At 73.3% G+C, this 57201-nt stretch carries 48 protein-coding genes and 3 pseudogenes (1 of these 51 only partly in view); 29 read left to right on the top strand and 22 right to left on the bottom strand.

Features of this window, described 5'->3' with window-relative positions; translation table 11 throughout:
* The 7 genes and pseudogenes from rplS to AB0J86_RS35910 all read left to right on the top strand — a co-directional run.
* Positions 1-191, top strand: partial view of a 50S ribosomal protein L19 gene (gene rplS, locus AB0J86_RS35940; RefSeq protein WP_363862335.1) — the 3' portion only. The gene continues 166 nt to the left of window position 1, outside the view; the window shows 191 of its 357 coding nt (coding positions 167-357); its start codon lies beyond the left edge, outside the window; it ends in the stop codon at positions 189-191.
* 201 nt (positions 192-392) lie between these two features.
* Positions 393-1286, top strand: a complete 894-nt coding sequence (gene lepB, locus AB0J86_RS35935) for a signal peptidase I (protein ID WP_363862332.1) — start codon at positions 393-395, stop codon at positions 1284-1286.
* Complete coding sequence (gene lepB / locus AB0J86_RS35930) at positions 1283-1927, top strand: signal peptidase I (protein ID WP_363862329.1); 645 nt, start codon at positions 1283-1285, stop codon at positions 1925-1927. Before lepB (AB0J86_RS35935) ends, lepB (AB0J86_RS35930) begins: the two co-directional genes overlap by 4 nt.
* A 15-nt stretch (positions 1928-1942) precedes the next feature.
* A complete protein-coding gene (locus AB0J86_RS35925; protein WP_363862326.1) occupies positions 1943-2434 on the top strand; it encodes an NUDIX domain-containing protein in 492 nt (163 codons plus the stop codon).
* Positions 2428-3240 (top strand): ribonuclease HII, encoded by an 813-nt coding sequence (locus AB0J86_RS35920; RefSeq protein WP_363862323.1) that lies wholly within the window; start codon positions 2428-2430, stop codon positions 3238-3240. Before AB0J86_RS35925 ends, AB0J86_RS35920 begins: the two co-directional genes overlap by 7 nt.
* On the top strand, positions 3237-3560 hold the full coding sequence (locus tag AB0J86_RS35915; protein WP_169598379.1) for a DUF2469 domain-containing protein: 324 nt from the start codon (positions 3237-3239) through the stop codon (positions 3558-3560). Before AB0J86_RS35920 ends, AB0J86_RS35915 begins: the two co-directional genes overlap by 4 nt.
* A 448-nt stretch (positions 3561-4008) precedes the next feature.
* Positions 4009-4590, top strand: a pseudogene (locus AB0J86_RS35910) (M23 family metallopeptidase); the annotation flags it as partial.
* Between the two features lie 93 nt (positions 4591-4683).
* Here AB0J86_RS35910 and AB0J86_RS35905 read toward each other — a convergent pair.
* The 3 genes from AB0J86_RS35905 to AB0J86_RS35895 form a co-directional block, all read right to left on the bottom strand.
* The gene (locus AB0J86_RS35905) at positions 4684-5871 is read right to left on the bottom strand and encodes an aminotransferase class V-fold PLP-dependent enzyme (protein WP_363862320.1); all 1188 of its coding nucleotides are present in this window, start codon (positions 5869-5871) and stop codon (positions 4684-4686) included.
* 96 nt (positions 5872-5967) lie between these two features.
* Positions 5968-6909, bottom strand: a complete 942-nt coding sequence (locus tag AB0J86_RS35900; protein WP_363862317.1) for a tyrosine recombinase XerC — start codon at positions 6907-6909, stop codon at positions 5968-5970.
* Between the two features lie 33 nt (positions 6910-6942).
* A complete protein-coding gene (locus AB0J86_RS35895; protein ID WP_363862314.1) occupies positions 6943-7764 on the bottom strand; it encodes a hypothetical protein in 822 nt (273 codons plus the stop codon).
* Positions 7765-8031: 267 nt separating this feature from the next.
* Here AB0J86_RS35895 and AB0J86_RS35890 point away from each other — a divergent pair, with 267 nt between their 5' ends.
* On the top strand, positions 8032-9636 hold the full coding sequence (locus AB0J86_RS35890) for an FAD-dependent oxidoreductase (protein ID WP_363862344.1): 1605 nt from the start codon (positions 8032-8034) through the stop codon (positions 9634-9636).
* 6 nt (positions 9637-9642) lie between these two features.
* Here the strand turns inward: AB0J86_RS35890 and AB0J86_RS35885 are convergent, their stop codons facing one another.
* From AB0J86_RS35885 to AB0J86_RS35875, 3 genes are all read right to left on the bottom strand, one after another.
* Positions 9643-9966: an antibiotic biosynthesis monooxygenase gene (locus AB0J86_RS35885; RefSeq protein WP_363862341.1), complete on the bottom strand. Its 324-nt coding sequence runs from the start codon at positions 9964-9966 to the stop codon at positions 9643-9645.
* Between the two features lie 159 nt (positions 9967-10125).
* Positions 10126-11733 carry an MFS transporter gene (locus AB0J86_RS35880; RefSeq protein ID WP_363862311.1) on the bottom strand — a complete coding sequence of 536 codons (1608 nt, stop codon included), beginning with the start codon at positions 11731-11733 and terminating at the stop codon, positions 10126-10128.
* Positions 11727-12422 (bottom strand): SDR family oxidoreductase, encoded by a 696-nt coding sequence (locus AB0J86_RS35875; RefSeq protein WP_363862308.1) that lies wholly within the window; start codon positions 12420-12422, stop codon positions 11727-11729. The genes AB0J86_RS35880 and AB0J86_RS35875 overlap by 7 nt, the downstream gene beginning before the upstream one ends.
* A 423-nt stretch (positions 12423-12845) precedes the next feature.
* Here AB0J86_RS35875 and AB0J86_RS35870 point away from each other — a divergent pair, with 423 nt between their 5' ends.
* The 4 genes from AB0J86_RS35870 to AB0J86_RS35855 all read left to right on the top strand — a co-directional run bounded on the left by AB0J86_RS35870 (position 12846) and on the right by AB0J86_RS35855 (position 16109).
* Entirely contained in the window at positions 12846-13259 is a 414-nt protein-coding gene (locus AB0J86_RS35870; protein WP_363862338.1) for a YciI family protein, read from the top strand.
* A gap of 3 nt (positions 13260-13262) precedes the next feature.
* Complete coding sequence (locus AB0J86_RS35865; RefSeq protein WP_363862305.1) at positions 13263-14513, top strand: sigma-70 family RNA polymerase sigma factor; 1251 nt, start codon at positions 13263-13265, stop codon at positions 14511-14513.
* 174 nt (positions 14514-14687) lie between these two features.
* Positions 14688-15266, top strand: a complete 579-nt coding sequence (locus AB0J86_RS35860; RefSeq protein WP_363862302.1) for a TetR/AcrR family transcriptional regulator — start codon at positions 14688-14690, stop codon at positions 15264-15266.
* 3 nt (positions 15267-15269) lie between these two features.
* On the top strand, positions 15270-16109 hold the full coding sequence (locus AB0J86_RS35855; protein WP_363862299.1) for an alpha/beta hydrolase: 840 nt from the start codon (positions 15270-15272) through the stop codon (positions 16107-16109).
* A 4-nt stretch (positions 16110-16113) separates the two neighbouring features.
* On the opposite strand, the gene AB0J86_RS35850 is transcribed toward AB0J86_RS35855, so the two are convergent.
* From AB0J86_RS35850 to AB0J86_RS35835, 4 genes are all read right to left on the bottom strand, one after another.
* Positions 16114-17349, bottom strand: a complete 1236-nt coding sequence (locus AB0J86_RS35850; protein ID WP_363862296.1) for a DNA-processing protein DprA — start codon at positions 17347-17349, stop codon at positions 16114-16116.
* A complete protein-coding gene (locus AB0J86_RS35845; RefSeq protein WP_363862293.1) occupies positions 17346-18866 on the bottom strand; it encodes a YifB family Mg chelatase-like AAA ATPase in 1521 nt (506 codons plus the stop codon). Before AB0J86_RS35845 ends, AB0J86_RS35850 begins: the two co-directional genes overlap by 4 nt.
* Before the next feature lie 265 nt (positions 18867-19131).
* Positions 19132-19824, bottom strand: a complete 693-nt coding sequence (locus tag AB0J86_RS35840; protein ID WP_363862290.1) for a response regulator transcription factor — start codon at positions 19822-19824, stop codon at positions 19132-19134.
* On the bottom strand, positions 19809-21143 hold the full coding sequence (locus tag AB0J86_RS35835; protein WP_363862283.1) for a sensor histidine kinase: 1335 nt from the start codon (positions 21141-21143) through the stop codon (positions 19809-19811). The genes AB0J86_RS35840 and AB0J86_RS35835 overlap by 16 nt, the downstream gene beginning before the upstream one ends.
* A gap of 266 nt (positions 21144-21409) precedes the next feature.
* On the opposite strand from AB0J86_RS35835, the gene AB0J86_RS35830 reads away from it, so the two are divergent.
* Positions 21410-22258 carry a DNRLRE domain-containing protein gene (locus AB0J86_RS35830; protein WP_363862280.1) on the top strand — a complete coding sequence of 283 codons (849 nt, stop codon included), beginning with the start codon at positions 21410-21412 and terminating at the stop codon, positions 22256-22258.
* An 8-nt stretch (positions 22259-22266) separates the two neighbouring features.
* Here the strand turns inward: AB0J86_RS35830 and AB0J86_RS35825 are convergent, their stop codons facing one another.
* From AB0J86_RS35825 to AB0J86_RS35795, 7 genes are all read right to left on the bottom strand, one after another.
* Positions 22267-26019 carry a BTAD domain-containing putative transcriptional regulator gene (locus tag AB0J86_RS35825; protein ID WP_363862277.1) on the bottom strand — a complete coding sequence of 1251 codons (3753 nt, stop codon included), beginning with the start codon at positions 26017-26019 and terminating at the stop codon, positions 22267-22269.
* A 187-nt stretch (positions 26020-26206) separates the two neighbouring features.
* Positions 26207-26866 carry a hypothetical protein gene (locus AB0J86_RS35820; protein WP_363862274.1) on the bottom strand — a complete coding sequence of 220 codons (660 nt, stop codon included), beginning with the start codon at positions 26864-26866 and terminating at the stop codon, positions 26207-26209.
* Positions 26867-26912: 46 nt separating this feature from the next.
* Positions 26913-27470, bottom strand: coding sequence for a TetR/AcrR family transcriptional regulator (locus AB0J86_RS35815; protein ID WP_363862271.1), 558 nt, complete (start codon positions 27468-27470; stop codon positions 26913-26915).
* Positions 27471-27614: 144 nt separating this feature from the next.
* Positions 27615-29096: an alpha/beta hydrolase-fold protein gene (locus AB0J86_RS35810; RefSeq protein ID WP_363862268.1), complete on the bottom strand. Its 1482-nt coding sequence runs from the start codon at positions 29094-29096 to the stop codon at positions 27615-27617.
* Between the two features lie 132 nt (positions 29097-29228).
* Positions 29229-29702, bottom strand: a complete 474-nt coding sequence (locus AB0J86_RS35805) for an SRPBCC family protein (RefSeq protein WP_363862265.1) — start codon at positions 29700-29702, stop codon at positions 29229-29231.
* Between the two features lie 147 nt (positions 29703-29849).
* Complete coding sequence (locus AB0J86_RS35800; RefSeq protein ID WP_363862262.1) at positions 29850-30209, bottom strand: YraN family protein; 360 nt, start codon at positions 30207-30209, stop codon at positions 29850-29852.
* A 352-nt stretch (positions 30210-30561) separates the two neighbouring features.
* Positions 30562-31356 carry a serine protease gene (locus tag AB0J86_RS35795; protein ID WP_363862259.1) on the bottom strand — a complete coding sequence of 265 codons (795 nt, stop codon included), beginning with the start codon at positions 31354-31356 and terminating at the stop codon, positions 30562-30564.
* Between the two features lie 456 nt (positions 31357-31812).
* On the opposite strand from AB0J86_RS35795, the gene AB0J86_RS35790 reads away from it, so the two are divergent.
* The 8 genes and pseudogenes from AB0J86_RS35790 (at position 31813) to AB0J86_RS35755 (ending at position 42130) form a co-directional block, all read left to right on the top strand.
* Positions 31813-33108: a hypothetical protein gene (locus AB0J86_RS35790; RefSeq protein ID WP_363862256.1), complete on the top strand. Its 1296-nt coding sequence runs from the start codon at positions 31813-31815 to the stop codon at positions 33106-33108.
* A 657-nt stretch (positions 33109-33765) separates the two neighbouring features.
* Positions 33766-34593: a 30S ribosomal protein S2 gene (rpsB, locus tag AB0J86_RS35785; protein WP_363862253.1), complete on the top strand. Its 828-nt coding sequence runs from the start codon at positions 33766-33768 to the stop codon at positions 34591-34593.
* A gap of 130 nt (positions 34594-34723) precedes the next feature.
* Complete coding sequence (tsf, locus tag AB0J86_RS35780; protein ID WP_363862250.1) at positions 34724-35554, top strand: translation elongation factor Ts; 831 nt, start codon at positions 34724-34726, stop codon at positions 35552-35554.
* A gap of 209 nt (positions 35555-35763) precedes the next feature.
* Positions 35764-36531, top strand: coding sequence for a UMP kinase (gene pyrH, locus AB0J86_RS35775; RefSeq protein ID WP_363862247.1), 768 nt, complete (start codon positions 35764-35766; stop codon positions 36529-36531).
* Between the two features lie 54 nt (positions 36532-36585).
* Complete coding sequence (frr, locus tag AB0J86_RS35770; RefSeq protein WP_363862244.1) at positions 36586-37143, top strand: ribosome recycling factor; 558 nt, start codon at positions 36586-36588, stop codon at positions 37141-37143.
* 1287 nt (positions 37144-38430) lie between these two features.
* Positions 38431-39519: pseudogene (locus AB0J86_RS35765) on the top strand (phosphatidate cytidylyltransferase); the annotation flags it as partial.
* A gap of 93 nt (positions 39520-39612) precedes the next feature.
* A complete protein-coding gene (gene rlmN, locus AB0J86_RS35760) occupies positions 39613-40749 on the top strand; it encodes a 23S rRNA (adenine(2503)-C(2))-methyltransferase RlmN (RefSeq protein ID WP_363862241.1) in 1137 nt (378 codons plus the stop codon).
* Positions 40750-40795: 46 nt separating this feature from the next.
* Positions 40796-42130, top strand: coding sequence for a DivIVA domain-containing protein (locus tag AB0J86_RS35755; protein WP_363862238.1), 1335 nt, complete (start codon positions 40796-40798; stop codon positions 42128-42130).
* A gap of 96 nt (positions 42131-42226) precedes the next feature.
* Here the strand turns inward: AB0J86_RS35755 and AB0J86_RS35750 are convergent, their stop codons facing one another.
* The gene (locus AB0J86_RS35750; RefSeq protein WP_363862236.1) at positions 42227-42451 is read right to left on the bottom strand and encodes a DUF2631 domain-containing protein; all 225 of its coding nucleotides are present in this window, start codon (positions 42449-42451) and stop codon (positions 42227-42229) included.
* 323 nt (positions 42452-42774) lie between these two features.
* Between AB0J86_RS35750 and AB0J86_RS35745 the strand changes: the two genes are divergently transcribed.
* Complete coding sequence (locus tag AB0J86_RS35745) at positions 42775-44340, top strand: Rieske 2Fe-2S domain-containing protein (RefSeq protein WP_363862233.1); 1566 nt, start codon at positions 42775-42777, stop codon at positions 44338-44340.
* Positions 44341-44445: 105 nt separating this feature from the next.
* Here AB0J86_RS35745 and AB0J86_RS35740 read toward each other — a convergent pair whose 3' ends face one another.
* Together AB0J86_RS35740 and AB0J86_RS35735 are read right to left on the bottom strand one after the other, a co-directional pair.
* Positions 44446-44937: a hypothetical protein gene (locus AB0J86_RS35740; protein ID WP_363862230.1), complete on the bottom strand. Its 492-nt coding sequence runs from the start codon at positions 44935-44937 to the stop codon at positions 44446-44448.
* A 107-nt stretch (positions 44938-45044) separates the two neighbouring features.
* The gene (locus AB0J86_RS35735; protein ID WP_363862227.1) at positions 45045-46388 is read right to left on the bottom strand and encodes a DNRLRE domain-containing protein; all 1344 of its coding nucleotides are present in this window, start codon (positions 46386-46388) and stop codon (positions 45045-45047) included.
* A gap of 286 nt (positions 46389-46674) precedes the next feature.
* On the opposite strand from AB0J86_RS35735, the gene AB0J86_RS35730 reads away from it, so the two are divergent.
* Complete coding sequence (locus tag AB0J86_RS35730; protein WP_363862224.1) at positions 46675-47985, top strand: MFS transporter; 1311 nt, start codon at positions 46675-46677, stop codon at positions 47983-47985.
* Between the two features lie 40 nt (positions 47986-48025).
* Positions 48026-49018, top strand: coding sequence for a hypothetical protein (locus AB0J86_RS35725; RefSeq protein WP_363862221.1), 993 nt, complete (start codon positions 48026-48028; stop codon positions 49016-49018).
* 50 nt (positions 49019-49068) lie between these two features.
* On the opposite strand, the gene AB0J86_RS35720 is transcribed toward AB0J86_RS35725, so the two are convergent.
* The gene (locus AB0J86_RS35720) at positions 49069-50676 is read right to left on the bottom strand and encodes an NAD(P)/FAD-dependent oxidoreductase (protein WP_363862218.1); all 1608 of its coding nucleotides are present in this window, start codon (positions 50674-50676) and stop codon (positions 49069-49071) included.
* 11 nt (positions 50677-50687) lie between these two features.
* Positions 50688-51425, bottom strand: coding sequence for a TetR/AcrR family transcriptional regulator (locus tag AB0J86_RS35715; protein ID WP_363862215.1), 738 nt, complete (start codon positions 51423-51425; stop codon positions 50688-50690).
* Between the two features lie 123 nt (positions 51426-51548).
* Here AB0J86_RS35715 and AB0J86_RS35710 point away from each other — a divergent pair, with 123 nt between their 5' ends.
* From AB0J86_RS35710 to AB0J86_RS35690, 5 genes and pseudogenes are all read left to right on the top strand, one after another.
* The gene (locus AB0J86_RS35710) at positions 51549-53768 is read left to right on the top strand and encodes an MMPL family transporter (protein ID WP_363862212.1); all 2220 of its coding nucleotides are present in this window, start codon (positions 51549-51551) and stop codon (positions 53766-53768) included.
* A 100-nt stretch (positions 53769-53868) separates the two neighbouring features.
* Positions 53869-54519 (top strand): Uma2 family endonuclease, encoded by a 651-nt coding sequence (locus AB0J86_RS35705; RefSeq protein WP_363862209.1) that lies wholly within the window; start codon positions 53869-53871, stop codon positions 54517-54519.
* Between the two features lie 102 nt (positions 54520-54621).
* On the top strand, positions 54622-55833 hold the full coding sequence (dxr, locus tag AB0J86_RS35700) for a 1-deoxy-D-xylulose-5-phosphate reductoisomerase (protein ID WP_363862207.1): 1212 nt from the start codon (positions 54622-54624) through the stop codon (positions 55831-55833).
* Complete coding sequence (locus AB0J86_RS35695) at positions 55833-57080, top strand: site-2 protease family protein (RefSeq protein WP_363862204.1); 1248 nt, start codon at positions 55833-55835, stop codon at positions 57078-57080. Before dxr ends, AB0J86_RS35695 begins: the two co-directional genes overlap by 1 nt.
* A gap of 8 nt (positions 57081-57088) precedes the next feature.
* Positions 57089-57201, top strand: a pseudogene (locus AB0J86_RS35690) (4-hydroxy-3-methylbut-2-en-1-yl diphosphate synthase); the annotation flags it as partial.

The following is a 57201-nucleotide window of genomic DNA, read 5'->3' as shown; positions in this document are numbered from 1 at the left end:
AGACCTTCTCGGTCCGCAAGGTCAGCTTTGGCGTCGGCGTCGAGCGGACCTACCCGGTCAACAGCCCGGCGATCGACCGGCTCGAGGTCGTCACCCGCGGTGACGTCCGCCGGGCCAAGCTCTACTACCTGCGCGAGCTGCGCGGCAAGAAGGCCAAGATCAAGGAGAAGCGCGAGAAGCAGGCGAGCTGAGCTCGGCTTCCCCGCTGAGATCGATCTCGGGGTGCCGTCCCGACCGGCGGCGCCCTACTCTGGTCCCACGGAGAGACGGGACACGAGACGTTGGTCGTGACCGTCGCCGTGGCGACGTGAGATGCGCGCACGCTGCCGCTCGGGTGGGCCCCACCGGGACCGCCCGGGCGGTAGCGGCGTATCTCGGGACCGGGGGGATGCGTGGTACGCAGCGTGGATGAAGAGGAAGACGTCGAGCCCTGGCGCCGCCGGGTCCGCCGGATCCGCAAGCCGATGCCGCTCTGGCAGGAGTTGCCGCTCCTGCTCGTGGTCGCCTTCTGCCTCGCGGTCCTGATCCGCACCTTCCTGCTCCAGGCGTTCTTCATCCCGTCGGGTTCGATGGAGGACACCCTGTTGATCGGCGACCGGGTGCTGGTCAACAAGATGATCTACAACGTGCGCGACCCCAAGCGCGGCGAGGTCGTCGTCTTCCGCGGTACCGACCGGTGGGCGCCGCAGCTCGCGACCGAACCGGACCCGGGTCTCCTCGCCAAGGTGGGGCGCACCGTCGGGGACCTGGTCGGTGTCAGCCGCCCCGGGGAGAAGGACTTCATCAAGCGGGTCATCGGCGTACCGGGCGACCACGTGAAGTGCTGCGACGAGCAGGGCCGGGTCACCGTCAACGGGGTCGCGCTGGACGAGTCGTCGTACGTGCTGCAGGACTCGCCGCTCGACCTGCCGCCGAACCCGCGGGAGTGCCGCTCCCGCCGCTTCGACGAGGTCGTGGTTCCGCCGGGCCAGATCTTCGTGATGGGCGACCACCGGCTGGTCTCGCAGGACGCCCGCTGCCAGGGGCCGGTGCCGATCGACAACGTGATCGGCCGGGCCTTCGTCATCGTCTGGCCGTACGCCCGGTGGTCCTCGCTGCCGGTCCCGTCGACCTTCGACAACCTGCCGCGCGCCGTGGCGGCGCCGGCACCCGGTGGCGCCACCCCACCGGTGAACTCGGATACCTCGGGAGGTATGGCCCTTGTTGTGCCAATTCTGGGGGGTCTACTCACGACCGCGCGTTCCGGACGACCGGGCGCAGGCCGGCATCGTAGGCTCGATCCGTGATTGACGAGCAGACTGACAAGCCGAAACCGCGGAGTTCGTTCTGGCGGGAACTCCCGGTCCTGCTGGGCGTGGCGATCCTCGTCGCGGTCCTGGTACGCGCCTTCGTCTTGCAGACCTTCTACATCCCGTCGGAATCGATGCAGCACACCCTCGAGATCTACGACCGGGTGCTCGTCAACAAGCTGGTCTACGACTTCCGCGCCCCGCACCGGGGCGAGGTCATCGTCTTCAAGGCGCCGCGCGAGTGGAGCGGGAACCCCAACGGCGAGGACTTCATCAAGCGGGTGATCGGCGTCGGGGGCGACCGGGTGGTCTGCTGCGACGCCCAGGAGCGGATCATGGTGAACGGCCACCCGCTCGACGAGCCCTACATCTTCAGCCAGAACGGGGTCCGCGATCCCGCCGCCGACGAGGAGTTCGACATCACCGTTCCGGCCGGGCGGATCTGGGTGATGGGCGACCACCGGTCCGCCTCGGGCGACTCGTTGGAGCACTGGGAGCAGAGCGAGAACATCACCCTGGCCACGATCTCGGAGGACTCGGTGGTGGGCCGGGCCTTCACCGTCTTCTGGCCCGTCAACCGGGCCAAGTGGCTCTCCGTACCGTCGACCTACGACGCGGTACCCAAGCCGCAGGGCTGACCGGGCCGGTAGCCGATGTCGCTGACCCGCCCCGAACCCGGCACGGTCTTCACCGCGCGGCAGGCCGCCCGGGTGCTCCTCGTCGACGGCGCGGACCGGGTGCTGCTGTTCCACGGCTTCGACCCGGCCCGGCCCGCGCACCGCTACTGGTTCACGCCCGGCGGCGGCCTCGACCCGGGGGAGACGCCGGCGGCGGGGGCGGCCCGCGAACTGGCCGAGGAGACCGGCCTGCGGGTGGCGCCCGAGGCGCTGGGCGCGATGGTCTGGCGCGAACTGGTGGAGTACCCGTTCGACGGCCACTGGTACCGCCAGGAGCAGGACTTCTTCCTACTGCGGGTGCCGAGCTGGGAGGTCGACACCGCCGGCTTCGACCAGGTCGAGCGGGACACCACCGACGGCCACCGCTGGTGGTCGGCCGAGGAGCTGGAGGCGACGCGGGAGCGCTTCTACCCGCGCGAGTTGCCGGCGCTGCTGCGCCGGGCATTGGGAGGCGAGGCGGCGTGCTGACCCCACCCCGGACCGTGGTCCGCCGCGAGGGCGGCCTGTACGCGCTGGAACGGGCGCTGCAGCGGCGCGGCTTCCGCCACGTGGCGGGCGCCGACGAGGCCGGCCGCGGGGCCTGCGCCGGTCCGCTGGTCGCCGCCGCGGCGATCCTCCCGGAGGGGCGGCGCGGCGAGATCGAGGGGCTCACCGACTCGAAGCTGCTCACCCCGGCCGCCCGGGAGCGGATCTACGCCGACGTCGTCGCGCGGGCGCTCGCGTACGCGGTGGTGGTGATCCCGGCCGGCGAGGTGGACGCGCGCGGGCTGCACGTCTGCAACCTCTTGGCGATGCGGCGGGCGCTCGCCTCGTTGACGACCCGACCCGAGTACGTGCTGACGGACGGCTTCGGGGTCGACGGGCTCGGCGTACCGGGGCTCGCGGTCTGGAAGGGCGACCAGGTCGCCGCCTGCGTCGCCGCGGCCAGCGTGCTCGCCAAGGTCACCCGGGACCGGCTGATGGTCGAGCTGGACGGCCGGTTCCCGCAGTACGGCTTCGCCGAGCACAAGGGGTACATCACGGCGGACCACACCGCCGCGCTGGAGCGTCACGGTCCGTGCGCGGAGCATCGCTTCTCGTACGTCAACGTGGCGGCCGTCTCGGGCCGTGCCGGCCGCCCACCGCGCGCCCGGCGACCGATGGGCACGGACGGCGTCGAGCCGATGGAGCGCTCGGCCCCGTCAGGGGGTACCGTCGGCGTGGCGTTGGACGAGCAGCCTCGGCTGCCCGCGCCCGTGGGGGAAGATGTGGCCATGGAAGGCGGAGTGCGATGAGCGCGGAAGATCTCGAAAAGTACGAGACCGAGATGGAGCTGCAGCTCTACCGGGAGTACCGCGACATCGTCCGCCAGTTCTCGTACGTGGTGGAGACGGAGCGGCGGTTCTACCTGGCCAACCAGGTGGACCTGCACGTGCGCAACTCGGACGGCGAGGTGTATTTCGAGGTCGAGATGCACGACGCCTGGGTGTGGGACATGTACCGTCCGGCCCGTTTCGTCAAGAATGTCAGGGTCATGACGTTCAAGGACGTCAACGTCGAGGAGTTGGAAAAGCCGGAAATCTCGCTTCCGGCGGACTCTGGATTCGGCGGCTGAGCCTCCCCGTGCGGGTGCCGGCCGGTTGAGCGGCCCACCCGCCCCAGCCCGCCGGTCACCCCGCGAGAACCGCGACCTCCACGCGCTGCACCAGATCGTTGGCCGACCCGCCCCGGTTCCCCGGCTGCTCCACCGGCCGCGTACGCCCGCGGTGTCGGTGGTCCGCGCGCTGAGCGGGTAGCGCCCCGGCGCCCGGCCCGGTACTCACGGCCGCCCGCGCCGGCGGTCCCGCCCTGCCTCGCGCCGGGGTCTCCGTCCGGCTTCGCGCTGGCGGGTCGGGCACCCGCCGGACGCTGTGCTGTCCCGACCTGCGTCGCCGCGAGAGCACGGGACCACCCATAGCAGATCGACGGGCGGTTTGCGGCGTTGTCCACAGCCGGTCCGCTCGTCCACAGGCCGCGCCGCTCGCGGTTGTTCCGGGTGCTCTTGGCCGGAAGGCTCTGCGGCCATGACGAGAGAGCGGACCCGCGCCGGGTCGATCATTGCCGCCGGGCTGGTGGCCGTGCTGCCGCTGCCAAGTGGCGCGGCACCGCCGCCGGCCGCCGCCTCGCCCGTCGTGCTGCTCCCGGAGCCGTCCCGGCTCGGTGCGGCGGGGCTCGCCGCCGTCCCGGCCGGTCCGGCCGGCCGGCGGTTCCGCTACCCGCTCGCGGGCGCGCCCCGCCCGGTACGCCGGTTCGCCCCGCCGCCGCAGCCGTGGCTGCCCGGTCACCGGGGCGTCGATCTCGCTGCCGTCCCGGGCGCCGAGGTACGAGCCGCCGGCGCCGGCGTGGTGCACTTCGCCGGTACCGTCGCCGGCCGCCCGGTGGTCAGTGTGGCCCACCCCGGCGGGCTGCGGACCACCTACGAGCCGGTCCGGCCGGTGGTGCGTGCGGGCGACCCGGTGGCGGCCGGTGACCCGCTCGGCGTGCTCCTCGCCGGCCACCCCGGTTGCCCGGCCGCCGCCTGCCTGCACTGGGGACTGCGGCGCGGCGAGGAGTACCTCGACCCGATGGCGCTGCTCGGGCCCGGTCGGGTACGCCTGCTGCCGGTCGTCCCGGCAAGCGCCCGATCCCGCCCCGGCGACTTCCGGTTCCGTGGCAGCGCGCTCCCGGTCGGCGAAGGTGGGACCGTGCCCGGCGTGGACTCAGCCCCGGCCGGCGAGCAGGGCCGGCAGGCGACGGGCGAGTTGCTCGTACTCGCCGGCGTGGTTGTAGACCTGCCCGCTGAGCCGCAACCAGGCGCGTCCCTGCCAGAAGCTGGTCTGCACCTCCGCGGCGAGCTTGTCACCGATCTCCAGCTTGAGGGCGACGACGTCGTCGAAGGTGGTCGCGGCCCGAGGAGGCAGCGGGACGACCCGCATGGCGACCCCGGGGCCGGGGTCCGGCAGCTCGTCGGGGCTCACCCCGAGCGCCTCGCCGACCACCCGCTGCCCGTACGCGGCGAGGGCGGCGTTGTGCGTCCGGACCCGCTCCAACCCGAGGGTGCGCAGCGTGAAGAGGCCGACCGGGGCCGCGAGCCAGGTGCTGTAGTCCAGCGTCGCCCGGTACTCGACGTTGAGCGGGAAGCCCGAGGGCTGCTCCCACGAGACGGCGAGCGGTTCGATCCGCTCCCGCCACGGCGGGGCCACGACCAGAACGGCGGTACCGCGCGGGGCGTACCCCCACTTGTGCAGGTTGCCGACCCAGAAGTCGGCGCCGATCTCGTCGACCGACACCGGCAGCATCCCGGGCACGTGCGCGGCGTCGACCAGCAGCGTCACCCCGGCCGCGCGGGCGACGGCGGCGACCGCGCCGACCGGGAGCAGCCGCGCGGTCAGCGAGCTGATCTGGTCGACGATGAGCAGCCGGGTCCGGCCCGGGCGCAGCCCGGCCCGGATGATCTCGACGATCTCCTCGTCGGTGGCGCGCGGCGGCAACGGCAGGGTCCGCGCGACCGCCCCGGTGCGGCGGCACTCGCGTTCGACGGCGAGCGAGACCGCCCCGTAGCCCAGATCGGTGCCGAGGATCTCGTCGCCCGCGCCCAGGCCGATCGACTGCAGCACGACCGCCACCCCGCTGGTGGTGTTGTCGACCAGAGCGGTGCCGTCCGGATCGGCGCCGAGGAAGCCGGCGAGGTGCCGGCGGGTGTGGACGATCCGGTCCGTCAGACCCCGGGTGAAGAAGCGCAGGGGATTGGCCTCGATCTCGTCGCGCAGCCGCTGCTGGGCCCGCTGGACCGGGATCGGCACCGCCCCGAAGGATCCGTGGTTCAGGTGGCTCACCGCGGGATCGAGCGAGAAGAGCAGCCGAGCACCGGGGATCGGTTCGGGCGGTGTCGGCTGCGCTCGGCTCACCACATGATCGTACGAGCCGTTTCGCGCCTGGTGGACCTCCGTGCAAACAGATCGACCGGTACGGGCGGCGTTCCGCGGGACGTGGCGGAGCGCGCCCTACGCCCGCGGGTGGGCCTGCCGGTAGGCGGCGCGCAGTCGCTCCATCGAGACGTGGGTGTAGATCTGGGTGCTCGACAGCGAGGCGTGCCCCAGCAGTTCCTGCACCGCCCGCAGGTCGGCGCCGCCCTCCAGCAGGTGGGTGGCGGCCGAGTGGCGCAGCCCGTGTGGACTCGTCCGGGGCAGTCCGGCGGCACGGGCGTAACCGTTGACGATGCGGCGCGCCATGGTGGGCTGGAGCCGCCCGCCGCGCGCCCCGAGCAGCAGCGCCTGCCCGCTGCCGGTGCCGGCCAGCGCGGGGCGGCCCGACCGCAGCCAGCCGTCCAGGGCCCGCTGCGCCGGGACGCCGTACGGGACCGAGCGCTCCTTGCCGCCCTTGCCGAGGACCCTGACCACGCGACGGCCGTGATCCACGTCGGCGAGGTCGAGGCCGCAGAGCTCGCTGACCCGTACGCCCGTGGCGTAGAGGAGTTCCAGCAGCACGCGGTCGCGCCACACCAGCGGGTCCGGCTCCGTGCCGGGCGCGCCGACCAACTCGGCCGCCTGGTCGGCGCGGAGCACCGTGGGCAGCTCACGATGCGCCTTCGGGCTGGCCAGCGACGCGGCGACGTCGGTGGGGAGCAGGCCGGACCGGTGCGCCCAGGCGCTGAAGGTACGGGCCGAGGCGGCGCGCCGGGCCAGCGTGGTGCGGGCCGCGCCGAGCGTACGGAGCCGCGCCAGCCAACTGCGCAGCGTGGCGAGGTCCAGCTCGCCCGGCGCCCGGGCCCCCATCCGCACGGCATGGTCGAGCAGCGAGACGAGGTCGCCGACGTACGCCCGCACGGTGTGTGCGGAGCGGTTCTCGACCCGGGAGAGGTGCCGGGCGAACTCGTCCACCGCGTCGCGCATCGGCGGCGGCAGGGCCTCGTGCATCGCCTGGGTACCGCGGGAGTTCCGGCTCATCGGCTCCGACGCTCGGCGGTACGACGGCTCGCGTCAAGCCGCCGCGCCGGCCTGATCCTTCGCGTTCTGGACCCGGCTGATGATGTCATGCAGCGGCTTGGTGCCGCTGCCGACCATCACGCCGGTCACGATGCCGTCGACCCAGACCGGCAGCCCGTTCCAGCCCTCGCCCGCGATGGCGTGCAGGATGTAGAAGCCGCCGGCGGTGGAGGCGAGCGTGGCCACGGCGGTGGCGATGCCCCAGGCGACGATGGTGCGGTTGCCGCGCGCCCGCTCGACGCGCGCCTTGGCCTCGGCCACGGCGGCGAGGTCCTGCTGCGTCGGGTGCGGCTTACGGTTGACCAGTTCCGCGATCGACCGCTCCAGCGCGGCCTCGGTGCGCCGTCCGGGAAGCCAGCGCGAGAACGGCTCCAGGATCCGCTCGACCGCGGCGGCGAAGACGACGAGCACTCCGAAGACCGCCGTCGTGTCCGGCGGCTGGATCTTCGCGGCCGCGCCGCCGCTGCTCCAGATCGCCCAGGAACCGGCGCCGGCCGCCGCGATCAGGGCGAAGGCGGCGATCACCGCGCCGAGGCTGGCGGGGGGCGTGGGCGCCGCGGCGGCCTCACCCGCCGGGCCGGCCTCACCGCCGGTCGTCGCGGTGCCCGCGTCCTCCCCGCCGGAACCCCCGCCGACCCCGTTGGCCGTCGCGCCTGCGGCAGACTGCCCGGAGTACACGGTGGCCCGGCCGGCGGCGGGTGCGGACGAACCATCCACATCGGAGCCGAAGCTCGACCGCGCGGCCACCGTGCTCACCGCGCTCGTGACCAGCTGTTCCGCCTGTCCCAGCAGGGAGTTTCGCCGTACCAGAGCCATGACCGTCCCTATCGTGTGTTCCCGGAGCTCGCCGACGCGAGCGGTGGTACGAAAACGAGAGATGGCGCGAGAAGCCGTGCGAAGGCTACAGCCCGGACAAAGGGCACGGGCCGGGGGGCGGCGGCCGGTCCGGCACGCGGATCCAGATCGGACGGGGCGATCGAGGCCGGGAAGTTAACAATCGAAATATGCAGGAAACTCGACTCGCTCGTTGCCCGTAACGCGTCGCGCGAAGACTCGGCGTCCCAACGATCTTCAGGAGGGACGATGAGCGGTGAGACGCAATCCGCTGTGAGCCGGCGCGGCTTCCTGCGGGCCGTGGGCGCGAGCGGCGGCGCCGGCGCTCTGTTCGCCACCATGGGCGCCCTGGGCCTGGCACCGACCGCGGCCGCGACGCCGGCGCCCGCCTTCCGCGCGCCGCAGCGCTCCGACTTCTCCCTCACCGGTCGCGCCGGTGCCTCGGTGGTGATCCTCGGCGGCGGCATCGCCGGGCTCGCCGCCGCCTACGAGCTGGGCAAGGCGGGCTACGACTGCACGATCCTGGAGGCGCGCGGACGCGCCGGCGGCCGCAACTTCACGGTACGGGGAGGCACCGCCGAGACCGACCTCGACGGGCGTACCCAGCGAGCGCGCTTCTCCGACGGCATCTACCTCAACGCCGGCCCGGCCCGCCTGGCACAGTGGATGGTCACCCTCGACTACTGCCGGGAGCTCGGGGTGCCGATCGAGGTCTTCACCAACGCCAACGCGGACGCCCGGATCTACAACGAGTCGACCGGCATGACCTCGGCCCAGCGCTACCGCACCGCCAAGGCCGACGTGTACGGCTACGTCTCCGAGCTGCTCGCCAAGGCGACCGACCAGGGGGCGCTCGACGCGCAGCTCACCGCCGAGGACAAGGAGCGGCTGCTCGCCTTCCTGCAGAACTTCGGTGCCATCGGTGGCCGCACCCAGGGCTGGGCCTACACCGGCACGAACCGCCGCGGCTACCTCGGCTATCCGGGCGCCGGCAACGAGGTCGGCGTTCCGCTGGCCGGGCCACCGTCGCTGTCCGACGTCTTCGCCAGCAACGTCGGCCGGTACTTCTCGTTCGAACTCGGCTACGACCAGGCCATGTTGATGTTCCAGCCGGTGGGCGGCATGGACCAGATCCCCCGGGCGCTCACCAGGGCGATCGGCGGCCACCGCGTCAAGCTAGGCGCCGAGGTCACCGGCGTCACCGACCGGGGCGCGCGGGTCGAGGTCAGGTACCGGCAGGACGGGCGGGAGCGGATGATCCGCGCCGACTACTGCATTGCCACGCTGCCGCCGCACCTGATGGCCCGGGTTCCGCACAACCTCGGTACCCCCGTCACGGCGGCGCTGGCCAGCTTCCCGGTCACCGCCTCCGGCAAGATCGGTCTGGAGTACAAACGGCGCTGGTGGGAGACCGACGAGCGGATCTACGGCGGCATCACGGAGACCGACCTCGACCTCGCCCACATCTGGTACCCGTCGTACGGCTTCCACGGCGAGCGTGGCCTCGTCGTCGGGTACTACAACACGGGCGCCAACGCGCGGGCCTACAGCGCGCTCACCCACGCCGAGCGCGAGGCCCGGGCGGTCGCGCAGGGAGTCAAGATCCACGGCGAGAAGTACCGTACCGAGCTGGCCACCTCGTTCTCGCACGCGTGGGACCGCACCCGTTACCTGGAGGGTGCGTGGACCTCGCCGCAGTACGGATCCGCCGGATACAACCTGCTGCTCCAGCCGGCCGGCCGGGTCTACTTCGCCGGTGACTGGCTCAGCCACGAGGTGGCCTGGCAGCACGGCGCCTTCGTGTCCGCCCGTTCCGTGGTGACCGCGCTGCACGCCCGGGTGCTGTCGGCCTGATCCGCCTCAGTCCTCGGTAGCGCCCAGCGCGGGCGGCGTCGGCCGGGCGTCGACGACCTCGACGTGCCGGAGCCCGCCGGACTCGCTGATGTGGCGGAACCAGGCGGCGCAGGCGGGCACCGTGTCGACCAACCGGGCGGCCTCCTCGGCCTCCGCCCGGCTCCGCCAGACCAGGATGTCGAGCCAACCGCCGTCGTCCTCACGGGTGAGGTACGCGGCGAGGCAGGCGGGGAAGCGGCTTCGCAACGCGTCGATCATCGCCGGCCGTTCGGCGAGTAGTCGCTGCTCCGCCCCCTCGTGGATGCGGAACCGGGCAAGCTCGATCGTCATCGTCACGGTCGGGGACCGTAACCGGTGCGGCCGACATTCCGCCGCCGGGGTCGGCTCGGCGGCGGGTGGTCGGCTCGGCGGCGGGCGGTCGCAGCGGCAGCCCGTTCGCGTCGCCGTCGGCACGGCTTTGGATCGGTTCGGGTCATCGCCGGCATGGGCCTACGGGTCGGCGTGCGCGGGCAGCAGGTGCCGTACCGCCGGCTGGCCGTCGGCCAGCGCGTACGCCCGCGCCTCGGCGGCCCGGTCGTCGGCGGTCAGCCGCCCGCCGTGCTGGCGCAGGTGCTCGTCCCAGGTGGGGAGCTGGTAGACCTCGACCAGCCGGTCGGCGGACTCGCCCTCGCGGAACAGCCCCCACCGCACCGCCCCGGTCCGCTGTCGGGACGCGCGCACCTGCTCCATCGCGGTGACGAACTCCTCCCGGTGCTCGGGCCGGACCGTGTAGGAGACGATCACCACCACCGGGCCGACGCTGGGATCGGGCTCGTGCGCGAGCCGCAGGTCGGGCCAGTACGTCGCCGGGTCCCGCTCGACCGCGCGCATGTCCGGCAGGGGCCAGAGCCGTACCGTCAACGCGCCGGCGGTCATCAGGATCGCGGCGGCGACGTGGGTCACGACCAGGCCGACCGCGTCGGCGACGATGCCCCAGATCAACGCGCCGATCGCCTGCCCACCGGCGAAGACGACCTGGTAGACGGCGAGCCCGCGGGCGCGTACCCAGCCCGGCAGGAAGAGCTGGATCTCGGCGTTGACGTTGGACAGCACCGTCACCCAGGCCAGGCCGGCCGCTACCAGCACCACCAGCACGATGGCCTCGTTGCGTACCACCCCGACGACGAGCAGCACCACGCCGTAGACCAGCCCGGTGGCGAGCAGGAACCGGTTCGGTGGCAGGTACGTCCGGACCAGCGGCAGCACCAGCCCGCCGGCGATCGCGCCGACCCCGAGCGCGGCGAGCAGCACGCCGTAGCCGCCCGAGCCGAGGCCGAGCCGCTTGTTGGCGATCAGCGGCAGCAGCGCCCACAGGGCGCTGCCGGGCACCAGGAAGAGCACCGAGCGGAGCAGCAACCGGCGCACGATCGGCGAGTGGCGTACGTACCGGCCACCGGCCCGCAACGCGGCGGTGAAGCGCTCCGGCACCTCGACCGCCCGGGAGGTGCCCGGACGCCAGCGCCAGAGCGTGAGCGCGAAGAGCACGAAGGTGATGGTGTTGAGCGCGAAGACCACCGCCGCTCCGGTCTGCGCGATCAGCACACCGGCGATGGCGGGGCCGACCGAGCGGGCGGCGTTGACGCTGATCGAGCCGAGCGCGGCGGCGGACTGCAGGTGGGTACGGGGAACCAGGTCCGGAATGACGGCGGCCCAGGCCGGCAGGGTCAGCGCCTGACCGACCCCGAAGGCGAAGGTCAGGGTCAGCAGCAGGGCCGGCGGCATGTGCCCGGTCGCCGTGAGCAGCGTCAGGGCGACGCCGACGGCGACGATGAAGCACTGGACGTAGATCAGCAGGTGCCGCCGGTCGAAGGTGTCGGCGAGCGCGCCCGCGGGGAGCGCGAGCAGCAGGATGGGCAGGTTGCTCGCGGTCTGCACCAGGGCGACCAGCGTGGACGCGTTCGCGTCGTTGACCAGCAACCACTGGGCGCCGACGGTCTGCATCCAGGTACCGATGTTCGCCCCGAGCAGGGCCAGCCAGAGGCTGCGGTACGCGGCGAAGCGCAGTGGCGCCCACGCCGAGGGGGGCGGCTCGGCGTCGGCAGGTCCGGCGCTTACCATCGCCCGTCGGCGCGCAGCACCTTTTGCCCGGAGACGTAGAGGTCGTCGGAGCTCAGCAGGAGCAGCCGCACGACCTCGGCGGCGACCTGTTCGGGCAGCGCGTACACCTCGTCGAGGAACTGGTCGCCGGTGCGCTCCTGCAGTCGCGTCGGCATCGGGCCGGGATGGATCTCCATGATCTTGATGCTGTTGGTGCCCTGTGCCTCGGCCAGGGATTCGACCAGGCTGGTGCCGAAGCTCTTCGTCGCGCGGTAGATCGGGATACCGGGCCGCGGCACCTCGGTGGCGAGCGCGCTGACGTACACGATGTTGCCGTACCCTTGGCGGTGCATCTGGATCAGCGCCTCGCGCAGCAGCAGCGCGGTGCCGAGCACGTTCACCTGGATGGCCATGGTGATCATCTCGGGGGTGAGTTCGTCCAGGTGCCCGCCGGCCCAGCGGGCGGCGCAGTGGGCCAGGCCGTCGATCTTCCCGTGGCGGGCGACGATCCCGTCGAGGGCGTCGCGCACCTGCTCGGGCTGGGACACGTCGCAGACGACGCCGTCGCAGCCCAACTCCTCGCGGACCGCGTCGACCTCCTGGGCGACGTTGCCGAGCACGACCACCCGGTTGTCGGGCGCGAGCATCCGCGCCACCTGGTACCCGAGACCGCTGGTACCGCCGTCCACCACGAATGTCCTGGCGCTCATGTAGATGCAGCTCCTTCGCCGGGAGACCCGAGCGGGTTCGTCACCGGTGGGAGCGGCGACCCGCTGTGCCGGTACCCAGCCTCCTGTCGGAAATCCCCTCTCAAGGAGGTTGTCACCTGTGCCGTCCCCGTGGGCCGGGATCGGCCAATCAGCCCGGCCGGCCCCTCGATCCGGGCATCAGCAGGGGCCGGAGCGGCGAGAGGGCCGTTCCCGCGCGTCACCGGCGGCTTTTCCCCTGGTCAACGGCCATTGAACGGTGCCCGGTGGCCCGGGTCGGTACCGTCAGCCGGCCGGGTCGGCGGCGTGCGGGTGGTCCGGCGTCCGGCGCGGTTGCGGGAGGATGTCCGGTACGGGCCAGCGGCTCCGACGTCCCCGGCAGAGGCGCCGACGCGGTGCCGGCGGAGAGGAGAGACCGTGAAGTACATGATCATGCTGTACGGCTCGCAGCGGGACTACGAGATGCTCGGTGGCCAGCCCGGTGACGGACCGGGCTGGTCCGCCGAGGACGCCGAGGCGCTGCACGAGTTCATGCGGGCCTGGAACCAGGAGCTGGTCGAGTCCGGGGAGTTCGTGGACGCCCAGGGGTTGACCGCCCCGGCCCACGCCCGCCGGATCGAGCTGCGCGACGGCGTGCCGGTCGTGACCGACGGCCCGTACGCGGAGACCCAGGAGGTGCTGGCCGGCTACACCCTCGTGGAGTGCGAGAGCTTCGATCGGGCGACCGAGATCGCGGCCCGCCTCGCGAAGACCCCGCGCCCGAAGGGTGCGGTGTTGGAGCGCGAGTGGTACGTCGACGTGCGCCCGGTCGCCTCCGGCGCGGCCGACCTGGACGTCTGATCTTTGACGGCGATCGGCGCGGAGACCGAGGACCTGCTGCGCCGGCTGGCGCCGCGGGTCCTCGGCGCGCTGGTGCGCCGGTACGGGCACTTCGACGCCGCCGAGGACGCCACCCAGGAGGCGCTGCTCGCGGCGGTCACCCGGTGGCCGCGCGAGGGCCTCCCGGAGAACCCGGGGGGCTGGCTGATCACGGTGGCCGCCCGGCGGCTGACCGACCTGCTCCGCAGCGAGCAGGCCCGGCGGCGCCGGGAGCGGACGGTGGCGAGCTGGGCGCTGCCCGAGCAGTGGCTCGCGCCGGCCGCCGACGGCCCGGCGCGGGAGTCCGACGACAGCCTGATCCTGCTCTTCATGTGCTGCCATCCCGCCCTGCCGGTGGCCGGGCAGATCGCACTCACCCTGCGCGCGGTGGGAGGGCTCACGACGGGCGAGATCGCCCGCGCGTTCCTGGTGCCGGAGGCGACGATGACCCGGCGGATCAGCCGGGCCAAGCAGCGGATCAGGGAAAGCGGCATCGCGTTCCGCCTGCCCTCGGACCCGGACCGCGCCGCCCGGCTCGGCGCGGTCCTGCACGTGCTCTACCTGATCTTCAACGAGGGGTACGCCAGCACCTCCGGCCCGCTGTTGCGGCGCGCCGAACTCTCCACCGAGGCGATCCGGCTGACCCGGATGCTGCACCGGCTGCTGCCCGGCGACGGCGAGGTGACCGGCCTGCTCGCCCTCATGCTGCTCACCGACGCCCGCCGGGCGGCCCGGACCGGGCCGAACGGGGAGCTGGTCCCGATGGCCGAGCAGGACCGGAGCCGCTGGGACGCCGACCAGATCGCGGAGGGCGTGGCGCTGATCACCGAAGCGCTGCCGCGCCGGGCGCCCGGGCCGTACCAGTTGCAGGCCGCGATCGCCGCGATCCACGACGAGGCGCCGAACGCCGAGGCGACCGACTGGCCGCAGATCGTGGCGCTGTACGAGCTGCTGCTGCGGATCTCCGACAACCCGGTGGTGGCGTTGAACCACGCGGTCGCGGTCGCGATGGCGTACGGGCCTCGGGCGGGCCTCGACCTGCTCGGCAAGATCGAGCTTGACGCGCGGATCGCGGGGGACCACCGGCGGTACGCCGTCCGCGCACACCTGTTGGAGTTGGCGGGCGACCCGACGGCGGCCCGGGAGTCGTACCGGGAGGCGGCCCGTCGGGCGACGAGCCTGCCGCAACGGCGCTACCTGTACGGCCGCGCGGACCGGCTCGGCGACGAGGGCTGACGCCGGCTGGCCGTACCGCCGGGATTCCCTCCTCCCGGCGGGCCCGGTCACCGCCACCGGCCCGTGGCCACCCCTGGATGTGACGCGGGTCATGAGGTCTTCGTGAAGATCATTGCCTCGCCGGGCGGTTAGCCTAGGGGCCCTAGGATATGGCCAAGACGACCGAGGATGGGAATGCCACGGCAGGGTCTGACGAGTGAGCGGGTTCTGGCTGCCGCGATCGAGCTGGCGGACTCGGTCGGGTTGTCCCGGCTGACCATCGCGGCCGTCGCGCGGCACTTCGGCGTCGCCGACGCCAGCCTCTACGTGCACGTCCGCAGCCGGGACGCGTTGATCGAGCAGATCGCGGTCCGGGCGGCGGCCGTGTTCAGCGACCGGTTGGCGCTCGCGGTGGCCGGCCGGGCCGGCAAGGAGGCCCTCGTCGCGTTCGCCGACGCGTACCGGGCGTTCGCCGTGACGCATCCGGGGCAGTACGCCGCGACCCAGCTGCAACTGCCCCCGGAGGTCGGCACGAACTCGGCCGGTCACCTGCGCCTGATCGAGCTGAGCTACGCGATGCTGCGCGGGTACGGGCTCGTCGAGCCGGACCTGACCAACGCCCTGCGCTTCGTACGCAGCACCCTGCACGGCTTTGCCCATCTGGAGAGCGTCGAGGGGTTCGGGCATCCCCGTGACCTCGACGAGTCGTGGCGCCAGGTCCTCGACGCGGTGCACACCGCCCTGACCAACTGGCCCAGCGAGACGGGGGATTGAACGATGACCAAGCATGGGAGCCGCGACCAGGAGATCGTCTCCGCGGACGGTACGCGTCTGGTGATCCGACGGGTGGGCTCCGGTGATCCGGTCCTGCTCCTGCACGGCTCCGGTGGCGGGCTGCACTCCTGGGCCGCCGTCGCCGACCTGCTCGCCGACGACCACGAGCTGTGGCTGCTGGCCCGCCGGGGGTACGGCCCCAGCGACGTCCCGCCCGGACCCAAGTCCTTCGCCGACGAGGTGGGCGACCTGCGCGCCGTCCTCGCGGCGATCCGCGGGCCCTCGGGCCGGCGGGTGCATCTCGTCGGGGCCTCCTACGGGGCCATCCTGGCGCTGCACACCGCCGCCGCGAACCTGCCGGAACTGCGCTCGCTGGCCGTCTTCGAGGCGCCCTTCTTCGCGGCCGGGGAACGCGTCCTCCCCCTGCTCGACCGGTACCGGGACGCCCTCGGGCGCGGGGACAGCCGGGCGGCGACCGCGGTGCTGAACGAGCTGACCCTGACGCCGGCCGAAATCATCGCCCGGTTCGAGGCGGCGATGGCCGGCCGGGAGCCCGACCCCGCCGAGCAGCGGCGGTCCGGGATCGGCTGGCTGCACGACCTCGAAGCGCTCGCCGCGGACAGCACGGAGACCGCCCGGTGGTCGTCGATCACCCTGCCGACGCTGATCATGCAGGGCGCCGAGACCTGGGAGCCGATGCCCAGCACGATGGAGGGTCTCGCCAAGGCGATCCCGCACGCCCGCCGGGTCGTCTGGGAGGGGCAGACGCATTTCGTGACCTCGACGGCACCCGGGCTCGTGGCCGACGCCCTGCGCGAGTTCTTCGCGGAGGTCCCGGCCTGAGCCCCTACGCATGTTCGGCCCGGTCCCGTGGGCGGGGCGGCAGGACGTACCCGCCGTCGCGGCGGGCGAGCAGCCCGAGCTGTTCGAGCAGGGAGAGCTTGCGCAGCGCGGTACGGATGTCGAGCCCGGCGCGGGCCGCGAGCGCGTCCGGGCTGTTGCCGCCGCGCCGGCTCACCGATTCGAGGATCAGCGCCGCGTCGTCGTCGAGCAGGTCGTGGGGGCGCTGCGGGCCGCGCGCCGGCGGGGCGAGGTCGGTGCCGATCCGGCCGACCTCTTCGAGGATGTGCGGGACGCCGGTGACCAGGCGGGCCCGCGGGTGCTCGCGGAGCAGTTCGTGCGACCCGACCGACATGGCGGAGGTGACCGGTCCGGGAACCACCATCGCGGGCCGGCCGAGGGCGAGCGCCCGCCCGAGCGTCTGGGTGGCGCCGCTGCGGGCGGCGGCCTCGACCAGGGTCGTGCCGCAGGTCGCGGCGGCGATCACCCGGTTGCGGATCAGGAAGCGGTGGCGGAGCGGATCGGCGCCGGGCATCCACTCGCTGACCAACAGCCCGGTCTCGGCGATCCGGTCGAAGAGCGCCGTGTTGCCGACGGGGTAGGGCCGGTCCACGCCGCAGGCGAGCACGGCGATGGTCAGCCCGTCGGCGCTCAGCGCGCCCCGGTGCGCGGCCGCGTCGATGCCGTACGCGCCGCCGGAGACGACGGTCCAGCCCCGGTCGGCCAACCCGTACCCGATCTCGCTGCCCACGTGCAGTCCGTACGGGGTGGCCGCCCGCGCGCCGACCACCGCCACCGAGCGCTCCAGCGCCTCGGCCAACGGCCACGACCCGCGCGCCCAGAGGCAGAGCGGTGGGGCGATCTCCAGGTCGACCCTGCGCTCGGTGCCGCCCCGCGCCAGCCGTTCCAGGTCGCGTACCCGGTGCGGCCACTCGTCGTCCCCGGGCGTCACGAGCCGGGCGCCGACCCGTTCGGTCTGCTCCAGCGCGCGCTCGGCGACCTCGCGCGGGTTCCCGGCCGCCAGCCGTGCCCGTACCGCCTCGCGCAGCCGCGCGTCGGCCACCTCCCCGTCGAGCAGCCGGTGCAGCGCCTCGACCGGGCCGGCGCGACCGACCAGCCGGTGCACCGCCCGGGTGCCGGGCTCGGTGAGCCAGGTCAGCCCGACCCGGGCCAGCCGGTCCTCCTCGGCGGCGGTGCGTCCCTCGGCCGGCGCCGGGGTGCCACCCGTGGTTCCGTCGCTCATGATTCCTCCCCGGTACGTAGTTGGGTCGCCTCGTGCACGTCGTCCCGGTCGGGCCGGTCCCGGCCGTCCAGATCGGCGATCGTCCAGGCCATCCGGACGATCCGGTCGAAGCCGCGGGCCGAGAGCGACCCGGTGTCGAGCCGCTCGCGCAGCCCCTTGGTGTCCCGTGGCGGCAGCCGCCACGGCGGCCGGCGCAGCTCCGGCCCGGGCACCTCGGCGTTGACCCGCCATCCCGCGTACCGCCAGCGGGCCGCCGCCGCGCCCCGGGCCCGCGCCACCCGCTCCGCCACCACCGCCGACGACTCGCTCGGCGCGTCGCTCGACATCAGCGCGGCGGCGTTCAGCGGGTCCAACCGGACCCGTACGTCGATGCGGTCCAACAGCGGCCCGGAGAGGCGCCCCAGGTAGCGGCGGCGGGCCAGGGGCGTGCACTCGCAGTGCTGGTCGCCCGAGGGCTTCGCGCAGGGGCACGGGTTGGCCGCCAGCACCAGCTGCACCCGGGCCGGGTACTCGGTGGTGCCCTTCGCCCGCGCCAGCACCACCCGGCCCTGCTCCAGCGGCTGACGCAGGGCGTCCAGCGCGACCCGGTGGAACTCGGGCACCTCGTCGAGGAAGAGCACCCCGCGGTGCGCCAGCGACACGGCGCCGGGGCGGGCCAGCCCGCTGCCGCCGCCGACCAGCGACGCCGCGGTGGCGCTGTGGTGCGGTGCCTGGAACGGCGGGCGGCGCAGCAGCGGCGCGCCCGGCGGCAGCAGCCCGGCGATGGAGTGCAGCGCGGTCACCTCCAGCGCCGTGTCGTCGTCCAGCTCGGGCAGGATGCCGGGGAGCCGCTCGGCCAGCATGGTCTTGCCGGCCCCGGGCGGTCCGATCAGCGCGAGGTGGTGGGCGCCGGCGGCGGCGACCTCCAGGGCGCGCCGGCCGAGGGGTTGGCCGGCGACGTCGGCGAGGTCGGGGGCGGGCGGCGGGACCCGCGGCGCCGGCGTGGGCGGGTCGAGCAGCGGGGTGCCGTCGCGGACGAAGGCGACGAGCCGGTGCAGGGAGTCGACGGCGCGGACCCGTACGCCGGGGACGATGGCGGCCTCGGCGGCGTTGTCGAGCGGGACGACGACGCGGTCGATGCCAGCGCGTACGGCGGCGGCGACCATGGGCAGTACGCCTCGCACGGGTCGTACCGCGCCGTCGAGGCCGAGTTCGCCGAGGAGCACGACTCCGTCGAGGGCGACCAGTGGTAGTTCGCCGGCGCCGCCGAGTAGGGCGGCGGCGATGGCGAGGTCGAAGGCGGAGCCGTGTTTGGGCAGGGTGGCGGGGAGCAGGTTGACGGTGATTCTGCGGTTGGGCCAGCGTTGGCCGGAGTTGACGACGGCGGCGCGTACCCGGTCGCGGGCTTCGTTGAGGGCGGTGTCGGGCAGGCCGGAGAGGACGACGGCGGGTAGGCCGGGGGAGAGGTCGGCCTCGACCTCGACGAGGTGTCCGGTCACTCCGACGAGGCCTACGCAGAGCACCTTCGCGTAGCTCATCGGGGGGACCGGACCGTCGCCGGGGCTGCGGTTCCTGGAGGCCGAGGGGCTGGTGGAGCCGGAACTGCGGTTCGCATGGCATCGACCGTGCCCCGAAGGCACAGGAGCGCGCCGGCCGGAATCCGTCGGCTGTGGACAACCGGACGGCCTGTGGGAAACGCCCGCGAAGCGGATCGATCTGCTATGCGCCGTCCGTCACGTCGGCGCCCCCGTACCGGCACGTCCGCGCCGGTCACCCGGGATCGCGACCGGCCGGACGTGCCGGTCAGCGCGGGTCGCCGCCGGCCGTGGCGGCGTCGCTGCGCAGGTACGTCAGCACGGCCAGCACGCGGCGGTTCGTGTCGTCGGTCGGGGGCAGGTCGAGCTTGGCGAGGATGTTGCCGACGTGCTTGCCGACGGCCGCCTCGGAGACGACGAGCAGCCGGGCGATGGCCGCGTTCGAGTGGCCCTCGGCGACGAGCGCGAGCACCTCCCGTTCCCGGGCCGAGAGCCGGGCCAGCGGATCGGCGCGGCGGCGCAGCAGCTGGCGTACCACCTGCGGGTCGACGACCGTGCCGCCGCCGACGACCTGGCGCAGCGCGGCGACGAACTCCGCCACGTCGACGACCCGGTCCTTGAGCAGGTACCCGATGCCGCGCCCGTCGCCGGAGTCGAGCAACTCGGCGGCGTAGCTCTGCTGGACGTACTGGCTGAGCGCCACCACCGCGAGCCCGGGGTGGACCCGGCGCAGCTCCACGGCGGCGCGCAGCCCCTCGTCGGTGAAGCCGGGCGGCATCCGGATATCGGTCACCACCAGGTCCGGCCCGTGCTCGGCGACGGCGGCGCGCAGGGCCTCGGCGTCGCCGACCGCGGCGACGACCTGGAACCCGAACCGGGCCAGCAGGCCGGCGAGGCCCTCCCGCAGCAGCACACCGTCCTCGGCGAGGACCACCCGGATGGGGTTCACCTCCGGCCGCATGGCAACTCCACCCGTAGCAGGGTCGGGCCGCCGACCGGGCTGGACAGGAACATCCTGCCGTCGACCACCGCCACCCGGTCGGCCAGCCCGGTCAGCCCGCTGCCGCGCGCCGGCTCGGCGCCGCCGCGACCGTCGTCGACGACCTCGACGGTCAACAGGTCGCCCTCCCGGCGGGCGGTCACCGTCGCGGCCGTGGCGCCGCTGTGCTTCGCCGCGTTGGTGAGCGCCTCGGCGACCACGAAGTACGCCGTCGTCTCCACCTGCTCCGGCGCCCGCTCCGGCAGCTCGGCCACCACCCGTACCGTCACCGTCGACCGGTCGGCCAGTTCGCGCAGCGCGGCCGGCAGCCCGAGGTCGGCCAGGGTCCGGGGACGGATCCCGTCGATCAGCTCCCGCAGCTCCGCCATGAGCTGCTTGGCCTGCTCGTGTGCGCCGGCCACGGCCTCGTTCGCGGGCGAGTCGGGCGGCAGGTCCAGCCGGGCCAGGCCGAGCTGGAGGGTGAGGCTGACCAGCCGCTGCTGGGCGCCGTCGTGCAGGTCCCGCTCGATGCGGCGGCGTTCGGCGTCGAAGGCGTCCACCAGGCGTACCCGGGACCGGGACACCTCGACCAGCTCCGCGCGGAGCCGCTCGTCGGGGCCCGCGTGCAGCAGCGCCCGGGCCAGCTCGGCGTGCGCCCCCGCGGCCAGGGCCAGCAGGTACGGCACCGTGGGTAGCAGCACCAGGCCGACCAGCGCGTACGGGACCGCCGCACCGGCGCTCGTGACCTGGTCCGGGCCGACCGAGATCGGCCCGTCCGCGCTGCCGGCCAGCACCGGGCTCGCCAGCAGCACCCCGATGACCAGCAGCACCGCGCAGACGACGCCGTAGAGCGCGGGTACGACGGTGGCGAGCAACCCGAGGTAGCCCAGCTCGGACCAGGTGGCCCGCTCGGTGTAACGGGTCCGCAACCAGGCCCAGAGCCCTGGTTCCGGTATCCGGCGGTGCCCGGACCGGGCCGGACGCTCGTCCACCAGCCGCAGCCGCCGGCGCTCCAGCGCGGCCACCGGCAACGCCACCAGCGGTCCGAACGCGGCGACCAGCACGACCCCGAAGAGCGCGAGGACGAGCAGGGTCACGGAGGGTGGCCGTTCCCCGCCGGTGACGGCCCGCCGCAGCAGGGCCGCCCACGGCAGTCCGACCAGCGCCACCGGCCCGGCCACGGCGAACGACAGCGGCGCGGTGGTCAGCAGGTAGCTCAGGGACCGCCACGGCCAGCCGGTGAGCGGGAACCGTTTCCGGGCGACCGATTCCAGCGCGGTACGCGGTTTCGAGTTGGACACGCCGGTCACGCTAGTTCGGCTCACCGATGGTGCCGATACGGCTGCGCGTAGTCCTCGGGTGGGCCTGGCCATACCGGGAGTGTCCACTTCTGCCGCCGCCGGCGCCGGCGGGATCGGTCACGGTATTGGAGGTGGGCAATACCGCTCCGTCCCGCCGTGACCTGCCGGGGTGGTCGCGGGTAAGCCAGCGGTAAGCCGCACCTGTTGTGCTGCTGGCGGGCGTCGGGACGATCCAGCGGCCCGAACTCGATTCGTGGAGGTGGACCGTGACAGGCAGGGTAAGGGTCAGGTCATTCGTCGTCGGAGCGCTGGCTCTCCAGCTCGGGGTGGCCCTGGTGGTCGGATCCCCACTCGCGGCCCCGGCGGTGGCCTCGGCCGGCACCGGCCCGGAGGCGTCTCCGGCGCTGCTCACGACGACCCCGACGGGTAGGACGCTGGCGACCACGGCCGCCGCCCGGGCTGCGGCGACCGGGCAACGGACCGAGATCACCGAGCTGACCACCGCGACCCGCCGGATCTTCGCGAATCCGGACGGCAGCTACACGCTGGAACAGCACACGGTACCGGTCCGGGCGGGTGTCGACGAGCCGGCGCAGACCGTGAACCTCGGTCGCAGCGCCTGGGCGATGGTCGACAGGTACTTCCCCGACCAGGCGTACTGGCTGGGCGGCGGCGAGACCTCCGCGAAGGTCGGTCACGTGGACACGGCCGGTGTGTCGCACACGGCCCGCAGCTTCTTCCAGTTCGACGTCACCGCGCTGGCCGGCAAGCAGATCCTCGATGCCCGGTTCGACACCTTCGAGTCGTGGTCGTACTCCTGCACGGCGCGCGAGGTCCAGCTCTGGGCGACCGGGCCGATCGGTCCGACGACCACCTGGCGCAACCAGCCCGCGCTCGACCAGTTGCTGGACGCGCGCAGCGCCGCGGCAGGGTTCGGCGCGGCCTGTCCGGGCAAGTGGCTGAGCTTCGACGTGGACGCCGCCGTCGCCAGGTCGGCCGAGCTCGGCAACGCGACCACGACTCTGATGCTACGGGCCGGTAACGAGGAGGACCCGGTGGCGTGGAAGAGGTTCGTCCCGGACAACGTCGCGCTGGTCGTCACCTTCACCGGCTGACCCGACCGTCACCGGCTGACCGGACCGCCACCGGCTGAGGGGAGCTCGGGGACGTCGGTCGGGGCCGGGCCGCTCTCCGTGGGCCCGGCCCCGCTCAGCAGTGCCCGGATCGGGCCGGCCTCGGCCGCCCCGACCTGGGTACAGACTTCCAGCGCGGCCCGCCAGTGCCGCTCTGCCGCGGGGTCGTCCCGCTCGGCCCGGCACAGCAGCCCGTACACGTACCGGGCCCGCGCCTCCGTGAGCCGGGTTCCGGCCGTACGGGCGACCCGCAGGGCCCGGTCCAGCTCGGTCGCCGCCCGGTGCCGGTCGCCCAACTCCAGGTGACCGTGTGCCAGTTCGACCAGCGCCCGTCCCTCGATGCTGCGCTCCCCGACCTGCGACATCGCGCGCAGCGCCTGTTCGGCGTGGTCCACCGCGCGGCCCGGGTCGCCGACGATCCGGTACGCGGCGGCGAGCGCGGTGAGAATGGAGATCTCCCCGTACCGGAAGTCGATCTCCCGGGCCCGTCGCAGGGCCTCCTGGTACGCCTCGACGACTCCCTCGGTCCGCCCGCCGCGCAGCAGGGCCGTCGCGATGATCTCCGCGCCGCCCACCTCGTGCCGCTGCTCGCCGCTCTCCCGTCCCAGCCGCACCGCCAGCTCGGCGTGGCCGATCGCCCGGTCGTAGTCGCCGGTGTCGCAGAGCGTCTCGGCCAGGCAGATCAGGCTGTTCGTCTCCAGGTAGCGGTTGCCGAGCCGGCGGGCCAGCCGGAGACACTCGCGGTACAGCGCGACAGCCACCGAGAGTTCGCCCTGGTGCCAGGCCGCGTTCCCCAGTGCCCCGATGACGCGGACCAGCACCGACTGGTTACCGGTACGGTGCGCCAGTTCGAGCGCCCTGAGGTGCCACCGCATCGCCAGGTCCACCCGACCCGCCGAGAGCCGGGCCGTACCGATGTAGTTGGTGTTCAGCGCCTCCGCGTCGAGGTTCCCGGTCCGCCGGGCCAGCTCCAGCGCCTCCCGGTGGTAGCGGGCGCTCTGCCCGGCCGAGCCGAGCTGCGCGCTCACCCGCCCGAGGTTGTGCAGGCACCTCGCCTGCGTCTCCAGGTCACCGGTGTGCCGGCTGATCTGGAGCGCCTCCTCGTGGTGGCGCCACGCCGTCCGGTAGTCGCCCCGCACGAAGTGGATCAGCCCCATCAGGTCGAGCACCGTCGCCTCGGCACCCGGATCGGCCTCGTCCCGGGCCGCGGCCAGCGCCGCCTCGCACACCGCGAGCCCCTCGACCGCGTCGGCGCGACCCCAGAAGTAGCCCCGCAGGTTGTCGGCAAGCTGCCAGGCGTACCGGCCGAGGCCGCGCTCGCGGGCCCGCAGGGCCGCCGCGACCAGACCGGGCCGCTCGGCGTCCAGCCAGTCCAGCGCCGCCGCCTCGCCGGCCGGTGCGAGCGGGGCGCTGCCGGCGACCGGTTCGGGCAGCGGCAACCGGGTCACGTCGGGGTAGAGCAGGTCGGCGGCGGCCCGCGCGGTATGCAGGAGGAAGTCCCAGAGCCGCAGCTCGGCGGGCCGGGCGTCCGCGTCCTCGCCGGACCGCGCGGCGGCGTAGTCGCGCAGCAGGTCGTGGAACTGGAACCGGCCGGTGGCGCTGGGGAAGACGAGGTTCGCGGCCGTCAACGCGTCGAGGTGCTGCTCCGCCTCGGCGAGTGGGCACGCCATCAACGCCGCCGCCGCGCCGGCCGCGAAGTCGGGCCCCGGCACCAGGCCCAGCAGCCGGAACAGCCGGGCCGTCGTGGGGTCCAGCCGGTCGTACGAGAGGTCGAACGCGGCCCGTACGGCCGCCTGGTCGTCGCCGCGCACCTCCAGTTGCGCCAGCCGGCCGCGCACCCGCAGCGCCCGGACGTAGTCCGCGATGCGCTGGTGCGGGTTGGCCTGCAGGTTCGCGGCGGCGATGCGCAGCGCCAGCGGGAGCCGGCCGCACTGCGCCGCCAGCTCCTCGACCGCGGCCGGCTCGGCGTCGACCCGCTCGGTACCGAGCACCGCGGCGAGCACGGCGTGTGACTCGCCGCCGTCCAGCGGGGCGAGGGAGAACTGCCGCGCCCCGTCGATCGCGACCAGCCCGCGCAGGTCGTTGCGGCTCGTCACCAGGGTGGCGCAGCCGGGCTGGCCGGGCAGCAGCGGCCGGACCTGGCGCGGCTCGGCCGCGTTGTCGAGGACCACCAGCACCCGCCGCTGCGCCAGCAGGCTCCGGTAGAGGCTGACCTGTTCGTCCTGATCGGCCGGGATCTGGTTGGCCGGCACGCCGAGCGCGCGCAGGAAGCGGGCGAGCACCACCGTGGGAGCCAACGGCGAGGCGGCGGAGTACCCCTGGAGGTTGGCGTAGAGCTGGCCGTCCGGGTAGCTGCCCCGGACCCGGTGCGCCACGTGCACCGCGAGCGCGGTCTTTCCGACGCCCGGCGGCCCCGAGAGGACGACCACCGGCATCGTGGCGGCGTCGCCGCCGGCGGGGGCGAGTTCGCCGGTCAGCTCCGCGATCCGGGCCGTGCGCCCGATCAGCCGCCGCAGGTCCGGCGGCAGGTGGGACGGGGTGACCGGCCGGGTCACGGCGATCCCGGCGCCGGGCCCGGCGGGCTCCTTGCCGCCGTGGCCGCCCTCCGGCCCGTGGCTGTCTCCGCGAGCGTCGGGTCCGTCGTTGCCGCCAACGTGCGGCCCGTCGCCGCTTCCGCGAGCGTGCGGACCGTGGTTGTCCCCGTCGTCCGGCCCGCCGTCGGCGCACCCTCGGCCGCGCTCCTCCCCGTCCGAATCCGGCCGGCCGGACCCCGGCCGGCCGGACCCCGGCCGGCCGGACCCCGGTCGGCCGGAACCCTGCCGGTCGGAACCCTGCCGGTCGGAGCCTCGTCGGCTGGAGCCCTGCGGGCCGGGGCCCGGTCGGCCGACGCGCTCGCCGGGGCCCTGCTCCTGCCGACCGCGGTGATCCGGGTCGGGGTGATCCTGGGCGCGGTGCTCCTGCCGATCGCGGTGCTCGGCGGTGGTCACCTCATCCCCGGAGAGGATCGCGTGGTGCAGGCGTTGGATCTCCTCGCCCGGCTCGATCCCCAGCTCGTCGCGGAACAGCCGGTACACGTCGCGGTAGGCCGCCAGGGCCTCGGCCGGCCGGCCGAGGCCCGCCAGCGACCGCATCAACAGCAGCCAGAACCGCTCCCGGGTCGGATGTTCCCGGGTCAGCTCGGTCAACTCGCCCACCAGGTCGGCGTGCCGATTCAGCCGGAGGTCAACCGCCAGGCGCCGCTCGGTGGCCTGGAGGCGCTCCTCCGTCAGCCGCGGCACCACCGACCGTTGTAGCGACGCGGACGGGATGTCCAGCAACGCCGGCCCGCGCCAGAGCGCGAGGGCCTTGCCGAGCAGCGCCGACTCGCCGACCAGATCACCGGTACCGGCCGCCCGCCGGGCCCGTCCGAGCAGGTCGTGGAAGGCGGCCACGTCGAGCCGGTCGGGCTCGATCTCCAGCAGGTAGCCGTTCGGCCGGGTCTGGACGAGCTGGAAGTTGTCGGCGCTGTCCCCGAGCGCGCGGCGCAGCCGCATCGCGTACACGTGGGTGGTGCTGCGGGCCGACGGGGTCGGCTCCTCGCCCCAGAGACGCTCGATGATCCGTTCGAACGGGACGGTCCGGTTCGCCTCGAGCAGCAGCGTCGCCAGCAGGATGCGAAGCTTGCGGCGAGCCAGCGGCACCTCGGTCTCGCCCCGGAAGACCTCAAGGTTACCGAGCAGGCCGAACCGCAGCCCCGATGGCACCTGTTCACCCAACGACCCGACCCCGGTCCTTCCCCGCGCCTCCGACCGGTCTCCATCGGGAGCGGGTGGCCCGCCCTGGCCGGAAAGACTACGGAAAGGGTAAGTGTGGGGTGCGACAGGGAAAATGCCGCCGTCGGCGCCCGTGGGGGCCGTTATCGGCGCGCCGCCCGTGCGTTCGGCGCGGTCGTCACGGTCGCCCGGTACGGTCGCCGCGCCACAGCGTCAGGGCGACCCACGCACATCCGATCCCGACCAGTACGCCGTGCGTGATCCTGGCCGCGGGCGGCAGGTAGAACTGGGGCAGGAACAGCGCGAAGCCGAGCGCGAAGGCGATGCCGCTGTGCCGCGGCAGGATCCCCGAGCGCCAGATCGCGACGGCGGCCAGGACCGCCGCGATCCCGAGGGCGACCAGGCCGATGCCGAAGGTGGTGACCTGTACCGCCCCGAATCGGATCGCGTCGACCAGGTCGAGCAGATCGAGCGGGGCTCCGCCGGCGGTCCGGGACGCGACGGCGTGCAGCCCGAAGTCCTCGGCGCCGTAGTAGGGGAGGGTGAGTCCGGCACCGAGCCAGGCGGTCACGGTGGCGGCGAGGGCGAGCGGCTCGGCCCGGGTCTGGCCGACCGCGGCGCGCAGGGCGAGCAGGCCCAGCGGCAGCAGCACGAAGCCGATCATGGCGAAGAGGTGCGAGGCGACCCACGCGCCGGAACTCATGGCCGCCGTGGCGCCGGCCGTGGTGGTCTCGTCCGTCCAGGGGCGCACGGCCGGGTAGAGGAGGAAGAGTACGGCGGCAGCGGCGAGCGCGAGGGCGCCGGCGCGAATCCGGCCGCGGGTGTGTGAGGGGGACATGCGTGACTCCTGACGGGAACGTTGCGGGGAAGGGCTCTGCGGGTGGTCATCCGCGTGGCAGGCTCGCGATGAACATCTCGATCAGCTGCTGGTACGTCTCGTCCAGGTCCTCGGGGAGACCGAAGCCGCCGTTCGCCTCCAGCGACACGAAGCCGTGCGCGACGGCACGGAGCCGGCGGGTGGCGTGGATTGCGGCGGAGTCGGCGAGCCCGTACCCGCGCAGCACCGCCAGGAAGGTGTTGAGCAGGCCGGTCCCGGCGGCGGCCAGGGCCGGGTCGTGTAGCGGGTCGAGGGGTGCCGCCGCGTACCGGGCCGGGTGGGCCAGGACGTACTCCCGGAGGGCACGCATGAGCGCGGCGACCGCGCTGTCCCCGCTGGTACCGAGCACGGCCGCGGTGACCACGGCGGTCATCTCCTCCAGCACCCGGATGCCGAGCAGCTTCCGCAGCTCGGTGAGGCTGCCGACGTGCTTGTACAGGGAGGGCGTGGCGACGCCGGCGCGGCTGGCGACCGCCGCGAGGGTCAGGCCGTCCAGCCCCTGTTCGTCGATGACGGCGATCGCCGTGTCGACGACGAGCGCGGTGGTGAGTCCGGCCCTAGGCATGGTGGCCGCCGGTACTGGCCGATCGGGTGGAGCTAATGAACATAGCGCTTAGGCTAATGCTAGTAGCTTTCCTGCGTCAACCCGGCGTGTCCTGGTCCCCGCCGCCCGAGATCGGCGGCGGGGACCAGGGCGGTGCGTGTCGGCTCAGCGGGACGGGCGGAGGAAGGCCGGGGGCGCGTAGCGGACGAAGGCGGGGGTCATCGCCCTGTCCTCCAGGGTCACCAGGTCCAGCACCCGCTGGTAGGGCTCGTCGTGTCCGCCGGCCGCCGCGTTCAGCCGGTCCGGCGCCAGCTCCGGCCAGCGGCCGGTGTCGACGCGAGCGAACAGGGCACGCAACGCGGTGATCTCCTCCGCCGCGCTGAAGGCGCAGTGCCCGCCGCGCTCGACGTACAGCTGCCGGAGCCGGTCCGGGTCGCCGGCGCGGCGGACCTGCGCGGCGTACCACCGCTCCTGGTCGGCCACCGCGCCGCCGTCCTTGGTGTTGTGCAGCGAGAGCACCGGCGCGGGCGTCCGGCCGACCGGCACCCCGTAGCGGTACATGTAGGCGGCGGCCCGCGGGTCCGCGGCGATCCGGGGTGCCTTCGCCAGCCGGGCCAGGTCCGCGTCCAGGTCGAGTCCGGCGTCCCGGTACGCCTGGCGCACCCGGTCGCGCTGGGCGGAGCGGGCCAGTTGTCGGCCGTAGTCGATCCCGACGTTCCAGGAGGGGTTGCCGCCGGCCCGTGGTTCGAGGTCGGCCCGACCCGTCGGGCCCATCCCCCAGGCGTACGCCCATTCGAGCCAGCTCGCCTGCTGCCGCCCCCAGTCGGCGGGGTCGGTGGGCTCGGGCTCGTGCACGTTGTACCAGCCCGGAATGTTGCCCAGCGCGCCGATCAGGGCGAGCCGGGCGGGACCGCCCTTATCGGTGGCGGCCCGCTGCACCGCCCGTTGCAGTTCCGCCGCGCTGGCCTGCGGATCCCGGGCCCGCACGAGGTCGATCTCGGCGTCGGGGGCGAGCAGCACCTTGATGGCGAAGGTGATGTCCAGCGCCATGTTGAAGGTGCCGTTCGGGTCGTACTCGCCGCAGAGCGTCGCCACCCCGTCGAACCGCCGGGGATGACGCTCGGCGAGCAGAACCGAGATGGTGGCGCCGAGCGACTGCCCGGCGGCGATCGTACGGCGGGGCCGCCCCACGTTGGCCTCGAACCAGTCCAGCAACGCGATTTGGTCACGCAGGGCGTGTTCGACCAGGTAGCCCGTCGTGCCCTCGAAGTTAGAGGCGGCGAGCGCGTAACCGTGGTCGAGCAGCCAGTTCGCGGTCTCGGCGCGGTTGGCCAGCGCGATCTGTTCCGGTACGTAACCCACGTAGTAGCCGTGGCTGAACAGCACCAGCGTGCCGTTCCACCGGTCGGGGACCTCGACGCGGTAGTCGGCCCCGCCGATGGTGCCGGTGTAGCTGCGCCGGGTCGCCGCCGGGCCGGAGCGGTCCACCGCGCCGGGACCGTTCGGCGCGCCGGCGTTCGCTGCCGCTGCGGTCGGGCCGGTGCCGGTCGAGCCCGTGGCCACGGCGGCGGACGCGGCGGTGAGCGCGCCGGCGACTAGCGGAACGAGGACGGCGCGCAGCAGTCCTCGCCTCGTTCTCGGGGTCATCGTCGGTGTCCTCTGCTGATCGGAAGCGGGTGGGTGGGTGTACCCCCGGTCCGTGACGGGCGGGGCGCCCGCCACGGACCAGCCGGGTCGGCCGATTCAGGAGCCGATTCAGGAGCCGGTTCAGGAGCCGGTTCAGGAGAAGAGCGGCTTGCCCGTCTCCAGCAGCGTCTTCAGGCCACTGAGGACCTCGTTCCAGCCGCCGCCGGCGCCCTCGATCGCGCCGGAGACCTGCGCGGCGGTGTTGGGCGCGTCGGTCACGTCGTGGGTCACGGTGAGCGTGCTGACGCCGGCCTGTCCCTCCCTGATGTCCCAGGTGATTCGGGTGGCCAGCTCGCCGAGCCAGGTCGCGCGCCAGGTCTGGACCAGCCTGCGGGGCGGGTCGACCTCGACCACCTCGCCGTCGACCATCACATCGTCGCCCTCGCCGGCGAGCCCGCGCGACTCGTACCGGCCGCCGGGGCGCAGCTCGTAGGAGGCGCGCGAGCCGTAGAAGTACTTCTCCGTCCACTCGGGCTTGGTGATCGCCTCCCAGATCGCCTCCGGCGTTGCCTTGATGTACACCCGGTAAACCTGCGTGGTGGTCTCCGGCGTCGCGCTGCTCGTCATCGCTGCTGCTCCAAATCGGTCCGAGGGTGCGGAACGGGTGGGGAGGCCGACCGGTTGTCCATCGACGGCCACGACGCAAAGTTATGTGACTGATTGGTCACGTGTCAAGCATGATGCCGCGCCCCGTATGCGCGGAGGTGGCGGGAGTCAGAACGCGGCCCTGATGTGCTCGACCCGGGCCGCGCCGCTGGGCGGTACGAAGACCTCGACGACGTCGAAGCGGACCTCCCGTGGCCGCGTCTCGTGCAGCTCCAGCCACCGTGCCGCGAGCCGCCGCAGTCGCCGGGCCTTGCTCCGGCCCACCGCCTCGGCGGGCGCGCCGAAAGTCGTGCCCCGACGCGTCTTGACCTCGCAGAACGCCAGGATCTCGCCGTCCCGGGCGACGATGTCGATCTCGCCGAGATCGCTGCGCCAGTTGCGGGCCACCACGGTCATGCCGGCGTCGACGAGATGCCGTACGGCGCACCGCTCGCCGTACGCCCCGACCGCCTGTCTCGCCCTCGTCATGACCCAGACGATGGACCGGTCCGGCGCTCCCGGCCAGCCCGCTCCGCCGATCCTGTGGACGGCGGGCTCCCCTGTGGACGACCGGACAATCATGGTCTCGATCTGCTAAGGCGCGGGCCCCGACCTGCTGTGGCGCGAGCCCCGGATCTGGCTACGGCCCGCCCGCCGGCCCGAAAGGACCCGGACGCACCGATCCGCGACGGGACCCGGATTCGCGACGAGTCCCCGCACCGATCGGCGACAGGACTCGGACGGCGACCGGCGACGGAAAGGCGGCGGCCGGCCGGGGTAGCACCCCGACCGGCCGCCGCTCGGTCTCCGCGTCCGGCCGTCGATGGCCGGACGTTTCAGCTCATCCGCCCAGGCTCGCCGCGGCCGAGGCGATCGCCGAGGCGAAGTAGCTCACCTGCGTGTACACGCCCGGGTAGTTCGGGCGGGCGCAGCCGTTGCCCCAGCTGACGATGCCGACCTGGATCCAGGCGTTGTTGGCGTCCCGGCGGAACATCGGGCCACCCGAGTCGCCCTGGCAGGTGTCGGTACCGCCGGCGGCGTAGCCGGCGCAGATCTCCTCGGCGACGATGACGTCCCCACCGTACGAGGCGTCGCAGCTCGCGTCGCTCACGAACGGCACGGTGGCCTTCAGCAGGTACCGCTGCTGCGGACCGCCCTCACGCGCCGCGCCCCAGCCGGCGACCGTGAAGGTCCCGCTGTCGTACGCCGTGGTGGTCGCGATCTTGAGGGTGCTCAGGCTGGTGACGGGGGTGGCCAGCCGGATCAGCGCCCAGTCCTTGCCGTTGCCGTTGTAGCCCGGCGCGCGGTAGACGTAGTTCGAGCGGACCGTGATCCGGCTCGACGACTGCAGGTCGACCGTGCCGAGGGTGGCGGTGATGCTGGTGTTCGTGCCGGTCGAGCCCACGCAGTGCGCCGCGGTGAGCACCAACTGCGGGCTGTACAGCGCGCCGCCGCAGCCCATCGAGAGTCGGACCATGAAGGGGAACTCGCCCTCCGCGGCGCGCGTCCCGCCGACGACGTACGGGGTCACGTCGCCCTCTGCGGCCGACGCCGGTGCCGCAATGGTGAAGCTGCCGACGGTCACCGCGGTCAACGCGGCGGCCGCCAGGCCGGTGAGCATGCGCCAGCGAATCATGGGTCCTCCCCAACTGTGGATTGGCACGCCTCGTGGGCGTGCTCGAATCGCGTTGCCGGCAGCGTAAGGAGTTGAATCGACCGGTGACAATTGATCGTTGCCATCCCGATCCGGTCATATCAATGGGATGCCTCTGCCGGACGCTCGCCGGGCCGCCCTGGCGGACGCGCTCCGGGCGGCCCCTGGCGGACGCGCGCCGCGCCCTCCCGAACCGGGTACCGCGCCCTCCCGAACCGGGTACCGCGCCGTCCCGAATCCCTCGTCGCACCGCCCCGAATCCGGTCCCGCGCCGCCCCGAACCCCTTCGGCGCGCCGCCCCGGACCGGGCGTCGGGCATCCCGGGGATTCCGGTCAGGAAGGCGGCGTTCGGCCCGAACCGGAAAAGTGATCTCCAAAACGGCGTCCGACCAGGGCGGATGCGGACCGGGACGGTCGGGTCGCATACCGTTCGCGGCGATGGACGCGCAACGCAACTACCCCGAGGAGCAGGAGTCGCGCTGGTACACCGGCGAGCGTGACTACACCGAGCCCGACTGGCGGTCGGCCGACCCCGACCAGCGGTACGTGGCTCCGGACCAGCGGTACGCCGAACCCGGCCAGCGGCGCCACGCGGCGGCCGACCAGCGGTACCCGGAGCCGGGTGAGCGCTACAACGAGCCGGTCCAGCACTACGGCGAGCCGGGTCAGCGCTACAACGAGCGCGCCGGGCTGCCCGGCGAGCCGGACCGGTACGCGGATGCGGGGCGACATGCCGGCGTGGACCCGCGGGAGGCCGGACCGGACCAGCGGTACGCCCCACAGAGCCCGCTCGGATCGGCCGAACCCGCGGCGCGCGACGACGAGCGCTTTCCCGCGACCGGGTACGGCGAGGCGGCTCCCGCCGTCCCGTCCGGCCTCCGCGTGGTGCCCGACGTGCTCCCCGACCCCGTACCGGTAGCGCCCGGGTCGTCCGGTTTCGGCGCGTCGTCGGCGGGCGGGACCCACTCGGGCGGTCCGTCCGGTTTCGAGGCCGTCGCCGTACCGTTGCCCGACCCGCGAGCGACCACCGACGGCGGGCCCGGTGCCGTGGGGTCCGGTGCCGGCGGGCCCGGTTCCGGCGCGGCGGACGGCGCCGACTTCGGCGCGGCGGGGGAGGCCAGCGGCAGACCCGGCGCGCTCGGCGGCTATCCGCTGGTCGAGGGCGGCCGGCGGGCGGGCGCCGAGACCGGCCGGCCGGGGGAGGCCGACCCGGGGCGCCCGGGCGAGCCGACCCGGGCGCTGGAGGCGCCGACGGGCGCGCTCCCGCCGCTCGCGTCGCGTACCGGGGCGGTGGCCGACCCCGCCGGTGCGGAGCCGTACCGCCAACCCGGGCCGCTCGGCCCGGACGCGGCACCCGGTACCGGGCCCGGCTCCAGCGTGCCCGGCTCGCCCGCCGGGGCGTACCCGGGCTCCCAGGGTGGGCTCGGCGACGGTGTCTACCGGACCCGCCGCCCGGCCGTGGCGGTACTGCTCACCGTGCTCACGGTGGTCTTCGAGCCGGTGGCGCTCCGGCTGTTGATCGGCGGACTCGTGCAGGATCCGCCCGTGCCGGGCGGGGTGGTCGCGGGCATGTTCCTCACGCTGGGCCTGCCGATTTTCGCGATCGGCCTGCACGGGCTCACCACCGGCGGAGGCTCGCTCTCCGAGCCGAACCGGATCTGGCTGCGCCCGCCGACCGCGTACCTCACCGTCGGTCTGGTCCTCTTCCTCGCGGCGGGCCTGGCTGCGGGCTGAGGATCCACACCGGGTCCTGGCGGCGGGCGAGGGGCCGCACCGGTCCTGGCGGCGGACTGAGGAACTGCGCCGGGCCTGGCCGGGGGCTGAGTCGCCGCAGCGGCGACCCGTCCGGGCCCGGAACGCCCGCCCGTCGCGTTCCGCGCAACTGCCGGGAAATTGGCCTTTCCGGGAGTTCGAGGCCACTATGTCTCGGCAATTGGGCGGTCGGTCACCTGGCAATCGTGCGGTCCGTCGCCCGGGAGCCGGGCGGTCGGTCACCTGGCAATCGTGCGGTCCGTCGCCCGGGAGGCAGGCGGTCCGTCATCCGGCATTTGGGCGGTCCGTCGCCCGGCGAATCCGCGGTCTGTTCCCCGAGTCGCTGGGCGAGGCCGCCCCGACGACCGCCCGCGGCTCGGATCCCAGGTCGAGCCCGCTGATCATGGCGGGGTGGCCGGCGCCCGGGGTTTGTGCGCTGGTGATCCGGGCTGGGGCGTACACTTAACGACTGGCGACCGCGTCACGCGGTCGACCTCGCGTGCCCTCTTCACGGTTCGTGAAGCGTTGGCCCCCTGGTCTCGATCTTGATTGAGCCCACACCGCCGGCGACCAGGCACCAGGACGCCCGACCCGCCGGTCGGGCGTGACAACCAGGGACTTGGAACGGAGTACCTCACCATGGCCGTCGTGACCATGCGCCAGCTGCTTGAGAGCGGTGTCCACTTCGGGCACCAGACCCGGCGCTGGAACCCGAAGATGAAGCGCTTCATCTTCACCGAGCGTAACGGCATTTACATCATCGACCTGCGCCAGACCCTCGACTACATCGAGAAGGCCTACGAGTTCGTGCGCGGGACCGTCGCCGAGGGCGGCACGATCCTCTTCGTCGGGACCAAGAAGCAGGCCCAGGAGGCCATCGCCGAGCAGGCGACGCGGGTCGGTCAGCCCTACGTCAACCACCGCTGGCTCGGTGGCATGCTGACGAACTTCCAGACGGTCTACAAGCGGCTGCAGCGGATGAAGGAGCTGGAGGCGCTGGGCGACCTCTCCGGCACCGCGCAGGGTTACACCAAGAAGGAGACCCTGCAGCTCTCGCGGGAGAAGGAGAAGCTCAGCCGCACGCTGGGCGGTCTGCGCGACATGCAGAAGGTGCCCGCCGCGATCTGGGTGGTGGACACCAAGAAGGAGCACATCGCCGTCGACGAGGCCCGCAAGCTGGGCATTCCGGTGATCGCGGTGCTCGACACGAACTGCGACCCCGACGAGGTCGACTTCCCGATCCCGGGCAACGACGACGCGATCCGCTCGGCCGAGCTGCTGACCAAGGTCATCGCGGCGGCGGTCGGCGACGGTCTGATCGCCCGTTCCGGCAAGCAGCGCGGCACCGACGAGAAGCCGGAGCCGGGCGTCGTCGCCGCGGACGAGCCGCTCGCCGAGTGGGAGCGCGACCTGATCGAGGACACCGAGAAGAAGGCCGAGGAGCCCGCGACGGCCGCTGCCGAGTGATCTCACCGTCGGGTCCGCCGGTCGCCACCGCGACCGGCGGACCCGATCCGGGTACGAGGCACGACGGGGCTTTTCCGGGGTAACCCGCAAGACCATTCGACCAGCTGGGTCACACACCGAAGAGAGAGTCATGTCCAACTTCACCGCCGCGGACGTCAAGAAGCTCCGGGACCTCACCGGCGCCGGCATGATGGACTGCAAGAAGGCGCTCACCGAGTCCGAGGGCGACTTCGACAAGGCCGTCGAGATCCTGCGCATCAAGGGCGCCAAGGACGTCGGCAAGCGGGCCGGACGCACCGCTGCGAACGGCCTGGTCGCCCACTCCGGCAAGGCGCTGCTCGAACTCAACTGCGAGACCGACTTCGTCGCCAAGACCAACGACTTCATCGCGCTGGCCCAGCAGCTCGTCGAGCACGGCGAGCAGGCCGGCGTCAGCAACGCCGAGGAGCTGCTCGCCTCGACCCTGCCCGACGGGCGTACCGTCGCGGACCTGGTCCAGGAGCAGTCCGCCAAGATCGGTGAGAAGCTGGTGCTCAACCGCTTCGCCGTGCTGGACGGCACGATCGCGGTCTACCTGCACCGCAAGGCCCAGGACCTGCCCCCGGCGGTGGGCGTGATGGTGCAGTACACCGGCAAGTCCGACGAGGCGGCCGACGCCGACGCGCGCGGCGTGGCCATGCAGGTCGCCGCGATGCGGCCGAAGTTCCTCACCCGCGAGGAGGTGCCGGCCGAGACCGTCGAGGCGGAGCGCCGGATCGCCGAGGAGACCGCCCGCGAGGAGGGCAAGCCCGAGGCCGCTCTGCCCAAGATCGTCGAGGGTCGGGTGAACGCCTTCTTCAAGGACTTCGTCCTCCTGGAGCAGGCGTCGGTCACCGACAACAAGAAGTCGGTCAAGCAGATCATCGACGAGGCCGGCATCAACGTGACGCGGTTCGTCCGGTTCGAGGTGGGCCAGGCCTGAACAGACTCCTGAGCGGGTCCGGGAGATTCGTCCCCCGGACCGCCGGGGAAGCACGAAAGGAGGAGGCCGCCGGTGTACGCGACAGGCACCGCGGCCTCCTCGTCACATATGGTCAACAACGGCGGGGGGTCGGCGGCGGCGGTGAGCCGGCGGCGGCGGTTTCGGCGATACGGCGCAGCGGGCATGCCCGCGAGTGAGAGGCGGGTTGCATGACGCAGCTTGTGAGTGACCGGACCCTGGCGGAGCACGATCCCACCGCGCCGCCGCCCGGGCGGGCGCGCCGGGTGGTGCTCAAGCTCTCGGGGGAGGTCTTCGGCGGCGGGGCGATCGGCGTCGACCCGGACGTGGTGCAGGCGATCGCGCGGCAGATCGCGACCGTGGTCCGCCGCGGCATCCAGGTCTCCGTGGTGGTCGGCGGCGGCAACTTCTTCCGCGGCGCCGAGCTGCAGAAGCGGGGCATGGACCGGGCCCGCGCCGACTACATGGGCATGCTCGGCACGGTCATGAACTGCCTCGCGCTGCAGGACTTCCTGGAGAAGGAGGGCATCGAGACGCGGGTGCAGAGCGCGATCACGATGGCCCAGGTCGCCGAGCCGTACATCCCGCTGCGCGCCATCCGGCACCTGGAGAAGGGGCGTGTGGTGATCTTCGGTGCCGGTGCCGGCATGCCGTACTTCTCCACGGACACGGTCGCCGCCCAGCGGGCGCTGGAGATTCGCGCCGACGTGGTGCTCATGAGCAAGAACGGGGTGGACGGGGTCTACACCGCCGACCCGCGCACCGACCCGAGCGCGAGCAAGCTCGACTCGATCACCTTCGCCGAGGCGCTACGGCGTGGCCTGCGGGTCGCCGACGCCGCCGCCTTCAGCCTGTGCATGGAGAATGGTTTGCCGATGCTGGTCTTCGGCGCCGAGGGGGACGACACGATCATCCGCGCCGTCGGCGGCGAGCGGATCGGAACGTTGATCACGGCGTGAGCCGAGCGTGAACTCCAATTCGACAGGAACGCACAGAAGGAGGCGACGGACCAGGTGATCGACGACACGCTCCTCGAGGCCGAGGAGAAGATGGATCGTGCGATCGAGCACGCCAAGGAGGAGTTCGGGGCGATCCGGACCGGCCGGGCCACCCCGGCGATGTTCTCCAAGGTCATGATCGACTACTACGGCACGCCCACCCCGCTGACCCAGATGGCCTCGGTCGGTGTGCCGGAACCCCGGATGGCGATCATCAAGCCGTACGACGCCTCGCAGCTCCAGGCGATGGAGAAGGCCATCCGCGACTCGGACCTCGGCGTGAACCCCAACAACGAGGGCAACCAGCTGCGGATCGTGCTGCCGCAGATGACCGAGGACCGCCGCCGGGACATGATCAAGGTTGCCCGCGGCAAGGGCGAGGAGGGCAAGGTGGCGATCCGTAACGTCCGCCGCCGCGCCAAGGAGGAGCTCGACCGCATCGTCAAGGACGGCGAGGCCGGCGAGGACGAGGTACGCCGCGCCGAGAAGGAGCTCGACGACCTCACCCACCGGTACGTGACGCACATCGACGAGCTGGTCAAGCACAAGGAGACCGAGCTGCTCGAGGTGTAGCGGCGGTGGCGGTGGCGGCGGACCGTGACGCCCGTACGCCACGGACCGCTGGGCCACGAGAACGCCCCGCCCCGGTCGGACCCGAGGGACGGGGCGTTCTCTCGTAACCGCCGGCGGCGGAGGTCACCGGCGGGGGCGCGCGGCGAGTGGGCGATGCCGGCTCGGCCGCCTTCCCCGGATACTCCTTGCAGTAGGCTCGTCAGGATTCCTCCCCGGTTGCCGGAGGGGGACGGGTCTCGCTCCCACGCGAGCACCGGATGGACGTGAACGATTCGCGTGTAGGGGTTGATTTCTGGTGGTGCGGCAACGGGCGACCCTGGAGAAAGTTGGCCTGTCAGCGGGCCGGTTCGAGGTCTGATGGCATACCTCGACCCCTACGCCGGCGGCACCGAGCCCCGCGCCCGCACGCGTCCCGAGGACCGGCGCGGCCGGAGCCGCTCCGACGACCACCGCGGCCGGTACCGCGACGACGCGCCGGACTGGGCCGCTCCGGAGGAACCCTCGGGCTGGGAACGCGACGAGCCAGGCTGGCCCGCGACCGACTCGCGCGGCTACGAGGCCGCGCCCGCGACCGATCCGCGCGGTTACCAGTCCGCGCCCGCGACCGATCCGCGCGGCTACGAGGCCGCACCGGGGGTGGACTCGCGCGGCTACGCGGCCGGGCCACAGGCCGATCCGCGCGGCTACGAGCCGGCCGGGGCGCCACCGGCGGGCCGCCGGGCCGGTGCCGGCGACGACGCCCGCCCGCGCGCCCGCCCGGCGGCGGCGGGGCCGGACGCCTTCACCGACCGACCGGTCCGCCAGTCGGCATCGCGGCATCCGCGCGGCGCCGGCGCGCCACCCGCCGGACCCGGCTACGCCGACCCGGCCGCGCCCCCGCGTGGCGGTCCAGCCCACGCCGACCCGGCCGGTTACGACCCGAGCGGTTACGACCCGAGCGGTTACGACCCGGCCGGCTACGACCCGGCCGGCTACGACCCGAGCGGTTACGACCCGAGCGGTTACCCGCCGGGCGGTCACGACCGCGCGGGCCACGACCGGGGCGCCTACCGCCCCGAGCCGGGCGGCTACGACGGTCCCGCACGCGACGGCCACGACCCGGCGTATCCGGACGGTCCGCACCGTGGACCGGGCGAGCCGTACCAGGGCCCGGGTGACCCGGGCGCTCCAGCCGGCAGGTACGGCGAGCCCGAGGGCCCGCACCACCGGCCCGAACCGGGATACCGCGAACCGGAGAACCGCGGCCCGGGGCACGGCGGCCCGGCCGGTCGCCGGCGCGGCCAGGGCGGACCGTACGACGGCGCGGACGAGCGCCCGGACCACCCGCGCGAGGCGTACGACGGCCCACACCGGCCCGGTGACGAGCCGGCGCGCCCCCCGATCGACGACGTCACGGTGGCCGACGCCGTGGCCGCGCCGACCGATCCGGTCGGCTGGCCGCTGGTCGACGCGCCACCGCCCCGGCGCCCCGCCGAAGCCGAGGACGACCCGGAGCCGCCGTCCCGGCACGGACCCGGCCGGCGCCGGGCGACCCGCGACCGTCCGCCCACCCAGCCCGCCTCGACCGGTCGGGCCGGCCGCAACCTGCCGGCGGCGATCGGCGTCGGGCTCGGGCTCGGCGCGCTGGTGGTCGTACCCCTGTTCCTGCTGCGTCCCGTCTTCCTCGCCGTGATCGCGGTCGCGGTCGGAGTGGGGATCTGGGAGATGGTCCGGGCGGTGCGGCGCAGCGAGGCGCGCCCGCCGCTGGTACCGCTGGTGGCCGGCGGCCTGATCATGGTGGGCCTGGCCTGGTTCGCCGGCCCGGACGCGCTCAGCCTCGGGCTGCTGGTCACCGTGCTCGCCGCGATGGTCTGGCGACTCGGCGACGGGCCGGCCAACTTCCAGCGCGACGTCACGGCCATCGCCCTGATCGCGGTCTACGTACCGTTCCTCGGCGGCTTTGCCGCGCTGCTGGCGGTACCGCCGGACGGCGACCTGCGGGTGCTCGTGACGCTCGCCGCGGTGGTGCTCTCGGACACCGGCGGGTACGCCGCCGGGGTCGCCTTCGGCAAACATCCGATGGCGCCGTCGGTGAGCCCGAAGAAGTCCTGGGAGGGGCTGGGCGGCTCGGTGCTGGCGGCCGGGCTCGGCAGCGCGCTGCTGCTCTGGCTGCTGCTCGACGTGGCGCCCTGGCGGGGCGCGGTCTTCGGGCTCGCGGTCTCCGCCGCGGCCGTCCTCGGTGACCTGGGCGAATCCATGATCAAGCGAGACCTGGGCGTCAAGGACATGAGCAATCTGCTGCCCGGGCACGGAGGGCTGATGGATCGGCTCGACTCGGTGCTCTTCGCGGTACCGACGGCCTACCTGCTGCTGGCGATCTTCGCGCCGGCGAGCTGAGCCGGTGGCCGAGGAGGTTCCGCGCCGGCGTCGTCGCCCACGGGCCCCTCGGTCCCGTGCGTACCGGCGACGACGTGGGAGACTGGATGAGCCATGACAAGTCTGCCCGTGATTCCCATCAGTCCGAAGGCCCCCGCCGGAGACGCCCCGTCGCGCCGCGCGTCCATGCCGCCCCGCCACCTCGCCGACCTCGACCTCGCCGGTCGGGCGGCGCTCGCGACCGAGCTGGGCGAGCCCGCGTTCCGGGCGAAGCAGCTCTCCACCCACTACTTCGGGCGGCTGGTGCGGGATCCCGAGCGGATGACCGACCTGCCCGCCGCCACCCGCGGCCGGCTGGCCGAGGCGATGCTGCCGACCCTGCTCACCCCGGTACGGGAGCAGTCCTGCGACGACGGCGCCACCCGCAAAGCGCTCTGGCGGCTGCACGACGGCTCCCTGGTCGAGAGCGTGTTGATGGGCTACCCGGACCGGGTCACCGTCTGCATCTCCAGCCAGGCCGGGTGCGGCATGGCCTGCCCGTTCTGCGCGACCGGCCAGGCCGGCCTCACCCGCAATCTCTCCACCGCGGAGATCCTGGACCAGGCGGTCTACCTCGCGGGCGTGGCCGCCTCCGGCGCGGTCGCGGGCTCGCCGGCGCGACTGTCCCACGTAGTCTTCATGGGCATGGGGGAGCCGCTGGCCAACTACTCGCGGGTGGTCGCCGCGGTACGCCGGCTCTGCGCTCCGGCGCCGGAGGGTCTCGGGCTCTCCCAGCGGCACATCACCGTCTCCACGGTCGGGCTGGTACCGGCGATCCGGCGGCTGGCCGGGGAAGACCTGTCGGTAACCCTTGCGCTGTCGTTGCACGCGCCCGATGATGATCTGCGCGATGAACTCGTGCCGGTCAACCAGCGCTGGAAGGTAGCCGAGGTGCTGGACGCGGCCTGGGACTACGCCGATCGCACCGGTCGTCGGGTGTCGATCGAATACGCAATGATCAAAGACGTGAACGACCAGCCCTGGCGAGCCGACCTGCTGGGTCGCTTGCTGGCCGGCCGGCTGGCCCATGTGAATCTTATTCCGCTCAATCCGACCCCGGGTAGCCGTTGGGACGCGAGCCCCAAGCCGGTCGAGCGGGAATTCGTCCGGCGGCTGCGCGAGGCGGGCGTGTCGACCACGGTCCGGGACACCCGGGGCCGCGAGATCGACGGTGCGTGCGGGCAGCTCGCCGCTGCGGAGGTGGCGATGTGAGCGAGCCGGGTGGGCGGCGTGACGAGCGAACAAACCAGGAGACATAGTGGCGACTCAGGGTCAGCGTTTCCGGCGTAAGCCGCTGCGCCGGGGCTACAAGGTAGACGAGGTCGACGACTTCCTGGACCGGGTCGAGGCCACCCTCGCCGGCGAGCCGATCGGCGCGCCCGTCGCCTCGCAGCAGGTCCACGACGTCGTCTTCCGGGTTCGGTTCAACGGCTACGACGAGTGGCAGGTCGACCTGCATCTGGACCGGGTCGAGCGGCAGCTCGCCGAGATGGAGGAGCGGGGCGGCGTGGCGCGCGGCGCCGAGGCCCGGACCCCGGCGCGGGCCGGCCAGCCCGAGCGGCTGCCGGACCGGCTCGGCAGCGCCCCGGACCGGATGGGCCCGCCGGATCGCATGGGTGCCCCCGACCGCATGGGCGCCCCAGACCGGATGGGCCCGCCCGACCGGATGGGCCCGCCGGATCGCATGGGCGCCCCGGATCGGATGGGTCCGCCCGATCGGATGGGCGCGCCGGACCGGATGGGTCCGCCGGCCCGGGACGACCGCGGCATGCCCGCGCTCCCGTCACGACCCATGCCGGCCCAGGCCGGACCGCCCTCGGACCCCTACGGCAACCGGTACGACGAGCCCACCGGCACCTTCGGTGGTGGCTTCGACGGCGGCCGCGGCGGTTTCGACCGCCCGCGCGGGCCGCTCCCGCCGGCCGGTGGGCCGGTGGGAGCCCGGGGCCCGGCCGGGGGCGGAGCGGGCTTCGGCCCGCCGGACCGTTTCGGCCCGGAGGACCGGTTCAACGGATTCGAGCCCGGTCGCCACGGCAAGGCGGACATGACCGCTGAGATCCACCTGCCCGACCGTGACCAGCGCGGGCCGGGTCGGGGAACCGGCCTGCCACCGGTGCCGCCGCTCCCACCGCCCGCGATGGGCCAACCGCCGGCCGGCAACCCGCCGATGGGACCGCCCGCCGGCCTCGGCGCGCCGCCGGTCTCCGGTCCACCGCCGATGGGGCAGCCGCCGATGAGCCCTCCGTCGATGAGTGCCCCGCCGATGGGGCAGCCACCGATGGGCCCCCCGCCGATGGGCCCGCCCGGAATGGGCGCGCCGCCCTCCGGGCCGCCGATGAGCCCCGAGATGCAGCGGATCGACCAGATCCGCCGTACGTTCCAGGTGCGCCGGTTCGGCAGCGGCTACGACCCGGTACAGGTGGACCGCCTCTTCGACGGCATCCTCGCGAGCATGGGTGGCCGCGGCCCGATGCCGGTCAACCCGGCGTCGCTCGACACCATGGGCTTCGGACTGGTTCCCGGCGGCTACTTCGAGGCCGAGGTCGACGCGGCCCTCAAGGAGGTCCAGGACATCATCATGCGGCGGCGCTGACCCGCCGTCGGCCACCAGAGAAGGGCCCGCCCAGGATCTCCTGGGCGGGCCCTTCTCGCGGGTCGTTCCGGGCGGTTCCGGCGGGCCGGAGCCCGCTCAGGAGCGCAGGCCGTTACGGCGCAGGATCGAGTCGCCGACGACGACGACGATCAGACCCACGGCGATGCCGATGAGCCAGATCTTCTCCATCCCGGTGACCTCGTTGTTGTTGAAGATCATGGCGATCAGCGCGAGCGCGCTGAGGACCGCGCCGATCCGGCCCGCCTTGCGATGTCCCGGCTTGCGCTGGTCCGGCGACGTTACCGGCTCGCTTCCTGCCACTTTCGGTCCTTCCTCGCGATCGGATCTGCGGTTAGTTTGGCACGCCGCCGGCCGGGGCGACGCGGGGCCTCGGCCGCCGCGGGACGCCGCCGCTGGTCGGGGGCCGGCGCCCCGCGCCGAGATCACGTCGCGGCCCGGACCCACGCCCGCGCCCGCGCCGAGATCACATCGCGGTACGGGGTCGCGCGCCCCGCGCCGCGATCACATCGCGGCCACCAGCCCGTGCTCGGGGCGGCGATGACGGCGTCGCGGGTTGGGCGGCATACCCGGTCCGGTAGCGTTTTTCGGGTACGGCTCGAAGTCTGCTCTTGGGAGTGTGTGCGGTGAGGGTGACCGGTACGGGACACGCGAGTATGCGGATCGACACGACGGCCGGCAGCATCCTGTGCGACCCGTGGGTCAATCCAGCCTACTTCGCCTCATGGTTCCCATTCCCGGACAATTCACTACTCGACTGGGAGAGCCTGGGGCAGGTCGACTACCTCTACGTCTCCCACCTGCACCGGGACCACTTCGACGCGGCCCACCTCAAGCGGTACGTGAGCAAGAAGGCGACCGTGCTGCTGCCGGAGTACCCGACGTCCGAGCTGGAGGACGAGCTGCGGGAGCTGGGCTTCACCAGCTTCCTGCGTACCAGGAGCAACGAGGTGGTCGAGCTCGACGGCGGCCTCAAGGTCATGATCCAGGCGCTGACCAGCCCGACCGACGGTCCGATCGGCGACTCGTCCCTCTGGGTGGAGCACGAGGGCGTACGGCTACTCAACCAGAACGACGCCCGCCCGGCCGACCTGAGCGTCTTCGCCGAGCTGGGGCACGTGCACGCGCACCTGCTGCAGTTCTCCGGCGCGATCTGGTATCCGATGGTCTACGAGCTGCCGAACGCCGCGAAGATCGCCTTCGGCAAGCAGAAGCGCGAGCGGCAGTTCGACCGTACCTGGCGGTACATCGACGACCTCAAGGCGTCGTACGTTTTCCCGATCGCCGGGCCGCCCTGCTTCCTCGACGACGAGCTGTGGCAGTTCAACGACATCCACGGCGACGAGGGGAACATCTTCCCCGACCAGTCGGTCTTCATGGCCGAGTACGCCAAGGTCGGCGGCGAGAACGGGGTGGTGCTGCTCCCGGGCAGCGTCGCCGAGATCACCACGGAGAGCTGCGAGACCACCCACCCGGTGCCCGACGTGGCCGAGTTCTTCGCGAACAAGAAGGCGCACCTGGAGGAGATGCGGGAACGCAAGCGGCCGATCATCGAGGCCGAGAAGGCGTCCTGGCGGCACCCGGAGGTCGACGTCCTCAAGGAGATGAAGCGGCGGATCGAACCGCTGCTCGACGAGTCGGTCTACCTGGCCAAGGGCGTCGGCGGACCGGTCCGGTTCGACCTGGTCGGCTACGACGGCGAGTCGGTCGAGTCGATCGTGGTGGACTTCCCGGGCAAGCAGGTACGGCCGTACGCCGACGAGAAGGTCCGCTACCGGTTCCGTACCGAGCGGGCGCTGGTCGAGCAGCTGCTGCACAGCGGCGAGGTCGACTGGGTCAACTCGCTCTTCCTCTCCTGCCGCTTCTCGGCGGCGCGGATCGGCCAGTACAACGAGTTCGTCTACGCCTTCTTCAAGTGCCTCTCCGAGGAGCGGCTGCAGTACGCCGAGGGCTGGTACGCGGAGCAGAAGCCGGACGCCGAGGACATCAAGCTGGGCGACTGGATCGTGCAGCGCCGCTGCCCGCACCTCAAGGCCGACCTGACCCGGTTCGGCGTGATCGAGGGCGAGCAGCTCACCTGCCAGCTGCACGGCTGGCGCTTCGACCTGCCGAGCGGGCGGTGCCTTACCAGCGTCGGACACGAGATCCGGGCGCGCCGCGCCGGTACGCCGGCACCGGCCACCACGGAGTGAGCCTCGGGCCCGCCCTCCGGGGCGGGCCTACCCGGCCTCCTCGGCGAGCCCGCCCGGCCTCCTCGGCGGGGACGCTCGGCCTCCCGGTCGGCCCGCCCGGCCTGCTCAGCGGGGTCGGCCGAGGGTGGGGTCCACCGCCACCTGGGGCAGGCCCGGGATCGGCGCGGTGGCCGTACGCAGCAGGAAGGCGTCGCCCTCCTGCTCGTCCATGGTCGCGAGCAGCCGGTTGCCGTCGGGCAGGACCACCGTCCAGAGGAACGGCAGCGGCTCGGTGTCGCCGTAGAGCACGTACGCGTCGAAGTGCGCCGCGAACCGCTCGGCGTACCGCCGACGGCCGACCCGGTCGACGAGCCGCCCCTCGATGCCGACCTGGACGCTGACCGCGAAGTGGCCGCGTACCTCCTCGTAGCTGCAGAACGCGGCGAAGACGTGGTCGGAGGGGACGCCGCGCAGCTCCTCGAAGAGCCGGTCGGCGTGGCCGACGAAGAGTTCCCGTTCCTCGATGTCGAAGCAGTCCAGCAGGAACGGACGCAGGTCGTCCTCCTTCAGGCCACGGGAGGCGAGCAGGTCGTAGCCGGTGGCCGGGGTTGCCGTCACGAGGTCACCGTACCGGCAGCGGTCGAGACCAGACCAACTGTGGCTGTGCGACGGGTACGGGTGTCGGGTCGCCGGGGTGGACCGGCGACCCGACGCGCGGATCGTGGTCAGTGGCAGGTGCCGGTGCCGCTGTCGTTGTACGTCTTGCCCGCCTCGGGTACGAACTGCCAGTCGTAGCCGTTGGCGTGCAGGGTGAACTTCAGTACGCCGTACGTGTCGCTGTTGCGGGCCTGGCTGTTCGGCGCGATGGTGCCGAAGCCGTAGTGGCTCGCGCCTCCCATGCCGGCGACGAAGGCGCGCAGGCCCCGGGCGTTGTCGAGCCCGCCGCTCGGGTTCTGCGGGGCGAACCGCTCGTACTGGTGGTTGTGGCCCCAGAGCACGACGTCGGCGTTGTAGTCGTACAGGGCCTGGTAGAGGGGGCGGGTCGAGGTGGACGGGGAGTGGTTGGCGCCGGAGGTGAAGAGCGGGTGGTGCCACAGCGCCAGCGTGCACGGCCGGGTGCTGGCGGCCAGGTCGCTCCGGAGCCAGCGCTCCTGGGCCGACCCGGCGGACATCGAGATGTTGGAGTTCAGCGCCACGATGTGCCAGTTGCCGAGGTCGTACGAGTAGTAGCCCTGGCCGGCGGTACCGGCGTTGGCGCCGAAGTAGCCGTAGTAGCCGGAGGCGCCCGAGGTGTTGTAGTCGTGGTTGCCGGGCGTCGGGCGGGTACGCGCCTTGTGCCGGCCCCACGTCGGCGCGTAGTAGTTGTTGAACTCCGCCGCGGTGCCGTTGTCGTAGACGTTGTCGCCGGTGGTCCAGACCGTGCCGGCGATGTTGTCGAGCAGCGCGGCGGTGGCGCTGTCGCCCGAGCCCGAGGTGGCGATGTCACCCGCCCCGACGAAGACCGGGTCGCCCGAGGGCGGCGCGGTGGTCGGCGTCGGGCCGGCGCCGGTGGTGACGACGAGCTGGGGCGCGTTGGCGCCGCTCTCCCGACTGTCGTAGTAGGCCCCGTCGGTGTTGCTGGAGGTGCCGCCGAAGCTGTAGGTGCCGTTGCCGGTCACCACGGCGGTGACGTCCACCTCGTACCAGCTGCTGCTGCTGACCGAGCCGATCGAGCCGAGGGTCGCGCCGTCGATGGCGGGCTGGTTGTTCCAGGTGGTGCCGGTCTCCGACCAGGTGGTGCTGGAGACCGCCCGGAAGCTGCCGCCGCTGCTGCTGCCGCTGTTGCCGCTGATCGTGTGCAGCCGCAGCTTGGCGCCGGTGACCTGCCCGCTGATCCCGCTGACGGTGAAGCGCAGGAAGGTACGCCGGACCGGCGAGTTGTCCACCACGATCTGGGTCGAGGTGCCGTAGCCGGTGGAGGCCGTGTCGCTCTGCACGTACGTGTCGGCCACCGGGGTGAACGTGGAGGTGGCCGCGGCGGCCGGGCCGGAGCCGGTCAGCAGCACCGTGGTGGCCGCTGCCACCAGCACCGCTGCGGTTCCCGCGGTCGCTGCCGACCGGAGGTGGCGGGTAGCCATCTGGTCTTCCCTTCGGGTGGGGGTCGGGACCGGAGAAATCTATGTATCCGAATGAACGCGGTACGTACGACGGGATGAACTCTTCGGGGACCGCCCGCTGAAACGTCTGCCGGACACCGGCTGTTCACCGGATGCCCGCCTGGTCGGCGGACGCGCCGGGTTGCCCGGCCGGCGCGCGCCATAGACAGTGTTCACCGTCATCGCACGCGGAGGAACGGGTCGGGGAGGGGCGGGCGACGTGTACCTGTCGACGATCGGGCGGCCGGCGCAGGCCGGTGACGCCGCGCCGCAGCCCCGGCAGCGGCGGCTCGCCCTGGTCGGCGGCAACGTCCTCGCCCTCGGTACGGTCAGCCTGATCACGGATGTCTCCGCCGAGATGGTCAGCGCCGTACTGCCGCTGTACCTGGTGCTGGGGCTGCAGCTGGGTCCGGCGGCGTACGGCGCGCTCGACGGGCTCTACACCGGGGCCACGGCGGTGCTGCGGGTGGTCGGCGGGTTCGTCGCCGATCGGATCCGCGCCCGCAAGCTGTTGGCCGGCCTCGGGTACGGCATCTCCGCCCTGGCCAAGCTGGGCCTGCTCGCCGCCGGCCGGTCGACGGCCGCGATCGGCCTCGTCATCGCGGTGGACCGGATGGGCAAGGGGGTGCGCACCGCGCCCCGGGACGCCCTGATCACGCTCTCCACCCCGCCGGGCGCGCTCGGCCGGGCGTTCGGCGTGCACCGCGCCATGGACAGCGTCGGCGCCTTCCTCGGACCGCTGGTCGCGCTCGCCGTGCTGGCGGCGGCCGGCGAGTCGTACGACGCGGTCTTCGTCACCAGCTTCTGCGTGGCGGCCCTCGCGGTCGTCGTACTCGTGCTCTTCGTCCGCGACCGGCGCGAACCGGCAGCCGCCGCGACCGGGGCCGCCGGCCGCGCCCCGGCGGTGACGGTGCGGGAGGCGGCGGGCCTGCTGCGGGCGCGACCGGTGCGCCGGCTCGTCGCCGCCGCCTGCCTGCTGGGGCTCGCCACCGTCGGGGACGGCTTCGTCTACCTGCTGCTGCAGCGCCGCGAGGAGTTGGGCGTGGTCTGGTTCCCGCTGCTGGCGGTCGGCACGAGCCTGGCGTACCTGCTGCTGGCGGCGCCGTTGGGGCTGCTCGCCGACCGGGTGGGCCGGCTGCCGGTGCTGGTCGGTGGCTACGCCGCGCTGGCCCTGGTCTACCTGCTGCTGCACGGGCCGCTGGGCGGGTGGCCGCTGCTCGCGCTGGTCCTCGGGCTGTACGGCCTCTTCTACGCGGCCTCCGACGGCATCCTGATGGCGCTCGCCGGGCCGGTGCTGCCGGCGCGGCTGCGCACCACGGGCATCGCGCTGGTCCAGACCGGACAGGCCCTCGCGTACCTGGTCTCCTCGGTGCTGTTCGGCGTGGCCTGGCAGCTCTGGGGCCCGGTCACGGCGACCCGGGTGGCCGCGGTCGGCGTCGTGCTCGCCGTCGCCGGCACCGTGTTCCTGCTGGCGGGTGCGCCGCGCGCGGACGCGGTCGGGAGCGAGACCGCGGAGGGGACGATCCGATGAGCGGACTGGGCAGGCGCGGAACCGCCGAGGAGACGATCCGATGAGCGGGCTGGGCACGCGCGGACGGGTCCTGGTGGCCGCCGCGACGGCGGCGCTGCTCGCCGCGGTCGCCGTCGGCTACGTGCGACTCGCCGCCCATCGCCGGCCGGCCGGACCGCCGGCCCCGGCCGCCGCCAACCGCGAGCAGCTCACGCTCGCGCCCGGGCCGCGCCTGCTCACCGTGACGAACCGGCACCTCGCGTTCGTCCCGGCCGCCGACCCCGGCGGCGCCCGCACCGTGGCCGACCTGGAGTGCGTACGCGCCTACGCGGCGGCCGGTACCGGCGTCTGCCTGCACCCCGACTCGGCCTGGTCGTACCGGTTGGTGGTGCTGGACGCGGGGCTGCGCCAGCGGCGGGCCTTCCCGGTGCCGGGGTTGCCGAACCGGGCCCGGGTCTCGCCGAGCGGCCGGATGGTCGCCTGGACCACCTTCGTGGGCGGGGACTCCTACAACAGCGGCGGCTTCTCCACCCGCACCGGCATCCTGGACACCCGGACCGGCGGCCTCGTCGATTCGCTGGAGGAGTTCGCGGTGATCCGCGACGGCCGGCCGTACCGGTCGGCGGACGTCAACTTCTGGGGAGTCACGTTCGCCGGTGACGACAACCGCTTCTACGCCACCGTCTCCACCGACGGACGCCGGTACCTGGTCGAGGGCGACGTCGCCGCCCGGACGGTACGGACGCTCGCGGAGAACGTCGAGTGCCCGTCGCTCTCGCCGGACGGCGGCCGGATCGCGTTCAAGCGGGCCGTCGACGGCGACCCCGGCAAGGGCTGGCGGTTGTCCGTGCTCGACCTCGCCACGATGCGGGTGACCCCGCTCGCCGAGCCGAACAGCGTGGACGACCAGGCGGCCTGGTTGGACGGTTCGACGGTCGCCTACACGCTCCGCCAGAGCGACGGCCGGCCGGACGTCTGGGCGGTGCCGGCCGACGGCTCCGGGGCGCCCCGGCTGCTGGTACCCGAGGCGGAGTCGCCGGCCGCCCTGGGCTGACCGGCGGACCCGCCGGCCGCCCGCTGGCGCCGGGCCGGGCCGGGACGGGGTCAGCGGCCGAGGTCGGCGAGGATGCGGCGGGCCGCGTTGTGCCCGGCCGCCCCGATGACGCTGCCGGCCGGGTGGCAGCCGGCGCTGCCGGCGTAGACCCCGTCGACGCCCGTGGCGTACGGCATCCGGTCGGTGAAGGAGATCGTGTTGTCGACGTGGTGGATGTGCCCGCCGGTGATGCCGAAGTGCGCCTCGATGCCGGGCGGGGGCAGCGGTACCGCGTCGGCGACCAGCGCGCCGGTGCCCGGGGCGTACCGCTCGCAGATCGCCAGCAGCCGCGCCACGTACGCGGGCAGCCGCTCCGACCAGCTCCCCTCGGCCAGCCGGTACGGCACCGACTGCACGAAGAGCGCCGACGAGTGGTGCCCCTCGGCGTCCTGCAGGGACGGGTCGACGGTGGTGTGCAGGTACCACTCGATGGTCGGCTCGTCCGGCAGCTCGCCGGCGCGTACCTGCGCCCACATGTCGCGCAGCGCGGACATCGGGGAGCGGGTGGTCGGCGTACCCGCGTCGGTCACCAGCGAGGCGGAGCCGGGCAGCAGGTGGATGGTGGAGCCGAACGGGCTCGGCGCCCCCTCGGGCAGGCAGGAGAAGCGGGGCAGGCCGGTCAGGGCCAGGTTGAGCTTGAGCGTCGTGCCGGTGCGCCGTACCGCCGCCATCCGCTCGACCAGCGGCGCCGGCAGCGCGCCGTCGGGGAGCAGCCCCATCAGCCGGTACGGGTCGCATGCGCCCAGCACCACCCCGGCCTCGATCTCCCGCCCGTCGGCGAGCACCACGCCGCTGGCCGCGCCCCCGGTCAGGGTGATCGAGGCGACCGGCGTACCGGCGAAGATCTTCGCCCCGGCGGCGCGGGCGGCCTCGGCGAACGTCCGGGAGACGGTGCCCATGCCGCCCTCGGCGATCATCCAGGTGCCGCCGGCCCCGGGGAGCCGGCACATGTTGTGGACCAGGAAGTTGTGCCCGGTGCCAGGGTCGTCCGGGCCGGCGGTGAGCCCGGAGAGGCCGTCGGTGACGGCGTACATGCTGACCAGCAACTCGGAGCGGAACTCGAACCGGGCCAGGTAGTCGGCGACCGAACCGCGTACCAGGTCGAGGAAGACCTGTCGCAGGCCGGGGCGCACGTACCGTTCGGCGGTCTCCTCGGCCGGCAGCGGCTCGGCCAGCCAGGCGGACGCCAGGTCCTCGCGCAGCCGCGCCAGCTCGGCCTGCATCGCGTCGTCGGCCGCCACGTCGTCCGCCGAGAAGAACTCGACGAGCTGCGCGCGGGTCGCCGCCCGGTCCGAGCCCATCAGCAGGTACGGCGCGCCGGGGCCGCCCGGGGTGGGCAGGAAGTAGTGCGGGTCGCGGCGCAGCACCGGGATGCGCACGTCGAGCGTCTCGATCAGCTCCGGCGGCATCAGCCCGAGCAGGTACGAGCCGGTGGAGTGGCGCAGCCCGGGGACCCGGGGGAAGGGCCGCTCGGTACGGGTGGCGCCGCCGATCACGTCGGCGGCCTCCAGCACCACGACGTCGAGCCCGGACCGGGCCAGCAGCACGGCGGCGACCAGACCGTTGTGCCCGGCACCGACGACGACGGCGTCGGCCCGGCGCGGCAGAGACGGCTCCATGAGCCGGGAGCCTAGTCGGCTTCCGGCCCGCCGGAAGTCGGGCCGGGCTCGCCGGCGGGCGCGAACTGCTGGAGGAACCCGGTCAGCTCGATCTCGAAGAGCGCCGCCGGCTCGGTCACCGCCCAGCAGAGGTGGTTGGAGACCTCCATGGAGACCAGCCCGTAGAGCCGGGTCCAGCCGGAGAGCACCGTGTACGCGACCTCGACGGGCAGCTCGCCGAGGGTGCGCCGCAGCGGTTCGAGCTGCCCGGCCAGCCGCCGTTCGAGCAGTTCCCGGGGCGGCGTACGGAACGGCGCCCGCCGCCAGAGTTCGAGGACGGGGCGCAGGAACGCCGCGCCGAAGCGGGCGCCGGGGTGGTTCTCGTCGATCTCCTCGGCGAGGAATGCCGCCATGCTCGGTACCGGGGTGCCGAAGATCAGCGCGAACTCGACCGGGTGCGCGACCGACCAGTGCCGGAAGGCGCGGCTCATCGCGGCGAGCTGGTCCAGCGGATCGTCCCCGGCCGCCGCGCTGGCCGCCTCGACGACCCGGCGCAGCTCGTCGTAGAGGTCGCCGGCGAGTGCCCGGACCAGCGCCTCCAGGCTCGGGAAGTACCGGTAGATCGCCGGGGCGGTCATGCCCATGTCCCGGGCGATGGCGCGCAGCGAGATGGCCTGCGGGCCGCCGGTCACGAGCAGCCGCCGCGCCCCGTCCTTGATCTCGGAGACGGTCGCGGTACGCAGCCGTTCCCGGCGGGTGGGCAGCGACATACCCTGGCTCCCTTGACGACAGCGAACACCGTTGTAATAGTAAACGGCGTTCACTGAGCTAATCCGTTGTTACAGCTTACGGCCTCGGGTGGCCTCCCGGGCCGTGCCGCCTCGGGGGGAAGCATGTTCGCGTGGTGGGGGCGCCGGGTCGTCCGGCTCCGCTGGGCCGTACTGGCCGCCGGCGCGCTCCTGGTCGTCCTCGGGGCGACCTGGGGCACGGGCGTCTTCGGCGCGCTGACCGGCGGTGGCTTCGACGACCCGGGCAGCGAGTCGAGCCGGACGCAGGCGCGGATCACCGCCGAGCTCGGCGACCAGGACGCCGACCTGCTTGTGCTCTACTCCAGCCCGACCGCCACCGCCGACCAGCCGGCGTTCCGCGACCCGGTGACCGCGACGTTGGCCCGGGTCCGCGACCGGCCCGAGGTGGCGGGCGTGACCGACTGGTACGAGACCGGCGCCCCGGCCCTGCTCTCGACCGACCGGCACGCCACGTACGCGGTGCTGCGCCTGCGCGCCACCGAGGAGGACGGCAAGTCCGCGGCCTTCGCGCGGCTGCGCCCCGCGCTCGACGCGCCCGGGGTACGCACCGAGGTCGGCGGCAACGTCGCGTTCCTGCACCAGGCCAACGAGCAGACCACCCGGGACATCACCCGGGCCGAGACGCTCTCCATGCCGGTCCTGCTGGTCCTGCTGATCCTGATCTTCGGAGGGCTGGTCGCCGCCTCGACCCCGCTGCTCATCGGCGGCCTGGCCATCCTCGGCGCCTTCGTGGCGGTACGGCTGCTGAGCATGGTCACCGACATCTCCATCTTCGCCATCAACGTGATCACGCTGATCGGGCTGGGCATGGCGATCGACTACGCGCTCTTCGTGGTCAGCCGGTTCCGGGAGGAGCTGGCCGCCGGACGGGACACCCCGGCGGCGATCGCGCGGACCATGGCCACCGCCGGCCGTACCGTCATGGTCTCCGGCCTGACGATCACGCTGGCGATGGCCAGCCTGTTGACCTTCCCGCTGTCGTTCCTGCGCTCGATGGGGCTCGGCGGCATGGCGGCGGTGCTGGTGGCGATGCTCGCCTCGCTGACCGTGCTGCCCGCCCTGCTCGCGGTGCTCGGGCCGCGGATCAACGCGGGACGCGTACCGCTGCCCTGGCGCCGCCGTGGCACGGCCGCGACGGGCGGCGGCTGGGCCCGGGTCGCGCACAGCGTGATGCGCCGCCCGGTCCGGTACGTCGTCGGCGTGGTGGCGCTGCTCGCGCTGCTCGCCGCGCCGTTCTTGCGGATCGACTTCGGCGGCTTCGACGAGCGCGTGCTCCCCGCCGACGCGCAGCCGCGCGTGGTCGCCGAGCGGATCGGCGCCGAATTCTCCGCCGCCACCGTCGCGCCGATCGGCGTGCTCGTCTCCGGCGCCCCGGCCGACCGGGCCCAGGCCTTCGCCGACCGGATCGAGCAGGTGCCGGGCGTGACGGGGGTGCGGGTCAGCGCGAGCCGGGGTGCCTCCACGCTGCTCTCGGTGAGCTACACCGGCGAGCCGACCGGCGACGTCGCCGCGCGGGCCGTACGCGAGATCCGCGACCTGCCCGCCCCGCCCGGCGCCGAGGTGCTCGTGGGCGGCCGGCCCGCCGCCGACGTCGACCTGCTGGCCACCCTCGGCGCGCACCTGCCCTGGATGGCGCTGATCATGGCGTCGGCCATCCTTTTGCTGCTCTTCCTCGCCTTCGGCTCGGTGGTACTGCCGATCAAGGCGGTGCTGATGAACCTCGTCTCCATCGGCGCCTCGTTCGGCGTGGTCGTCTGGATCTTCCAGGACGGGCACCTCGCCGACTGGCTGCACTTCACCCCGACCGGCTTCATCGAGCCGAGCAACCCGATCCTGATGCTCGCGGTGCTGTTCGGGCTCGCCACCGACTACGAGGTCTTCCTGCTCTCCCGGGTGCGCGAGGAGTGGGACGCGACCGGCGACAACACCGCGTCGGTGGCGTCCGGGCTGCAGCACACCGGCCGGATCATCACGGCCGCGGCCCTGCTGCTGGTCGTGGTGGTCGCCGGCTTCGCCACGGGCGGCATCACCTTCATCAAGCTGATCGGGGTCGGCATGATCGTCGCGATCGTGGTCGACGCGACGCTGGTGCGGGCCCTGCTCGTACCGGCCACGATGCGGCTGCTCGGCCGCTGGAACTGGTGGGCACCCGGACCGCTCGCCCGGGTCTACCGCCGGTACGGCATCCACGAGAGCGCTGCCCCGACGCCACCCGCCGCGCCGGACGCCGTCGGCGCCGCGCCGGACGCCGCCTCCGCCGCGCCGGACGCCGTCGGCGCCGCCGGCTCGTCCCGCGGCGCGTGATCACCCTGGTCGGGGCGTCGCTCCGCCGGCGTACCCGTCAGCGTGGCGTCCGGTGCGGTTAGGCTGAGCACGTCATGATGCGGCGCTGGAGGTGAGCGGGATGGCACAGCCGGCGTACGTTCCCGAGCCGGTCCGGCGGAGCGAGCCGTCGTTCGACATCCTCGGCGAGTTCGACGAGCCGTGGACCGCCCAGCTCGCCCTCGACCTGTTACCGGAGACCAACGGTCCCAAGATCGAGGTCCTCAGCGGAAGCGTGATCGTGACACCACACGCCGGGTACGACCATCAAAACATCGAGCTTGAACTGGCCTACCAGTTGAAACGGGCGGCGCGCCAGGCCGGCCTCTGGCTCTATCACGAGGTCAACGTCGTTTCAAAAGATGATCTCTTCATTCCCGACATTGTCGTGCTCCGGTCGTCCGGGGGCGGACAAACCAGCATGGACGTCTCGAACGCCGTGCTGCTCGGTGAGATCGTTTCACGCGGTAACCGCCGTAAGGACGTCATCGAGCGGCCCCGGGAGTACGCGGCGGCAGGTGTGCCCTTCTTCCTCCGGGTCGACCTGCGTAACCGGGTACCGGCCATGGCGCTGTACCAGCTTGTCGACGGGGAGTACCGGCCGGTGGCGGCGGCCGCCGCCGGCAGCACCTTCGTGATGCGCGAGCCGTTCGAGTTCTCCGTCGACCCGGCCGACCTGCTCGACGAGCGGTCGGACGGTCCCGCGCCGGAGCGGCCCGCCGCCGAGGGGTGACGCGCGGCACCCGGCCGACCGGTAGAGCCTGGTCGGGCCGGGGGAGAATGACGCGGTGAGCCTCCCAGCGGGTGTTCAGGGTCGTTCAGGGAGAATGTCCGGGTGAGTTCTCCCCGCGAGATAGTCCTGCTCGGCTCGACCGGGTCGATCGGTACGCAGGCCATCGACATCGTCCGGCGCAACCCGGACCGCTTCCGCGTGGTCGGTCTCGGCGCGGGCGGCGGCAACGTGGCGCGGCTCGCCGCCCAGGCGCTCGAACTCGGCGTCGAGGTCGTCGGCGTGGCCAAGGGCTCGGCGGCCCAGGATCTCCAGCTCGCCTTCTACGCCGAGGCGCAGAAGCGGGGCTACTCGACCGGGGACTTCCGGATTCCCAAGATCCTCGCCGGCCCGTCCGCCATGACCGAGCTGGCCGAGTGGCGCTGTGACATGGTCCTCAACGGCGTGGTCGGCTCGCTGGGGCTGGCGCCCACCCTGGCCGCGCTGCGCGCCGGGCGTACCCTCGCGCTGGCGAACAAGGAGTCGCTGGTGGCCGGGGGACCCGTGGTACGCGCCGCGATCACCCGCCCGGGGCAGATCGTCCCGGTCGACTCCGAGCACTCCGCCCTGGCCCAGTGCCTGCGCTCCGGCGAGCGGAACGAGGTGCGCCGGCTGGTCCTGACCGCGAGCGGCGGGCCGTTCCGGGGCCGCCGGCGCGACGAGTTGACCGAGGTCACACCGGAGCAGGCGCTGGCACACCCGACCTGGAACATGGGCCCGGTCGTCACGATCAACTCCGCCACGCTGGTGAACAAGGCGCTGGAGGTGATCGAGGCACACGAGCTGTTCCAGGTGCCGTACGACGACATCGAGGTCATGGTCCACCCGCAGTCGGTGATCCACTCGATGGTGGAGTTCGTCGACGGGTCGACCATTGCCCAGGCCAGCCCGCCCGACATGCGGCTGCCGATCGCGCTGGCGCTCGGCTGGCCGGCCCGGGTGCCGGACGCGGCGGGCGGGGTCGACTGGACCGGCGCGCACACCTGGGAGTTCCAGCCGCTGGACGACGCGGCCTTCCCGGCGGTACGGCTCGCGAAGCAGGCCGGGCGGGCGGGGCGCTGCCGCCCGGCGATCTACAACGCCGCGAACGAGGAGTGCGTCGCCGCGTTCGTGGCCGGTCGGCTACCGTTCCTCGGCATCGTCGACACGCTGGAGCGGGTACTCGAGGCGGCTCCGGATCTCCCCGAACCGGGTAACGTCGAGGAGGTACTCGCCGCGGAATCCTGGGCCCGCCGGTACGCCCAGGAACTCATCGGGACGACGGTGGAAGGAGCTTGATGGCATACCTGGTCGGGGTGGTCCTCTTCGCCCTGGCGATCCTCATCTCGGTGAGCCTGCACGAGGCCGGGCACATGCTCACGGCCAAGCGCTTCGGGATGAAGGTGACCCGCTACTTCGTGGGGTTCGGGCCCACCCTGTGGTCGTTCCGCAGAGGCGAGACCGAGTACGGCATCAAGGCGATCCCGCTGGGCGGGTTCTGCAAGATCGTCGGAATGACCCCGCAGGACGACGACGTCGATCCGGCCGACGAGCCGCGCGCGATGTGGCGCTTCCCGGTCTGGAAGCGGACCATCGTCATGTCCGCGGGCTCGATCACGCACTTCCTGCTCGCGGTGGTGGCGCTCTGGTTCGCCGCCGTCTTCATGGGGCTGCCCAACCCCGACTACCCCACGACCGAGGCGCAGGCCCGGCAGGAACCGCCGGTGATCTCGCTCGCCGAGTGTGTGGTGGTCGACAACGTGGAGCGCCCGTGCGCCCCCGGTGACCCGGCGAGCCCGGCGGCCAAGGCCCAGCTCCGCGACGGCGACCGGATCACCGCGATCAACAACACCCCGGTCAACACCTGGGGCGAGATGCTCAACGTCGTACGGGCCACCCCGCCCGGACCGGCGACCGTGCAGTACGTCCGCGACGGCGCCCCGGCCACCACGAAGGTCGACCTCGCCGCCGTGCAGCGCCCGCCGCTGGACGACGCCGCCGGTGCGCCCAGCGCCGTCTCCGCGCTCGGCGTCGGCCTCACCGTGCAGAAGCCCACGATGGTGACGTACGGGCCGATCGACGCGCTCGGCGCCACGGCCGACTACACCGGCAACATGGCCGTCGGGACCCTGCAGGCCCTGCAGCGGGTACCCGAGAAGATCCCCGCGCTCTGGACGGCGATCACCGGCGGGCAGCGGGACGTCGACACCCCGATCAGCGTCGTCGGCGCGAGCCGGCTCGGCGGCGAGGCGGTGCAGAACGACGCCTGGGAGGTCTTCGTCCTGCTCTTCATCTCGCTGAACTTCTTCATCGGCGTCTTCAACCTGCTACCGCTGCTGCCGCTGGACGGCGGACACATCGCCATCGCCTGGTTCGAGCGGGTCCGCTCCTGGATCTTCGCCCGGCTCGGCCGCCCCGACCCCGGTCGGGTGGACTACCTCAAGCTCATGCCCATCACGTACGCGGTGATCCTGATCGGTGGCGTCTTCACGCTGCTGACCGTCACCGCGGACGTGATCAATCCGATCACGCTCTTCTCAAGGTGAGTGCTCAAGTGACCGCAGTCAGTCTCGGCATGCCGGCCGTTCCGCCGCCTCCGCTCGCGCCCCGGCGGACGAGTCGCCAGATCATGGTGGGTTCGGTGCCGGTGGGTGGGGGTGCGCCGGT

Origin of the sequence: Micromonospora sp. NPDC049559 (assembly GCF_040676675.1) — a bacterium.
GTDB lineage: Bacteria > Actinomycetota > Actinomycetes > Mycobacteriales > Micromonosporaceae > JBFAPK01.
This window is presented reverse-complemented; position numbering and strand designations above follow the sequence as displayed.

Bases quoted from the DNA above. Each gene is read 5' to 3' on its own strand.
- AB0J86_RS35715 (WP_363862215.1), bottom strand. From the start codon at position 51,425: ATGTCGCTGCCCACCCGCCGGGAACGGCTGCGTACCGCGACCGTCTCC.
- AB0J86_RS35895 (WP_363862314.1), bottom strand. From the start codon at position 7,764: ATGGCTCTGGTACGGCGAAACTCCCTGCTGGGACAGGCGGAACAGCTG.
- AB0J86_RS35710 (WP_363862212.1), top strand. From the start codon at position 51,549: ATGTTCGCGTGGTGGGGGCGCCGGGTCGTCCGGCTCCGCTGGGCCGTA.
- rlmN (WP_363862241.1), top strand. From the start codon at position 39,613: ATGACAAGTCTGCCCGTGATTCCCATCAGTCCGAAGGCCCCCGCCGGA.
- AB0J86_RS35805 (WP_363862265.1), bottom strand. From the start codon at position 29,702: ATGACGAGCAGCGCGACGCCGGAGACCACCACGCAGGTTTACCGGGTG.
- AB0J86_RS35790 (WP_363862256.1), top strand. From the start codon at position 31,813: ATGGACGCGCAACGCAACTACCCCGAGGAGCAGGAGTCGCGCTGGTAC.
- AB0J86_RS35885 (WP_363862341.1), bottom strand. From the start codon at position 9,966: ATGACGATCGAGCTTGCCCGGTTCCGCATCCACGAGGGGGCGGAGCAG.
- AB0J86_RS35840 (WP_363862290.1), bottom strand. From the start codon at position 19,824: ATGCGGCCGGAGGTGAACCCCATCCGGGTGGTCCTCGCCGAGGACGGT.
- AB0J86_RS35855 (WP_363862299.1), top strand. From the start codon at position 15,270: ATGACCAAGCATGGGAGCCGCGACCAGGAGATCGTCTCCGCGGACGGT.
- AB0J86_RS35890 (WP_363862344.1), top strand. From the start codon at position 8,032: ATGAGCGGTGAGACGCAATCCGCTGTGAGCCGGCGCGGCTTCCTGCGG.
- AB0J86_RS35880 (WP_363862311.1), bottom strand. From the start codon at position 11,733: ATGGTAAGCGCCGGACCTGCCGACGCCGAGCCGCCCCCCTCGGCGTGG.
- AB0J86_RS35815 (WP_363862271.1), bottom strand. From the start codon at position 27,470: ATGCCTAGGGCCGGACTCACCACCGCGCTCGTCGTCGACACGGCGATC.
- AB0J86_RS35925 (WP_363862326.1), top strand. From the start codon at position 1,943: ATGTCGCTGACCCGCCCCGAACCCGGCACGGTCTTCACCGCGCGGCAG.
- AB0J86_RS35900 (WP_363862317.1), bottom strand. From the start codon at position 6,909: ATGAGCCGGAACTCCCGCGGTACCCAGGCGATGCACGAGGCCCTGCCG.
- AB0J86_RS35820 (WP_363862274.1), bottom strand. From the start codon at position 26,866: ATGTCCCCCTCACACACCCGCGGCCGGATTCGCGCCGGCGCCCTCGCG.
- AB0J86_RS35845 (WP_363862293.1), bottom strand. From the start codon at position 18,866: ATGAGCTACGCGAAGGTGCTCTGCGTAGGCCTCGTCGGAGTGACCGGA.
- tsf (WP_363862250.1), top strand. From the start codon at position 34,724: ATGTCCAACTTCACCGCCGCGGACGTCAAGAAGCTCCGGGACCTCACC.
- AB0J86_RS35720 (WP_363862218.1), bottom strand. From the start codon at position 50,676: ATGGAGCCGTCTCTGCCGCGCCGGGCCGACGCCGTCGTCGTCGGTGCC.
- AB0J86_RS35725 (WP_363862221.1), top strand. From the start codon at position 48,026: ATGAGCGGGCTGGGCACGCGCGGACGGGTCCTGGTGGCCGCCGCGACG.
- AB0J86_RS35860 (WP_363862302.1), top strand. From the start codon at position 14,688: ATGCCACGGCAGGGTCTGACGAGTGAGCGGGTTCTGGCTGCCGCGATC.
- AB0J86_RS35810 (WP_363862268.1), bottom strand. From the start codon at position 29,096: ATGACCCCGAGAACGAGGCGAGGACTGCTGCGCGCCGTCCTCGTTCCG.
- AB0J86_RS35875 (WP_363862308.1), bottom strand. From the start codon at position 12,422: ATGAGCGCCAGGACATTCGTGGTGGACGGCGGTACCAGCGGTCTCGGG.
- AB0J86_RS35850 (WP_363862296.1), bottom strand. From the start codon at position 17,349: ATGAGCGACGGAACCACGGGTGGCACCCCGGCGCCGGCCGAGGGACGC.
- AB0J86_RS35795 (WP_363862259.1), bottom strand. From the start codon at position 31,356: ATGATTCGCTGGCGCATGCTCACCGGCCTGGCGGCCGCCGCGTTGACC.
- AB0J86_RS35705 (WP_363862209.1), top strand. From the start codon at position 53,869: ATGGCACAGCCGGCGTACGTTCCCGAGCCGGTCCGGCGGAGCGAGCCG.
- AB0J86_RS35915 (WP_169598379.1), top strand. From the start codon at position 3,237: ATGAGCGCGGAAGATCTCGAAAAGTACGAGACCGAGATGGAGCTGCAG.
- AB0J86_RS35870 (WP_363862338.1), top strand. From the start codon at position 12,846: ATGATCATGCTGTACGGCTCGCAGCGGGACTACGAGATGCTCGGTGGC.
- AB0J86_RS35800 (WP_363862262.1), bottom strand. From the start codon at position 30,209: ATGACGAGGGCGAGACAGGCGGTCGGGGCGTACGGCGAGCGGTGCGCC.
- pyrH (WP_363862247.1), top strand. From the start codon at position 35,764: ATGACGCAGCTTGTGAGTGACCGGACCCTGGCGGAGCACGATCCCACC.
- AB0J86_RS35695 (WP_363862204.1), top strand. From the start codon at position 55,833: ATGGCATACCTGGTCGGGGTGGTCCTCTTCGCCCTGGCGATCCTCATC.
- rpsB (WP_363862253.1), top strand. From the start codon at position 33,766: ATGGCCGTCGTGACCATGCGCCAGCTGCTTGAGAGCGGTGTCCACTTC.